52 protein-coding genes and 2 pseudogenes (1 of these 54 only partly in view) are annotated in these 56,472 nt (G+C 65.6%); 24 read left to right on the top strand and 30 right to left on the bottom strand.

Annotated elements, in window-relative coordinates:
- The 11 genes from hutH to P5705_RS05800 form a co-directional block, all read left to right on the top strand.
- A protein-coding gene (hutH, locus tag P5705_RS05850; protein WP_277459953.1) for a histidine ammonia-lyase crosses the window boundary here: on the top strand, positions 1-296 show its end. It extends 1,237 nt beyond the left edge of the window; the window shows 296 of its 1,533 coding nt (coding positions 1,238-1,533); its start codon lies beyond the left edge, outside the window; it ends in the stop codon at positions 294-296.
- A 151-nt stretch (positions 297-447) separates the two neighbouring features.
- On the top strand, positions 448-1,851 hold the full coding sequence (locus P5705_RS05845) for an amino acid permease (RefSeq protein ID WP_277459952.1): 1,404 nt from the start codon (positions 448-450) through the stop codon (positions 1,849-1,851).
- A 19-nt stretch (positions 1,852-1,870) separates the two neighbouring features.
- A complete protein-coding gene (gene hutI, locus P5705_RS05840; RefSeq protein ID WP_277459951.1) occupies positions 1,871-3,076 on the top strand; it encodes an imidazolonepropionase in 1,206 nt (401 codons plus the stop codon).
- 10 nt (positions 3,077-3,086) lie between these two features.
- Entirely contained in the window at positions 3,087-3,902 is an 816-nt protein-coding gene (hutG, locus tag P5705_RS05835; protein ID WP_277459950.1) for an N-formylglutamate deformylase, read from the top strand.
- 510 nt (positions 3,903-4,412) lie between these two features.
- Positions 4,413-5,384, top strand: a complete 972-nt coding sequence (gene pip / locus P5705_RS05830) for a prolyl aminopeptidase (protein WP_011536083.1) — start codon at positions 4,413-4,415, stop codon at positions 5,382-5,384.
- Positions 5,381-5,818 (top strand): D-aminoacyl-tRNA deacylase, encoded by a 438-nt coding sequence (gene dtd / locus P5705_RS05825; RefSeq protein ID WP_277459949.1) that lies wholly within the window; start codon positions 5,381-5,383, stop codon positions 5,816-5,818. The genes pip and dtd overlap by 4 nt, the downstream gene beginning before the upstream one ends.
- A 263-nt stretch (positions 5,819-6,081) precedes the next feature.
- Positions 6,082-7,818: a glucan biosynthesis protein G gene (locus tag P5705_RS05820; protein WP_277459948.1), complete on the top strand. Its 1,737-nt coding sequence runs from the start codon at positions 6,082-6,084 to the stop codon at positions 7,816-7,818.
- Positions 7,811-10,378: a glucans biosynthesis glucosyltransferase MdoH gene (gene mdoH / locus P5705_RS05815; protein ID WP_277459947.1), complete on the top strand. Its 2,568-nt coding sequence runs from the start codon at positions 7,811-7,813 to the stop codon at positions 10,376-10,378. The genes P5705_RS05820 and mdoH overlap by 8 nt, the downstream gene beginning before the upstream one ends.
- 249 nt (positions 10,379-10,627) lie before the next feature.
- Positions 10,628-11,425: a transporter substrate-binding domain-containing protein gene (locus P5705_RS05810; protein WP_044488904.1), complete on the top strand. Its 798-nt coding sequence runs from the start codon at positions 10,628-10,630 to the stop codon at positions 11,423-11,425.
- Between the two features lie 237 nt (positions 11,426-11,662).
- A complete protein-coding gene (locus tag P5705_RS05805; RefSeq protein ID WP_277459946.1) occupies positions 11,663-12,625 on the top strand; it encodes an amino acid ABC transporter permease in 963 nt (320 codons plus the stop codon).
- Positions 12,618-13,352, top strand: a complete 735-nt coding sequence (locus tag P5705_RS05800) for an amino acid ABC transporter ATP-binding protein (protein ID WP_277460003.1) — start codon at positions 12,618-12,620, stop codon at positions 13,350-13,352. Before P5705_RS05805 ends, P5705_RS05800 begins: the two co-directional genes overlap by 8 nt.
- Positions 13,353-13,418: 66 nt before the next feature.
- Here P5705_RS05800 and P5705_RS05795 read toward each other — a convergent pair whose 3' ends face one another.
- The 12 genes and pseudogenes from P5705_RS05795 to ubiE form a co-directional block, all read right to left on the bottom strand.
- Complete coding sequence (locus P5705_RS05795) at positions 13,419-15,362, bottom strand: methyl-accepting chemotaxis protein (protein WP_277459945.1); 1,944 nt, start codon at positions 15,360-15,362, stop codon at positions 13,419-13,421.
- A gap of 222 nt (positions 15,363-15,584) precedes the next feature.
- Positions 15,585-16,298 (bottom strand): methyl-accepting chemotaxis protein, encoded by a 714-nt coding sequence (locus tag P5705_RS26330; protein ID WP_430624231.1) that lies wholly within the window; start codon positions 16,296-16,298, stop codon positions 15,585-15,587.
- Between the two features lie 141 nt (positions 16,299-16,439).
- Positions 16,440-17,390: pseudogene (locus P5705_RS26325) on the bottom strand (methyl-accepting chemotaxis protein); the annotation flags it as partial.
- 210 nt (positions 17,391-17,600) lie between these two features.
- Positions 17,601-18,308: a 16S rRNA (uracil(1498)-N(3))-methyltransferase gene (locus P5705_RS05785; protein ID WP_011536074.1), complete on the bottom strand. Its 708-nt coding sequence runs from the start codon at positions 18,306-18,308 to the stop codon at positions 17,601-17,603.
- Positions 18,305-19,096, bottom strand: coding sequence for a twin-arginine translocase subunit TatC (tatC, locus tag P5705_RS05780; RefSeq protein WP_011536073.1), 792 nt, complete (start codon positions 19,094-19,096; stop codon positions 18,305-18,307). The genes P5705_RS05785 and tatC overlap by 4 nt, the downstream gene beginning before the upstream one ends.
- Positions 19,093-19,461: a Sec-independent protein translocase protein TatB gene (tatB, locus tag P5705_RS05775; RefSeq protein ID WP_277459943.1), complete on the bottom strand. Its 369-nt coding sequence runs from the start codon at positions 19,459-19,461 to the stop codon at positions 19,093-19,095. Before tatB ends, tatC begins: the two co-directional genes overlap by 4 nt.
- 3 nt (positions 19,462-19,464) lie before the next feature.
- Complete coding sequence (locus tag P5705_RS05770) at positions 19,465-19,737, bottom strand: twin-arginine translocase TatA/TatE family subunit (RefSeq protein ID WP_277459942.1); 273 nt, start codon at positions 19,735-19,737, stop codon at positions 19,465-19,467.
- Positions 19,738-19,897: 160 nt separating this feature from the next.
- Positions 19,898-20,233: a phosphoribosyl-ATP diphosphatase gene (locus P5705_RS05765; protein WP_213658635.1), complete on the bottom strand. Its 336-nt coding sequence runs from the start codon at positions 20,231-20,233 to the stop codon at positions 19,898-19,900.
- Between the two features lies 1 nt (position 20,234).
- A complete protein-coding gene (gene hisI / locus P5705_RS05760) occupies positions 20,235-20,627 on the bottom strand; it encodes a phosphoribosyl-AMP cyclohydrolase (RefSeq protein ID WP_050707261.1) in 393 nt (130 codons plus the stop codon).
- A gap of 72 nt (positions 20,628-20,699) precedes the next feature.
- Entirely contained in the window at positions 20,700-22,313 is a 1,614-nt protein-coding gene (gene ubiB / locus P5705_RS05755) for a ubiquinone biosynthesis regulatory protein kinase UbiB (protein ID WP_277459941.1), read from the bottom strand.
- Positions 22,310-22,933, bottom strand: a complete 624-nt coding sequence (locus tag P5705_RS05750) for a ubiquinone biosynthesis accessory factor UbiJ (RefSeq protein WP_213658632.1) — start codon at positions 22,931-22,933, stop codon at positions 22,310-22,312. Before P5705_RS05750 ends, ubiB begins: the two co-directional genes overlap by 4 nt.
- Positions 22,933-23,703: a bifunctional demethylmenaquinone methyltransferase/2-methoxy-6-polyprenyl-1,4-benzoquinol methylase UbiE gene (gene ubiE / locus P5705_RS05745; RefSeq protein WP_011536066.1), complete on the bottom strand. Its 771-nt coding sequence runs from the start codon at positions 23,701-23,703 to the stop codon at positions 22,933-22,935. The genes P5705_RS05750 and ubiE overlap by 1 nt, the downstream gene beginning before the upstream one ends.
- A gap of 125 nt (positions 23,704-23,828) precedes the next feature.
- Here ubiE and P5705_RS05740 point away from each other — a divergent pair, with 125 nt between their 5' ends.
- The 3 genes from P5705_RS05740 to P5705_RS05730 all read left to right on the top strand — a co-directional run bounded on the left by P5705_RS05740 (position 23,829) and on the right by P5705_RS05730 (position 25,470).
- Positions 23,829-24,104, top strand: a complete 276-nt coding sequence (locus P5705_RS05740) for a polyhydroxyalkanoic acid system family protein (RefSeq protein WP_213658631.1) — start codon at positions 23,829-23,831, stop codon at positions 24,102-24,104.
- A gap of 234 nt (positions 24,105-24,338) precedes the next feature.
- Complete coding sequence (locus P5705_RS05735) at positions 24,339-24,758, top strand: phasin family protein (protein WP_277459940.1); 420 nt, start codon at positions 24,339-24,341, stop codon at positions 24,756-24,758.
- Between the two features lie 10 nt (positions 24,759-24,768).
- Positions 24,769-25,470, top strand: coding sequence for a phasin family protein (locus tag P5705_RS05730; protein ID WP_277459939.1), 702 nt, complete (start codon positions 24,769-24,771; stop codon positions 25,468-25,470).
- A gap of 86 nt (positions 25,471-25,556) precedes the next feature.
- On the opposite strand, the gene P5705_RS05725 is transcribed toward P5705_RS05730, so the two are convergent.
- The 14 genes from P5705_RS05725 to gshB all read right to left on the bottom strand — a co-directional run bounded on the left by P5705_RS05725 (position 25,557) and on the right by gshB (position 39,582).
- Complete coding sequence (locus P5705_RS05725) at positions 25,557-26,171, bottom strand: TetR/AcrR family transcriptional regulator (protein WP_011536062.1); 615 nt, start codon at positions 26,169-26,171, stop codon at positions 25,557-25,559.
- Positions 26,172-26,175: 4 nt separating this feature from the next.
- The gene (gene phaC / locus P5705_RS05720) at positions 26,176-27,858 is read right to left on the bottom strand and encodes a class II poly(R)-hydroxyalkanoic acid synthase (protein WP_277459938.1); all 1,683 of its coding nucleotides are present in this window, start codon (positions 27,856-27,858) and stop codon (positions 26,176-26,178) included.
- Positions 27,859-27,939: 81 nt separating this feature from the next.
- The gene (gene phaZ, locus P5705_RS05715; RefSeq protein WP_277459937.1) at positions 27,940-28,791 is read right to left on the bottom strand and encodes a poly(3-hydroxyalkanoate) depolymerase; all 852 of its coding nucleotides are present in this window, start codon (positions 28,789-28,791) and stop codon (positions 27,940-27,942) included.
- 64 nt (positions 28,792-28,855) lie between these two features.
- Positions 28,856-30,535: a class II poly(R)-hydroxyalkanoic acid synthase gene (phaC, locus tag P5705_RS05710; protein ID WP_277459936.1), complete on the bottom strand. Its 1,680-nt coding sequence runs from the start codon at positions 30,533-30,535 to the stop codon at positions 28,856-28,858.
- Positions 30,536-30,871: 336 nt separating this feature from the next.
- Positions 30,872-31,249: a gamma-butyrobetaine hydroxylase-like domain-containing protein gene (locus P5705_RS05705; RefSeq protein ID WP_240066909.1), complete on the bottom strand. Its 378-nt coding sequence runs from the start codon at positions 31,247-31,249 to the stop codon at positions 30,872-30,874.
- A 170-nt stretch (positions 31,250-31,419) separates the two neighbouring features.
- The gene (gene hslU, locus P5705_RS05700; RefSeq protein WP_277459935.1) at positions 31,420-32,763 is read right to left on the bottom strand and encodes an ATP-dependent protease ATPase subunit HslU; all 1,344 of its coding nucleotides are present in this window, start codon (positions 32,761-32,763) and stop codon (positions 31,420-31,422) included.
- A gap of 73 nt (positions 32,764-32,836) precedes the next feature.
- Positions 32,837-33,367, bottom strand: a complete 531-nt coding sequence (gene hslV, locus P5705_RS05695; protein WP_011536056.1) for an ATP-dependent protease subunit HslV — start codon at positions 33,365-33,367, stop codon at positions 32,837-32,839.
- Positions 33,368-33,598: 231 nt separating this feature from the next.
- Positions 33,599-34,870 carry a dihydroorotase gene (locus P5705_RS05690; RefSeq protein WP_277459934.1) on the bottom strand — a complete coding sequence of 424 codons (1,272 nt, stop codon included), beginning with the start codon at positions 34,868-34,870 and terminating at the stop codon, positions 33,599-33,601.
- Complete coding sequence (locus P5705_RS05685) at positions 34,867-35,871, bottom strand: aspartate carbamoyltransferase catalytic subunit (RefSeq protein ID WP_011536054.1); 1,005 nt, start codon at positions 35,869-35,871, stop codon at positions 34,867-34,869. Before P5705_RS05685 ends, P5705_RS05690 begins: the two co-directional genes overlap by 4 nt.
- Positions 35,872-35,883: 12 nt before the next feature.
- Positions 35,884-36,402 (bottom strand): bifunctional pyr operon transcriptional regulator/uracil phosphoribosyltransferase PyrR, encoded by a 519-nt coding sequence (gene pyrR / locus P5705_RS05680; RefSeq protein ID WP_277459931.1) that lies wholly within the window; start codon positions 36,400-36,402, stop codon positions 35,884-35,886.
- A gap of 51 nt (positions 36,403-36,453) precedes the next feature.
- On the bottom strand, positions 36,454-36,879 hold the full coding sequence (ruvX, locus tag P5705_RS05675) for a Holliday junction resolvase RuvX (RefSeq protein WP_023378332.1): 426 nt from the start codon (positions 36,877-36,879) through the stop codon (positions 36,454-36,456).
- Positions 36,879-37,448 (bottom strand): YqgE/AlgH family protein, encoded by a 570-nt coding sequence (locus P5705_RS05670; RefSeq protein WP_277459930.1) that lies wholly within the window; start codon positions 37,446-37,448, stop codon positions 36,879-36,881. Before P5705_RS05670 ends, ruvX begins: the two co-directional genes overlap by 1 nt.
- A 189-nt stretch (positions 37,449-37,637) precedes the next feature.
- On the bottom strand, positions 37,638-38,537 hold the full coding sequence (locus P5705_RS05665) for an energy transducer TonB (RefSeq protein ID WP_277459929.1): 900 nt from the start codon (positions 38,535-38,537) through the stop codon (positions 37,638-37,640).
- Between the two features lie 91 nt (positions 38,538-38,628).
- Positions 38,629-39,582, bottom strand: a complete 954-nt coding sequence (gene gshB / locus P5705_RS05660; protein ID WP_277459928.1) for a glutathione synthase — start codon at positions 39,580-39,582, stop codon at positions 38,629-38,631.
- Positions 39,583-39,828: 246 nt separating this feature from the next.
- Between gshB and pilG the strand changes: the two genes are divergently transcribed.
- The 7 genes from pilG (at position 39,829) to trhA (ending at position 49,793) form a co-directional block, all read left to right on the top strand.
- Positions 39,829-40,230, top strand: a complete 402-nt coding sequence (pilG, locus tag P5705_RS05655) for a twitching motility response regulator PilG (protein WP_044488517.1) — start codon at positions 39,829-39,831, stop codon at positions 40,228-40,230.
- Between the two features lie 46 nt (positions 40,231-40,276).
- Positions 40,277-40,642 (top strand): twitching motility response regulator PilH, encoded by a 366-nt coding sequence (gene pilH, locus P5705_RS05650; RefSeq protein ID WP_240066996.1) that lies wholly within the window; start codon positions 40,277-40,279, stop codon positions 40,640-40,642.
- The gene (locus P5705_RS05645) at positions 40,639-41,196 is read left to right on the top strand and encodes a chemotaxis protein CheW (protein ID WP_011536046.1); all 558 of its coding nucleotides are present in this window, start codon (positions 40,639-40,641) and stop codon (positions 41,194-41,196) included. Before pilH ends, P5705_RS05645 begins: the two co-directional genes overlap by 4 nt.
- A gap of 63 nt (positions 41,197-41,259) precedes the next feature.
- Positions 41,260-43,284: a methyl-accepting chemotaxis protein gene (locus P5705_RS05640; protein ID WP_277460002.1), complete on the top strand. Its 2,025-nt coding sequence runs from the start codon at positions 41,260-41,262 to the stop codon at positions 43,282-43,284.
- Positions 43,281-48,578 carry a hybrid sensor histidine kinase/response regulator gene (locus P5705_RS05635; RefSeq protein ID WP_277459927.1) on the top strand — a complete coding sequence of 1,766 codons (5,298 nt, stop codon included), beginning with the start codon at positions 43,281-43,283 and terminating at the stop codon, positions 48,576-48,578. The genes P5705_RS05640 and P5705_RS05635 overlap by 4 nt, the downstream gene beginning before the upstream one ends.
- A complete protein-coding gene (locus P5705_RS05630; protein WP_277459926.1) occupies positions 48,571-49,044 on the top strand; it encodes a chemotaxis protein CheW in 474 nt (157 codons plus the stop codon). The genes P5705_RS05635 and P5705_RS05630 overlap by 8 nt, the downstream gene beginning before the upstream one ends.
- 131 nt (positions 49,045-49,175) lie before the next feature.
- On the top strand, positions 49,176-49,793 hold the full coding sequence (gene trhA / locus P5705_RS05625) for a PAQR family membrane homeostasis protein TrhA (RefSeq protein WP_277459925.1): 618 nt from the start codon (positions 49,176-49,178) through the stop codon (positions 49,791-49,793).
- Here the strand turns inward: trhA and P5705_RS05620 are convergent.
- From P5705_RS05620 to P5705_RS05610, 3 genes are all read right to left on the bottom strand, one after another.
- The gene (locus P5705_RS05620; RefSeq protein ID WP_277459924.1) at positions 49,790-50,509 is read right to left on the bottom strand and encodes a 16S rRNA (uracil(1498)-N(3))-methyltransferase; all 720 of its coding nucleotides are present in this window, start codon (positions 50,507-50,509) and stop codon (positions 49,790-49,792) included. The genes trhA and P5705_RS05620 overlap by 4 nt on opposite strands.
- A gap of 176 nt (positions 50,510-50,685) precedes the next feature.
- Positions 50,686-52,092: an adenosylmethionine--8-amino-7-oxononanoate transaminase gene (locus tag P5705_RS05615; RefSeq protein ID WP_277459923.1), complete on the bottom strand. Its 1,407-nt coding sequence runs from the start codon at positions 52,090-52,092 to the stop codon at positions 50,686-50,688.
- Positions 52,093-52,170: 78 nt separating this feature from the next.
- Positions 52,171-52,659, bottom strand: a complete 489-nt coding sequence (locus P5705_RS05610) for a hypothetical protein (protein WP_277459922.1) — start codon at positions 52,657-52,659, stop codon at positions 52,171-52,173.
- Positions 52,660-52,864: 205 nt separating this feature from the next.
- On the opposite strand from P5705_RS05610, the gene P5705_RS05605 reads away from it, so the two are divergent.
- The 3 genes from P5705_RS05605 to P5705_RS05595 all read left to right on the top strand — a co-directional run bounded on the left by P5705_RS05605 (position 52,865) and on the right by P5705_RS05595 (position 56,134).
- On the top strand, positions 52,865-54,727 hold the full coding sequence (locus P5705_RS05605; RefSeq protein WP_277459921.1) for a flavin monoamine oxidase family protein: 1,863 nt from the start codon (positions 52,865-52,867) through the stop codon (positions 54,725-54,727).
- A gap of 241 nt (positions 54,728-54,968) precedes the next feature.
- Positions 54,969-55,520, top strand: a complete 552-nt coding sequence (locus P5705_RS05600) for a cytochrome b (protein ID WP_277459920.1) — start codon at positions 54,969-54,971, stop codon at positions 55,518-55,520.
- 35 nt (positions 55,521-55,555) lie between these two features.
- Positions 55,556-56,134 carry a YceI family protein gene (locus P5705_RS05595; RefSeq protein WP_011536036.1) on the top strand — a complete coding sequence of 193 codons (579 nt, stop codon included), beginning with the start codon at positions 55,556-55,558 and terminating at the stop codon, positions 56,132-56,134.
- A 123-nt stretch (positions 56,135-56,257) separates the two neighbouring features.
- Here the strand turns inward: P5705_RS05595 and P5705_RS05590 are convergent.
- Positions 56,258-56,472, bottom strand: a pseudogene (locus tag P5705_RS05590) (DEAD/DEAH box helicase); the annotation flags it as partial.

Below are 56,472 nucleotides of genomic sequence, written 5' to 3'. Positions count from 1 at the left end.
ACCAGGAAGACCACGTGTCGATGGCCCCGGCCGCCGGCAAGCGCCTGTGGGAAATGGCCGAGAATACCCGTGGCGTGCTGGCCATCGAATGGCTGGGCGCCTGCCAGGGCCTGGACCTGCGCAAGGGGCTGAAGACCTCGGTCAAGCTGGAGCAGGCGCGCCAGGCGCTGCGCCGCGAAGTGCCGCACTATGACCGCGACCGCTTCTTCGCGCCGGACATCGAGGCGGCTTCCACGCTGCTGGCCAACGGCACCTTGACTGGCCTGCTTCCGGCTGGGGTCCTGCCTAGCCTGTAATGCCGCTGGGGCCGCTCTGCGGCCCATTCGCCGGCAAGGCCGGCCCCTACAAAGGTATGTGCCTTGCCTGTAGGAGCCGGCCTTGCCGGCGAATGGGCTGCGCAGCAGCCCCAATCCGACCTCACGACCAGAACAACAATAAGGACGTGACATGCAACAAGCTCAAGGTCTCAAGCGCGGGCTATCGGCCCGGCATATCCGTTTCATGGCGCTCGGTTCGGCAATCGGTACCGGGCTTTTCTACGGCTCCGCCTCGGCCATCCAGATGGCCGGCCCGGCCGTGTTGCTGGCCTACCTGATCGGTGGCGCCGCGGTGTTCATGGTGATGCGCGCCCTCGGCGAAATGGCCGTGCACAACCCTGTGGCCGGCTCCTTCGGCCACTACGCCAGCACCTACCTCGGCCCCATGGCCGGCTTCATCCTCGGTTGGACCTACGCCTTCGAGATGGTCATCGTCGCCATCGCCGACGTGACGGCCTTCGGTATCTACATGGGCTTCTGGTTCCCCGAGGTCGCCCGCTGGATCTGGGTGCTCGGCATCGTGTTCCTGATCGGCGGCCTGAACCTGTGCAACGTCCGGGTCTTCGGCGAGATGGAGTTCTGGCTGTCGCTGCTCAAGGTCGGCGCCATCGTCGCGATGATCCTCGCCGGCCTGGGTATCATGGCCTTCGGCTTCAGCCAGGTGGGTACCGGGCACGCGGTCGGGGTGAGCAACCTGTTCGAGCATGGCGGCTTCATGCCCAATGGCGTCAGTGGCCTGATCGCTTCGTTCGCGGTGGTGATGTTCGCCTTTGGCGGCATCGAGATCATCGGCGTCACCGCCGGTGAGGCGAAGGACCCTCAGCGGGTGATCCCCAAGGCGATCAACGCCGTGCCGCTGCGCATCCTGCTGTTCTACGTGCTCACCCTGTTCGTGCTGATGTGCCTGTACCCGTGGCCGCAGATCGGCAGCCAGGGCAGCCCGTTCGTGCAGATCTTCAGCAACCTGGGCATCGGCTCCGCCGCGGCCGTGCTCAATATCGTGGTGATCTCGGCGGCGATTTCGGCCATCAACAGTGACATCTTTGGTGCTGGCCGCATGATGTACGGCCTGGCCCAGCATGGCCAGGCGCCGCGTGGTTTCGGCAAGCTGTCGAAGCACGGTGTGCCGTGGATGACCGTGGTGGTGATGGGCGCGGCGCTGCTGATCGGCGTGCTGCTCAACTACCTGATCCCGGAGAACGTGTTCCTGCTGATCGCTTCGATCGCCACCTTCGCCACCGTGTGGGTGTGGCTGATGATCCTGGTCACCCAGGTCGCCATGCGCCGCAGCATGAGCCGCGAAGAGGTCGCCCAACTCAAGTTCCCGGTACCGTTCTGGCCTTATGGGCCGGCCCTTGCCATCGCGTTCATGGTGTTCATCTTCGGTGTGCTCGGCTACTTCCCCGACACCCAGGCGGCATTGATCGTCGGGGTGATCTGGGTGGTGTTCCTGGTGGCCTCCTACCTTCTGTGGTGCAAGCCACGCGCGGGCCGTGGCGAGCCGGCCCGGGAGCCGGTCGAGCTGCAACGTTGAAGCTTACAAGGAGAACCTGATGAGAACCCTCTGGCAGCACTGCCACGCCGCGACCATGACTGACGGTCGTTACTCGGCCATCGAGGACGCGGCGATTGTCACCAGCGCGGGCCTGATCGAGTGGATCGGCCCCCGCGATGAGGTGCCGCCGGTCGCGGCCGACCGCGTCGTCGACCTGGGCGGCGCCTGGGTCACCCCCGGGCTGATCGATTGCCACACCCACGCGGTGTTCGGTGGCAACCGCAGCGGCGAGTTCGAGCAGCGCCTGCAGGGCGTCAGCTATGCCGAGATCGCCGCCCAGGGTGGCGGTATCGCCAGCACCGTGCGGGCGACCCGCGCGGCCAGCGAGGACGCGCTGTTCGCCAGTGCCCGCCAGCGGGTCCAGGCGCTGATGCGCGACGGCGTGACCACCCTGGAGATCAAGTCGGGTTATGGCCTGGACCTCGAGAGCGAGCGCAAGATGCTGCGCGTGGCCAGGCGCCTGGGCGAGGAGCTGCCGGTGACCGTGCGCAGCACCTGCCTGGCCGCCCATGCCCTGCCGCCGGAGTACGCTGGTCGGGCCGACGACTACATTGCCCACATCTGCGACGAAATGCTCCCGGCGCTGGCCGCCGAGGGCTTGGTGGATGCGGTGGATGCCTTCTGCGAACACCTGGCGTTTTCTCCGGCCCAGGTCGAGCGGCTGTTCATCAAGGCCCGTGAGCTGGGCCTGCCGGTCAAGCTGCATGCCGAGCAACTGTCGTCACTGCACGGTTCCAGCCTGGCAGCGAGCTACCAGGCGCTGTCGGCCGACCACCTGGAATTCATGACTGAAGAGGACGCCATCGCCATGGCCAAGGCCGGCACGGTCGCCGTGCTGCTGCCGGGCGCGTTCTACTTCCTGCGCGAAACCCAGCTGCCGCCGATGGATGCCTTGCGCCGGCATGGGGTGAAGATCGCCCTGGCCAGCGACCTCAACCCCGGCACCTCGCCAGGGCTGTCGCTGCGCCTGATGCTGAACATGGGCTGCACCTGTTTCCGCATGACCCCGGAAGAAGCCCTGGCCGGCGTCACCGTGCACGCCGCCGCGGCGCTGGGCCTGGGCAGCAGCCATGGATCGCTGGAAGTGGGCAAGGTTGCCGACTTCATCGCCTGGCAGATCGAGCGCCCCGCCGACCTCAGCTACTGGCTCGGCGGCGACCTGCCCAAGCGCGTGGTGCGCCTGGGCCATGAAATATCCAACTGAGCGAGGGCACATGGACAAGGTATTGAGTTTTCACCAGGGCCGCCTGCCGTTGCTGATCAGCATGCCCCACGCCGGGTTGAATTTGACTGCCGCCGTGCGCGATGGCCTGGTCGAGCCGGCGCGCAGCCTGCCGGACACCGACTGGCACATCCCGCGTCTGTACGACTTCGCCCGTGAACTGGGCGCCAGCGTGGTGGCGGCGGAGTACTCGCGGTTCGTCATCGACCTGAACCGGCCGGATGACGACAAGCCGCTGTATGTCGGTGCCACCACCGGCCTGTATCCGGCGACGTTGTTCGATGGTGAGCCGCTGTTCAAGGACGGCCAGGTACCGACCGCCGACGAACGGGCAACGTACCTGGAGGGGATCTGGCGGCCGTATCACGACACGATTCGTCGTGAACTCGCGCGGATGCGTGAAGAGTTTGGTTATGCGTTGTTGTGGGATGCCCACTCGATCCGTTCGCTGATCCCGCACTTGTTCGACGGCAAGCTGCCGGACTTCAACCTGGGCACTTTCAATGGTGCCAGTTGCGATCCGCAGTTGGCCGAGCGGCTGCTGGGTGTTTGCGCCGAGTTCCCGGCTTACAGCCATGTGCTCAACGGGCGTTTCAAGGGTGGGCATATCACCCGCCATTACGGTGATCCGGCCAACCAGATCCATGCGGTGCAACTGGAGCTGGGGCAGTGCACCTATATGAATGAGGTGGAGCCGTTCGGCTATCGCGAAGATTTGGCTCAGCCGACGCAGGTGGTACTCAAGCGCTTGTTGGAGACTGTGCTGGCGTGGGGCGAGGAGCGGTACCGGGGTGGTTCGCGAGGGTAGGGCTGTAGACCGCGTCAGGGCTTGCAGGTGTTCGCCGCAGGGTTTGTGGCGCCTGTGAGATCGAGCGCCGCCCGCGCGGCGCATCGCGGATGAATCCGCTCCTACATCGGTTGCAACGTGCCGTACCTGCAAGGCCCTGGTTGCCAGCCTTGGCGCATGGCTTGAGTCGGGCGAGGCGGCGGTAGCTCCAGCCGAAAACCGCGCGTCGTACAAACAAGACGGTCCCGGTGCTCTTTCAGGCATAACTGGCCCGAAACAAACGTAGGAGCGGATTTATCCGCGATGCGCCGCGCGGGCGGCGCTCGATCTCGAGGGCGCTGAGGGGCCCTCGTCGAACACCTGCCAGCCCTGATGCAATCTCAACCCATGCCCTCCCGGGTATCACGCTCCACCGGTGCCTCCCATCGCCAGCAAGCCCAGAACCCCGACGATTTACACGGACACATGCTCTTCGCGCAATTCAGGTTTATGATGCCCAACGGCAGATAAAAACCTCACACGGAGTGCGCAATGCAGACCCTCTACCCGCAGATCAAACCCTACGCCCGGCACGATCTGGCCGTGGAAGCGCCGCATGTGCTGTATGTCGATGAAAGCGGCTCGCCGGAAGGTCTGCCCGTGGTGTTCATCCACGGCGGCCCGGGCGCCGGCTGTGACGCGCAAAGCCGCTGCTACTTCGACCCCAATCTGTACCGCATCATCACCTTCGACCAGCGCGGTTGTGGCCGCTCCACGCCCCACGCGAGCCTGGAGAACAACACCACCTGGCACCTGGTCGAAGACCTGGAGCGTATTCGCGAGCACCTGGGCATCGAAAAATGGGTGCTGTTCGGCGGCTCGTGGGGTTCGACGCTGGCCCTGGCCTACGCCCAGACCCACCCCGAGCGCGTGCATGGCCTGATCCTGCGCGGCATCTTCCTGTGCCGCCCGCAGGAAATCAGCTGGTTCTACCAAGAGGGCGCCAGCCGCCTGTTCCCCGACTACTGGCAGGACTACATCGCGCCGATCCCGCCGGAGGAGCGCGGCGACCTGGTCAAGGCCTTCCACAAGCGCCTGACCGGCAACGACCAGATCGCCCAGATGCATGCCGCCAAGGCCTGGTCCACCTGGGAGGGCCGCACCGCGACCCTGCGCCCCAACCCGCTGGTGGTCGACCGCTTCTCCGAGCCGCAGCGCGCGCTGTCGATTGCCCGCATCGAATGCCACTATTTCACCAACAACGCCTTCCTCGAGCAGGATCAGCTGATCCGCGACATGCCGAAGATCGCCCACCTGCCGGCGGTGATCGTGCATGGCCGCTACGACGTGATCTGCCCGCTGGACAACGCCTGGGAACTGCACCAGGCCTGGCCGAACAGTGAGCTGAAGGTGATCCGCGACGCCGGTCACGCCGCCTCCGAGCCGGGTATCACCGACGCCCTGGTGCGTGCCGCCGACCAGATGGCCCGCCGCCTGCTCGACCTGCCCCTGGAAGAAGCATGAAGGGGTTGATCCAGCGCGTTCGCGGCGCGCGGGTGGAAGTGGCGGGGGAGATCGTCGGCGCCATCGACAACGGGTTGCTGGCGCTGGTGGCGGTCGAGCCTGACGATACGCCCGAGCATGCCGACAAGCTGTTGCACAAACTGCTGAACTACCGGGTGTTCAGCGACGAGCAAGGCAAAATGAACCGCTCGCTCAAGGACATCGGCGGTGGCCTGCTGCTGGTGTCGCAGTTCACCTTGGCCGCCGACACCCGCAACGGCATGCGCCCGAGCTTCTCGACGGCGGCGCCACCGGCGCTCGGAGCCGAGCTTTTCGACTATCTGCTGCAGCGAGCGCAGGGCCAGCACCCGGATGTGGCCAGCGGTCGCTTCGGTGCAGACATGCAGGTGCATCTGGTCAATGATGGCCCGGTAACATTTATGTTACAAATATGAGGTCAAAAAACCCTTTGTTTGTCGAAAAACAAGGGGTTTTGTACGATAAATAGTTTGTCCAGCCTGATGCGTTGTAACGCGTCCTGCTGGATAATCGCGCGCTGCATGGACCTGCGTTCGCAGGTTCGTTTCACTTTGACTCGAGCATTGTCAGGATCCGTTTGGGGAATCATTACGCCCTCACGGGGTCCGAACAGTGCTCGCCAACCCGGCATTGGTCGCTGGCCGTTGGTTTCATGATCTGTTTTCGGCGAGGATTGCTCGTGATTGTAAGCCCCTGTATTGCACCTAGAATCCCCGGTACCCGGCTGCGCAAGGCCATGCTGGCCGGCGTGGCGCTGGTCGGCCTGTTGAGCGCGGGCCAGTTGTGGGCATTCAATCTTGACGATGTTGCAGCCAAGGCAAAGGATCTGGCCGGCCAGAAGTACGAGGCACCGAAGAGCAACCTGCCTCCGGTGTTCCGCGACATGAAGTACGCCGACTACCAGAAGATCCGCTTCCTGCAGGAAAAGGCCGAGTGGGCCAAGGACAAGACGCCGTTCAAGCTCTCGTTCTACCACCAGGGCATGCACTTCGACACGCCGGTGACGATCAACGAGATCACCGCCAACAAGGTCGAAGAAATCAAGTACGACCCGAGCCGTTTCGAGTTCGGCGACGTGCCGCATGACGCCGACGCCACCAAGAACCTCGGCTACGCCGGTTTCCGCGTGCTCTACCCGATCAACAAGGCCGACAAGCAGGACGAGATCATGACCCTGCTTGGCGCCAGCTACTTCCGCGTGGTCGGCAAGGGCCACCGCTATGGCCTGTCGGCCCGTGGCCTGGCCATCGACACCGCGCTGCCGTCCGGCGAAGAGTTCCCACGCTTCCGCGAGTTCTGGATCGAGAAGCCCAAGCCGAAAGACAAGCACCTGGTGATCTACGCGCTGCTCGACTCGCCGCGTTCCACCGGTGCCTACAAGCTCACCCTGCGTCCGGGCGAGGACACCCTGGTCGACGTCAAGTCGCGCGTGTACCTGCGTGACAACGTCAGCCGCCTGGGTATCGCCCCGCTGACCAGCATGTACCTGTTCGGCCCCAACCAGCCGTCGAAAGTCATGAACTACCGCCCGGCCCTGCACGATTCCGAAGGCCTGTCGATCCATGCCGGCAACGGCGAGTGGCTGTGGCGCCCGCTGAACAACCCGAAACACCTGGCCGTGAGCAACTTCAGCGTGGAGAACCCGCGTGGTTTCGGCCTGCTGCAGCGCCAGCGCGACTTCAGCGACTATGAAGACCTCGACGACGAATACGAGAAGCGCCCAAGCACCTGGATCGAACCGAAAGGCGACTGGGGCAAGGGTACCGTCGATCTGGTCGAGATCCCGACCGCCGACGAGACCAACGACAATATCGTGGCGTTCTGGAGCCCGGAAAAGCTGCCGGAAGTGGGCAAGCCGTTCGAGTACGACTACCGCCTGCGCTGGACCATCAAGGAAGACCAGCTGCACTCGCCTGAGCTGGGCTGGGTCAAGCAGACCCTGCGTTCCACCGGTGACGTCAAGCAGTCCAACCTGATCCGCCAGGCCGACGGTACCGTCGCCTTCCTGGTCGACTTCATCGGCCCGAACCTGGCCACCCTGCCGGCGGACACCGCCGTGCGCAGCCAGGTCAGCGTCGGCGACAACGCCGAAGTGGTCGAGAACAACCTGCGCTACAACCCGGAAACCAAGGGCTGGCGCCTGACCCTGCGCCTGAAGGTGCAGGATCCGAAGAAAGCCACCGAGATGCGTGCCGCGCTGCTGCACGACGTACCGGTCGAGGCGCCGAAACCCGCCAAGGACAGCAAGCAGGACAAGGCCGCGGCCAAGCATGCCCACGCCAAGGCCGAAAAAGCCAAGGCCGAGCAGCCTGCCGAGCAACCCGCCGCCGACGCGGCATCCACCAACGGGACCCCGGCCACCACCGAGAAAGTGCTGACCGAGACCTGGAGCTATCAGTTGCCTGCCGATGAGTAACTCAAGCGCAAGGCCGGAATCGCTGAGCGAGTACCTGGCCCACCTCCCCCTGAGCGACGAGCAGCGCGCGGAACTCGCCCGCTGCACCTCGTTCAGCGAGCTGCACCAACACCTGGCGGCCCAACCGGCCGCCAGCACCACCGAGGCCGCCCAGGCCTCGGTGGGCCCGCGTCTCACCGTCGGCAGCGCCGCCGAGCTGGAGGAGGCCGAGATGCTCGGCGTCGACGCCAGCGGGCGGCTGTGCCTGAAGATCGCCCCGCCGATCAAGCGCACCAAGGTCGTCCCCGAACCGTGGCGCACCAACGTGCTGATTCGCATGTGGCGGCGCATGACCGGCCGCACCAACGCCCCGCAGCCGCCCAAGCGCGAGCTGCCGCCGGCGCGCTGGCGCACGGTCGGTTCGATCCGCCGCTACATCCTGCTCACCCTGATGATCGGCCAGACCCTGGTCGCCGGCTGGTACATGAAGGGCATCCTGCCGTACCAGGGCTGGTCGTTCGTCGACTTCGACGAAATCGTCCACCAGCCGCTCTGGGACACGGTGGTGCAGGTCTGGCCCTATGCCTTGCAGACCTCCATCCTGGTGCTCTTTGGCATCCTCTTCTGCTGGGTGTCGGCGGGCTTCTGGACCGCGCTGATGGGCTTCCTCGAACTGCTCACCGGGCGTGACAAGTACAAAATTTCCGGCAGCAGCGCCGGCAACGAGCCGATCGCCCCCGAAGCGCGCACCGCGCTGGTGATGCCGATCTGTAACGAAGACGTGCCGCGCGTGTTCGCCGGCCTGCGCGCGACGTTCGAGTCGGTGGCCGCCAGCGGCAACCTCGACCGTTTCGATTTCTTCGTGCTCAGCGACACCAACGACACCGACATCGCCGTCGCCGAACAGCAGGCCTGGCTGGACGTGTGCCGCGAGGCGAAAGGCTTCGGCCGCATCTTCTACCGCCGCCGTCGCCGCCGCGTGAAGCGCAAGAGCGGCAACCTCGACGACTTCTGCCGTCGCTGGGGTGGCGAGTACAAGTACATGGTCGTGCTCGACGCCGACAGCGTCATGAGCGGCGAGTGCCTGAGCAGCCTGGTGCGCCTGATGGAGGCCAACCCGGACGCCGGCATCATCCAGACCGGGCCCAAGGCCTCGGGCATGGACACCCTGTATGCGCGCCTGCAACAGTTCGCCACCCGCGTGTACGGCCCGCTGTTCACCGCCGGCCTGCACTTCTGGCAGCTGGGCGAGTCGCATTACTGGGGCCACAACGCGATCATCCGCATGAAGCCGTTCATCGAGCACTGCGCCCTGGCGCCGTTGCCGGGCAAGGGCGCCTTCGCCGGTGCGATCCTCTCCCACGACTTCGTCGAAGCCGCGCTGATGCGCCGTGCCGGCTGGGGCGTGTGGATCGCCTACGACCTGCCGGGCAGCTATGAAGAGTTGCCGCCCAACCTGCTCGACGAACTCAAGCGTGACCGTCGCTGGTGCCACGGCAACCTGATGAACTTCCGCCTGTTCCTGGTCAAGGGCATGCACCCGGTACACCGCGCGGTGTTCCTCACCGGGGTGATGTCGTACCTGTCGGCACCGCTGTGGTTCCTGTTCCTGGTGCTGTCGACGGCGCTGCTGGCGACCAACACGCTGATGGAGCCGCAGTACTTCATCGAGCCGTTCCAGCTCTATCCGCTTTGGCCGCAGTGGCACCCGGAGAAGGCCATCGCGCTGTTCTCCACCACCATCGTGCTGCTGTTCCTGCCCAAGCTGCTCAGCGTCATCCTGATCTGGGCCAAGGGCGCCACCGAGTTTGGCGGGCGCATCAAGGTCACCCTGTCGATGTTGCTGGAGATGCTGTTCTCCATGCTGCTGGCGCCGGTGCGGATGATCTTCCACACCCGCTTCGTGCTGGCCGCGTTCCTCGGCTGGGCGGCGACCTGGAATTCGCCGCAGCGTGACGACGACTCCACGCCATGGAGCGAGGCGGTGCGCCGCCATGGTCCGCAGACTCTGCTGGGCATTGCCTGGGCGAGCCTGGTGGCCTGGCTGAACCCGAGCTTCCTGTGGTGGCTGGCGCCGATCGTCGGTTCGCTGGTGCTGTCGATCCCTGTTTCGGTGATCTCCAGCCGCGTGCGCCTGGGCCTGGCGGCCAGGGACGAGAAGCTGTTCCTCATCCCCGAGGAGTACGCCACCCCGCCCGAGCTGCTGGCCACCGACCAGTACACCCACGAGAACCGCTGGCATGCCCTGCACGATGGTTTCGTGCGTGCCGTGGTCGACCCACGCCAGAACGCCCTGGCCTGCGCCATGGCCACCGCGCGTCACGGCCAGGCCGCACCGATCGAGGCGCTGCGCGCGGAACGCGTTGCCAAGGCGCTGGAAGTCGGCCCGAAAGGCCTGGACGGCAACACCCGTCTGGCCCTGCTGAGCGATCCGGTGGCGCTGTCGCGCCTGCACGAACGGGTCTGGGCCGAGCACAACGCGGCCTGGATCGATGTGTGGCGTGCGTCGATCGACAACGATCCGCACTCGCCGTTGTTGCCGCTGCATCCGGAGAACGTGGCTCAGCCAGCCCTGGCTTGAGTCTGATCCCTCCCATTCGCCGGCAAGCCGGCTCCTACAGGTTCATTCTCGACCTCGTAGGGGCCGGCTTGCCGGCGAACAGGGGCAATACCCCCGCCTTCTTATTGTTTTTTTGGCCAACAAAGTCCCCCCCGGCTCTAGGTCCCAGCCCACGCATGCGTTAGCATCCCACCCGACATAACGCATCGGTCTGTCAGGCCATGCTTACAAGAACAAATCGTGTACTTCTTGCTAGGGGACTTGGTGATGATGAAGAAATACCTGTCGCGACTGCTGGTCGGTGCGACCGCCCTCATCGCGGTAACCGCCGCCCAGGCCGGCGCCATCGACGACGCGGTCAAGCGCGGCACCCTGCGTGTGGGCATGGACCCGACCTACATGCCGTTCGAGATGACCAACAAGCGCGGCGAGATCATCGGCTTCGAAGTCGACATTCTCAAGGCGATGGCCAAGTCCATGGGCGTCAAGCTGGAGACCGTCTCCACCGCCTACGACGGCATCATCCCGGCCCTGCTGACCGACAAGTTCGACTTCATCGGCAGCGGCATGACCCTCACCCAAGAGCGCAACCTGCGCCTGAACTTCAGCGAACCCTTCATCGTCGTCGGCCAGACCCTGCTGATCCGCAAGGAGCTGGTGGGCGAGATCAAGTCGTACAAGGACCTGAACAACGAGAAGTACCGCATCACCTCCAAGCTGGGCACCACCGGCGAGATGGTTTCCAAGAAGCTGATCGGCAAGGCCAAGTACCACGGCTACGACAACGAGCAGGAAGCGGTGATGGATGTGGTCAACGGCAAGGCCGACGCCTTCGTCTATGACGCGCCGTACAACGTGGTGGCGGTGGAGAAGGCCGGTGCCGGCAAGCTGGCGTTCCTGGAAGAACCCTTCACCTACGAGCCGCTGGCCTTCGGCCTGAAGAAAGGCGACTACGACAGCATCAACTTCATCAACAACTTCCTGCACCAGATCAAGCATGACGGGACCTACGATCGTATCCACGACAAGTGGTTCAAGAACAAGGACTGGCTGAAGGAAATGGAATAAGGCCCGGGCCACAAGCCCAGGCTCAGACCCTGACGCGCAGGTGGCGCCGAGGGTGGCAGGTCGAGGACAGCGGATGCTTTCGCTGGCCTCATCACGGGTAAACCCGCTCCCACAGGTGTCGCCAAACCCTGTAGGAGCGGGTTTACCCGCGAAGAGGCCAGCAAGCACAGCGCACACTTCGCAGGCCACCGCCAACGCTCCACCCGGCGCGTTTCTTTTTTTGCGGAAGTACCCCAAGTGATCAAACACAAGAAAGCCCAGTGGCCCTGGCATGGGTTGACCGCGCTGGTCCTGGTGGGCCTGGCGTTCAGCCTGTACCTGGCCACCTCGATGATTTCCTACGAGTGGCGCTGGAACCGCGTTCCGCAATACTTCGCCTACAAGGCCGAGGAAACCCAGCGTGCCGCCAACCCAGGCACGATCGAGGAAATCGTGGTGTCCGGCGACAACGCCCGGGTCACCCTGAAAGACGAAAGCGGTGACACCCAGGTCATCGAAGTGGCCAGCGACAGCCTGCTGCTGGCCCGTGGCGATGATGTCGCCGAAGGCGACGCCATCGGCGTGACTCGCCATTGGGCGGCTGGCCCCTTGGCCTGGGGCCTGTGGACCACGCTGTGGATCTCGGTGATCTCCGGCGCCCTGGGCCTGGTGATCGGCCTGTTCGCCGGCCTGTGCCGGCTGTCGAACAACCCGACCCTGCGCGACCTGTCCACGGTCTACGTCGAACTGGTACGCGGCACGCCGCTGCTGGTGCAGATCTTCATCTTCTACTTCTTCATCGGCACCGTGCTCAACCTGTCCCGCGAGTTCGCCGGGGTCGCGGCGCTGGCGCTGTTCACCGGCGCCTACGTGGCCGAGATCGTCCGTGCCGGCGTGCAGTCGATCGCCAAGGGCCAGAACGAGGCGGCGCGCTCGCTGGGCCTGAACGGCAGCCAGTCGATGCGCCACGTGATCCTGCCCCAGGCCTTCAAGCGCGTGCTGCCACCGCTGGCCGGGCAGTTCATCAGCCTGGTGAAGGACACGTCGCTGGTGTCGGTGATCGCCATCACCGAGTTGACCAAGAGCGGCCGCGAGGCCATCACCACGTCGTTCTCGACCTTCGAGATCTGGTTCTGCGTGGCAGGCCTGTACCTGCTGATCAACCTGCCGCTGTCGCACATCGCCAGCCGGCTCGAGCGGAGGCTTGCGCAAAGTGATTGAAGTCCGTGACCTGCTGAAAGTCTTCGACACCCGCGGCCAGGTGGTGCGCGCGGTGGACAACGTCACCACCGGCGTCGCCAAGGGCGAAGTGGTGGTGGTGCTCGGGCCCTCGGGCTCGGGCAAGTCGACCTTCCTGCGCTGCCTGAACGGCCTGGAGCACTTCGACGATGGGCATGTGTCCATCAATGGCCTGCAACTGGACGACCCGAAGACCGATATCAACGCTTATCGCCGTGAAGTCGGCATGGTCTTCCAGCACTTCAACCTGTTCCCGCACATGACCGTGCTGGAGAACCTGTGCCTGGCGCAGAAGGTGGTGCGCAAGCGCGGCAAGGCCGAGCGCGAGGCCAAGGCCCGGGCGCTGCTGGAGAAAGTCGGCATCGCCCAGAAGGCCAACGAGTACCCGTCGCGGCTTTCGGGCGGCCAGCAACAGCGGGTGGCCATCGCCCGGGCCCTGGCGATGGACCCGAAGGTGATGCTGTTCGACGAGCCGACCTCGGCGCTCGACCCGGAAATGGTCGGCGAGGTGCTGGACGTGATGAAGACCCTGGCCCAGGAAGGCATGACCATGGTCTGCGTCACCCATGAAATGGGCTTTGCCCGGGAAGTGGCGGACCGGGTGCTGTTCTTCGACCATGGCAAGCTGCTGGAAGACTCGGCGCCGCAGGCGTTCTTCGCGGCGCCGAAGGATCCGCGGGCGCAGGCGTTCCTGCGCCAGGTGCTGTAGTACCTGTTCGCCGGCAAGCCGGCTCCTACAGGTATTTGTAGGGGCCGGCTTGCCGGCGAACCGGCCTTAAAGGCTGAACCGCCCCACCATCCCTCGCAACGCCCGTCCCAGCTGTTCCAGCTCACCACTTGAAGCCGCTGTCTGCTCACTGGCTTCATGGGTCTGATCGGACGCATCCCGCACATTCATCACGCTGCGATTGATCTGCTCGGCTACCACGCTTTGCTGTTCGCTGGCGGTGGCAATCTGCTGGTTCATGCCCTGGATGGTCGACACGGTTTCGGTGATCTGCCCCAGGGCATCACCCGCCTGGCGGCTGAGTTCGACGCTCTGCTCGGTGAGCTGCCTGCTGTCGTCCAGTAGCCCCATTACCTGGTCGGTGCCGCTGTGCAGGTTGTCGATCAATTGTTCGATCTCCTCGGTGGACTGCTGGGTGCGCTGGGCCAGGCCGCGTACCTCGTCGGCGACCACGGCGAAGCCGCGTCCGGCCTCGCCGGCCCGCGCTGCCTCGATGGCGGCATTGAGCGCCAGCAGGTTGGTCTGCGCGGACACCGACTTGATCACATCGAGGATCGAACCGATGCGTTGGCTTTCCCCGGCCAGGTGACCCATGGCGGCCTGGCAGTGTTCCATCTGCCCGGCCAGTTGCTCGATACGCCCGACCGCCTGGGCCACCACCTGGTCACCCCGTTGCGCCTGCTCATCGGCCGCAGTCGCCGCCCGCGAGGCCTGCTCAGCGTTCTGCGCCACTTCCTGGACCGTGGCGCTCATCTGGTTCATCGCCGTGGCCACCTGGTCGGTTTCCTCTTTCTGCTGGCCGACCCTGAGCTGGGTCTGCTCGCTGACGGTCGCCAGCTCATCGACAGCCTTGGACAGCTGGGTCACACCATGGTCGATACCCCCCAGCAGCTCGCGCAGGCTCAAGGTCATCGCGCGCATGCTGCCTTGCAGTTGCCCCAGTTCGTCATTGCGTATTACCTCGTCGACCTGGCTCAGGTCGCCTTGGGCGATACGTTCGGCCTGACGCAGGGCCTGTTTCAGCGGCACGGTGATCTGCTGGCTGATCACCCAGGCGGCCAGGGCGCCGATCAGCAGGGCCAGCAGGGCGACACTGGTCATCAGGCTGCGAGAGGCCAGGGCCTGCTCGTCGCGCTGCTCGATCTGGTGATTGCTCAGGGCCTGGCTGCTGGTGGTGATCTGGTTGCCCAGCTGCTCCATGTCATTCTGCACCTGTTCGACGATGATCGCTGCTTTGGCATACTGGCTGAGCTGTTCACGAAAGCGGGCCAGGTTGCTGGCTACAGGGGCGGACAGGGCGCTGTCGAGATCGACGCGCGGCAACCACTGGCGCAGTTGCTCGAGGGTGGTCTCGGCTCTGGTTGCAGCGTTCTGTCCGACCTGCTCGAAGGCTTGCAGCGGTTTGCTGTAATAGGCCGGAACAGAGGCCTGCTGGCTGGCGATTTCCACCTGCCGCTCAAGGGCTTCGATGAAGTTGAGGGCTTCCCCCTGGGCGGTGGTCTGGTTCAGGCGCTTCATGAGCTGGCCTTGCAGGTCGCTGATAGCGTGTTCCAGTTCACCGGTTTGTCTTTGCAACGCATCGCGCCGCTGTTGTCGGGCCTGCAAGGCGTGCTGGAGCTTGTCGAAGTCGCTCCGGTAGCGGCCGACGATTTCGCCCTTTTCAGTCAACAGGCGCACATCTTCCGGGGCGCTGTAACGCGGGCGCATGTTGGCCAGCAGGCTTTCGACCTGGCTGAGTGTCTGGGCGAGCTGGGCGCGGCTCTCGTCGTCGCCGAGCACTCGGAAGGTGATGCGCTCAGCGCGCAGGTCCTTGCTGTAGTCGTTGAGCTGGGCGATCTGGGTGAGCTTTTCCGAACGGTCGATGGCATCGTCGAGGGCGAGCCAGCCGGTCAGGGTGGTCAATGAGGTGAGCAGCAGGACCACGGCAAAGCCCATGGTCAGCTTGAGGCGCACGCTGAGGTGGCCAAGCAGGCGGTTGAAAGGTCCGAGCATGGTGAGTCTCCGGCGAATGGGTTCAGGGGACTCATCGGCCGGGACTGCGTAGGACTGGACCTGAGATTTGGGTAGGAAAACTCCTAGCGGTAAATAAGAAAAATCGTGAAGAGCGCGCTGGGTTCTGTAGGAGCGGCTTTAGCCGCGATGCAGGCACCACGGTGTGTGGCACCCACTTTGTGGGTGATCGCGGCTCAAGCCGCTCCTACAGGGGGCTGGCCATTACAGCCTGAACCGCCCCACCAGCCCTTGCAGGTGAGTGCCCAGCCGCGCCAGCTCGACGCTGGAACTGGCGGTCTCTTCGCTGGCGGCCGAAGTCTGGTCGGAGATGTCGCGCACGTTCATCACGCTGCGGTTGATCTCTTCAGCGACCGCGCTCTGCTGTTCGGCGGCGGTAGCAATCTGCTGGTTCATCGACTGGATCGACGACACGGTGCGGGTGATGGTGTCCAGCGAACTGCCGGCGCGACGGGTCAGCTCGACACTGCTGTCGGTCAGCTCGCGGCTGCTGTCCATCACGCTGGCCACACGCTGGGTGCCACTCTGCAGGCCGGCGATCAGTTCCTCGATCTCTTCGGTGGACTGCTGGGTACGCTGGGCCAGGCTGCGCACCTCGTCGGCGACCACGGCAAAGCCACGCCCGGCCTCGCCGGCGCGGGCGGCTTCGATGGCCGCGTTGAGCGCCAGCAGGTTGGTCTGCTGGGCCACCGATTTGATCACGTCGAGCACGCTGCCGATCTTGTCGCTCTCGCTCTTGAGCTGGTTCATCGCCTCGCTGGAGTTCTGCACCTCGCTGGCCAGGCGCTCGATCTGGGCGATGGCCTCGCCGACCACCTTGTCACCCTCGCGGGCTTGCTGGTCGGCCATCAGTGCCGCTTCCGAGGCCTGTTCGGCATTGCGCGCCACTTCCTGCACGGTGGCGGCCATCTCGTTCATGGCGGTGGCCACCTGGTCGGTCTCGACCTTCTGGTTGTTGACCCCGCTACTGGTCTGCTCGGTCACCGCCGACAGCTCTTCGGCGGCGCTGGCGATCTGGGTGACGCCGTCGCCGATACCACCGATCAGTTCGCGCAGGCCCTGGGTCATGCGCTGCATGCTGGCCTGCAACTGGCCCAGCTCGTCGCGGCGGGCGACCAGGGTGTCCTGGCGCAGGTCGCCGCTGGCCACGCGCTCGGCGGTGGCCAGGGTCTGGCGCAGCGGTACGATGATCTGCCGGGTGATGGCGAAGGCGGCGACAACGCCCAGCAGCAAGGCCAGGACAGTGGCACCGGCGAGCATGGACTTGGCCTGCTGGGTGCCCTGGTCGCGGACCTGGGTCTGGGAGACGGTCATGTCCTGGCTGGTGCTCAGCAGTACCTGGCCCTGTGCGGACATGCGCTGCATCGCCTGTTCGCTGGCGGCCTGGGCGCTGCCGAACTGGTTTACCGCGTCACGGTAGGCGGCCAGGGCGGTGGCGGCGTCGTCGAGGCTGGCGGCGAATTCGGCGGGAAGCTTGGCCGGCAGCGCCTTGAGCACGGCCAGGGCCTGGTCGATGGCGTTTAGCGCGGTCTGCTGGAATTCGGCCTTGCCGCTGTAGGTGTAGCCACGCACCTGGAAGCGGGCTTGCTGCAGCAGGGCGCTGACCTGCACCACCTGCTCGTACTGGCCGATATCGCCGCCCTGTAGCAAGCGCTGCTGGACCTTGCCGATCAGCTCGGCGGCCTTGTCGGCGCTGTCGCCGAGCATGCCGCGGCTGGCTTCGCGGCGCTGGCCGGCCTGCTTGAGCTCGGCGAAGGCTTGCTGGTACTGGCGGATGGCGTCCTGTTGCTGGTCCAGGCGCTGGCGGTCGCCGGGCAACTCGATCTGCCCGAGCATGAACTGCACCTGGCGCTCGAGGTTGGCCAGGGCCTTCTCCAGCGCGCCGACGGCCGCGTCATCGCGGTTGCGTTCGTAGTCCTGGCGGGCGAGGCGCAGGTCCTGGGTGTACTGCAGGATCACCGAGATGTTGCCGAGCTTGTCGCCACGGCTGGTCACGCTGTCGATGCCCATCCACCCGGTGAAGGTGATGCCCAGGGTGAGCAGCAGCACCAGGCCGAAGCCGACCCCCAACTTGCGATTGACGCTTACATTCCCCAGTGACTGGGCAAACCAACGGTACATAGACGACTCCCCGGCGCGTGGCAGTGCGGATTATTGTTCTCTTGCACAGGCCATCGGCGGGGAGCGGGGAAACTTGATGGTTAAAACTTGACCGTGGCGTCAGAAAATTCGCGAAAGCAGGGCGGTGACCGCCGTTTCCACACGCAGGATGCGATCGCCCAGCTGTACCGGGGCCAGGCCAGCCTTGCCCAGCAACTCCACTTCGTAGGGGATCCATCCACCTTCCGGTCCGATTGCCAGGGTGACCGGGCCTTCCACGGCGCGCGGGCAGGCCGGGTAGGGGCCGGGGTGACCGACCAGGCCCAGGGTGCCTTCGGCGATGGCGGGCAGGCGGTCCTCGACGAAGGGCTTGAAGCGTTTCTCGATGATCACTTCCGGCAGCACCGTGTCACGGGCCTGTTCCAGGCCGAGGATGAGGTTCTCGCGGATGGCCTCGGGTTGCAGGAACGGCGTCTGCCAGAAGCTCTTCTCGACCTTGTAGCTGTTGACCAGGATCAGCCGTGGTACGCCCAGGGTGGCGACCGTCTGGAACAGCCGGCGCAGCATCTTCGGCCGGGGTACGGCCAGTACCAGGGTCAGTGGCAGCTTGGCCGGCGGCGCCTGGTCGAAGGCCACCCGCAGTTCAGCCTCATGGCCTTCGAGGCGGATTACCTCGGCCTTGCCCATCAGACCGCCGATGCGGCCGACGCGCAGGCTGTCGCCCACCGCGACGCGGTGGATCTCCTGCATGTGGGTGAAGCGGCGGTCAGCCAGGATGACGCGGTCGGCCGACACGAAGTCGGCCTCTTCGAGGAGCAACAGGTTCACGGTTGGGTCGCAGGCGGCTGGTCGTTGTGGTCGTTGGGTGCTTCATCGCGTTCATGGCTGCGCTTGCGGATCAGGCCGCCGCACAGCACGCCGACCTCGAACAGCATCCACATGGGTACGGCGAGCAGGGTCTGGGAGAAGATGTCCGGTGGCGTGAGGATCATGCCGACCACGAAGCAGCCGATGATCACATACGGGCGGATCTTCTTCAGGTACTGCACGTCGACCACGCCAATCCACACCAGCAGCACCACCGCCACCGGGATCTCGAAGGCGACGCCGAAGGCGAAGAACAGGGTCATGACGAAGTCGAGGTAGCTGGCGATGTCCGTCATCATCGACACGCCTTCCGGCGTGGCGGCGGCGAAGAAGCTGAACATCAGCGGGAACACCAGGAAGTAGGCGAAGGCCATGCCGGCGTAGAACAGCAGGATGCTCGACACCAGCAGCGGGATGGCGATGCGCTTTTCATGGCGGTACAGCCCGGGCGCGATGAAGCCCCAGATCTGCTGCAGGATGAACGGGATCGCCAGGAACATCGAGACGATCATGGTCAACTTGAAGGGCGTCAGGAACGGCGAGGCCACGTCGGTGGCGATCATCGTCGCGTTGGCCGGCAAGTGGGCGCGCAGTGGCGCCGAGACCAGGGTGTAGATCTGCTGGGCGAAGGAGAACAGCCCGGCGAAGATCAGGAAGATGGCGGCGACGCAGCGCAGCAGGCGGGTGCGCAGTTCGGTCAGGTGCGAGACCAGCGGCATCGGCTGGTCATGTTCCGGATTTTCGCTCATGGGGCTCGTGGCGGTTGTGACGGCTCGGAGGGTGGCACTGCGGCGGGCTGCGCGGGGGCGGCCGTGGTGGCAGGCGTGACGGGCGTTTCAGGGGTGGTCGGCGGCTGCGCGGGCGGCACCAGAGGGTTGAGGATGCGCTTGGCCTCCTGCTCCATCTGCAGGATGTGCTCGTTGTGCAGTTGGCGGCGGATGTCGTCGGCGCCGATCTCGCGCTCCACTTCCATCTTGATGGCGTTGAAGCTGCGCTTCAGGCGGCCGATCCACAACCCCGCGGTGCGCGCCGCGCCCGGCAGGCGCTCGGGGCCGAGCACCAGCAGGGCGACCAGGCCGACGAGCAGCAGCTCGCTGAAACTGATGCCGAACATGGGTCAGTCTTTCCGCTGCGGCTCTTGGACCGGCTGGGCCTGGCCCTCGATGGTGTGGCCCTGGGCCTGCTGCGCGGTGTTCTGCACCGGCGGGACCGGTTGGGCCGGCGGCGGGGTCTGCTCGGCGGGCTTGTTCTCTTCTTCGTTCATGGCCTTGCGGAAGCCCTTGATCGACTCGCCCAGGTCGCTGCCGAAGTTCTTCAGTTTCTTGGTGCCGAACACCAGTACCACGACGACCAGCAGGACGATCCAGTGTTTCCAGTCAAAAATGCCCATTTCGTACTCCTGAAAAATATGTGTCGGTCTATCGGGCCCTGGGGGCTGCTTGGCAGCCCATCGCGGCACAAGGCCGCTCCTACAGGGATTTCAGGCGACGCGGCCCCTGTAGGAGCGGCCTTGCGCCGCGAAAGGGGCGCAACGCGCCCCCCGCAATCATTCAGGCAGAAGGCTGACGCGCGGCCTTCTCGTCATGCCCGGAAAGCCCGAACCGGCGCTCCAGCTCGTCCAGCACCGCCTGCGGATGCTGGCCCAGCGCGCTGAGCATGACCAGGCTATGAAACCACAGGTCTGCGGTCTCATAGATGACATCGCTGTAATCCTTGCTGACGGCGGCATCCTTGGCGGCAATGATGGTCTCGATGGACTCTTCGCCGAGCTTCTCGAGGATCTTGTTCAGGCCCTTGTGATACAGGCTGGCCACATAGCTGCTGTCCGGCGCCGCCTGCTTGCGTTCTTCCAGCACCTCGGCGAGGCGGTTCAGTGTGTCGCTCATGTCAGTGTCCTGCGCTGTAGATGGCGTCCGGATCCTTCAGGACCGGGTCGACGGTTTTCCACTGGCCGTCCTCGAAGACGCGGTAGAAGCAGCTTTCGCGGCCGGTATGGCAGGCGATATGCCCCAGTTGCTCGACCATCAGGATGATCACGTCGGCGTCGCAGTCCAGGCGCATCTCGTGCAGCTTCTGCACATGGCCCGACTCTTCGCCCTTGCGCCACAGCTTGCCACGCGAGCGTGACCAGTAGATGGCACGATGCTCGGCGGCGGTCAGGGCGAGGGATTCACGGTTCATCCAGGCCATCATCAGCACGCGCCCGGTCTTGTGGTCCTGGGCGATCGCCGGCACCAGGCCATCGCTGTTCCACTTGATCTCGTCCAGCCAGTCTTTCATCGTCGACTCCAAACCGGGCCCGCTCCTGTACCGGGCCTCTTGCGCTAGTGTGCCAGCCAGCCGCGCGGCTGGCTATCGGCGCACGATCAGGTACAGGCCCGCGGCCAGCATCAGCCAGGCCGGCCAGGCGGCCGGGGCGCTGAGGCTGACGGCGCCGGCCGCCAGCGTCGCGCCGCCGCCGAGCAGGCCGGCACCGAGCAGGCGCAGCGCCCAGTTGTCGCCCTGGCGGCGCCGTTCGGGCAATTGCGCATCATTGAGGTGCGGCTGTGACAGGCGTTCGAGCAGGTCGCGGGTCATGTCGGCCAGGTGCGGCAGTTGCTCGGCCTGGTTGTACAGGTTGCCGATCACCGCCTTGGGGCTCATGCGTTCGCGCATCCAGCGCTCGAGGAACGGCTTGGCGGTGCTCCACAGGTCCAGGTCCGGGTACAGCTGGCGGCCCAGGCCCTCGATGTTGAGCAGGGTCTTCTGCAGCAGCACCAGCTGCGGCTGGACTTCCATGTTGAAGCGCCGGGCAGTCTGGAACAGGCGCATCAGCACCTGGCCGAAAGAGATGTCCTTGAGCGGTTTCTCGAAGATCGGCTCGCACACGGTGCGGATCGCCGCTTCGAACTCGTTGACCTTGGTTTGCGCCGGCACCCAGCCCGAATCGATGTGCAACTGCGCCACGCGGCGGTAGTCGCGCTTGAAGAAGGCGATCAGGTTGCGCGCGAGATAGTCCTGGTCCTCGGAAGTGAGGCTGCCGACGATGCCGCAGTCGATGGCAATGTACTGCGGGCTCCAGGGCTTGACGGTGCTGACGAAGATGTTGCCCGGGTGCATGTCGGCGTGGAAGAAGCTGTCGCGGAACACCTGGGTGAAGAACACTTCGACGCCACGCTCGGCGAGCATCTTCATGTCGGTGCGCTGGTCGGCCAGGGTGGCCATGTCGGTGACCGGCACGCCATAGATGCGCTCCATCACCAGCACCTTCGGGCGGCACAGGTCCCAGTAGACCTGGGGCACGTACATCAGCTCGGAGCCCTCGAAGTTGCGCCGCAGCTGGCTGGCGTTGGCCGCCTCGCGCAACAGGTCGAGTTCGTCGTAGATGGTCTTTTCGTAGTCGCCGACGATCTCCACCGGGTGCAGGCGGCGGGCATCGGCCGAGGCCCGTTCGGCGGCCTTGGCGATCAGGAACAGCCAGGCCAGGTCCTGGGCGATGACGGGCTTGAGGCCCGGGCGCACCACCTTGACCACCACCTCCTCGCCACTCTTGAGGCGGGCGGCATGCACCTGGGCCACCGAGGCGGAGGCCAGCGGCTCGACATCGAAGCGGCTGAACACTTCGCCCACCGTTGAGCCGAGCTGCTCTTCGATCAGCGCCACGGCGTGCTGCGGGTCGAATGGTGGAACCCGGTCCTGCAGCAGCATCAGCTCGTCGGCGATGTCGGTGGGCAGCAGGTCGCGGCGGGTAGAGAGCAACTGGCCGAACTTGATGAAGATCGGCCCGAGGTCCTGCAGCGCCAGGCGCAGGCGCGCGCCACGGCTCAGTTGCAGTGGCTTGCGTGGCAGCCAGCGCCAGGGCATCAGCAGGCGCAGGCTGGCCAGCCACCAGGGCAGCAGGGGTTGTTCGAACAGCAGGTCATCGAGGCGGTAGCGGATCACGACGCGCTGGATGCGCAACAGACGGCGGACGGCGAGCAGCTTCATGCGTTATCGCTGGTATCAAGAGTGTGGGCGAGGCGGCGCAGGCGCGCCTCGAGGCGTTCGATGTCGACTTTCAGCGCATCGAGTTCGCTGAAGGCCGCTTCGGCTTCGCGTTTGCCGACCAGGGTACGGGATTCTTCGGCCAGGTACTCGGAGAGGTTCTGGCCGAAGCGGGCCAGGCCCTGCCGGGTCCAGCGCGCACGCAGGCGCAGGTGGCCGGCGATCAACGCCGTCGGTACCGGGCCGAGCCAGCGCTGCAGCTCGTACTCCCAGTCCAGGTCGAGGTCCTGCAGGATGCCGAACAGGTCGAGCATCACCGCGCTGTCGCCATGCAATGCGACCTGCGGGCTGTGCAGCACGGCGGTCTTGTCCTTGGCCAGGGCCAACTGCGCCAGGCGCCCGGCGGGGGCGCGCAAGGTGCAGTCGACTTCGCCCTGCCAGTGGGCGGCGAGCATCAGGCCCTGTTCATCGGGCAGCACGAACAGCTTGAGGGCCGGCTGCACGCAGTCGATCTCGACCACCTTGCCTTCGAGCATGGCCAGCCGCGGCAGCGCGGTGCTGTCCAGGCGCAGGACGCGGTTGAGCCCGTGCTCGACGCTGGCGAGCAGGCCGGCCAGCAGCATCAGGGCTTGATTCCCCGGTGCACGGCGACGATGCCGCTGGTCATGTTGTGGTAGGTGACGCGGTCGAAGCCGGCCTCGACCATCATGGCCTTGAGCGTTTCCTGGTCGGGGTGCATGCGGATCGATTCGGCGAGATAACGGTAGCTTTCCGAGTCGTTGGTGATCAACTTGCCGGCCAGTGGCATGAAGGCGAACGAGTAGGCGTCGTAGGCCTTGGACATCAGCTTGTTGGTGGGTTTGGAGAATTCCAGCACCAGCAGGCGGCCGCCCGGCTTGAGCACGCGCAGCATGGAGCGGATGGCTTCATCCTTGTGCGTGACGTTGCGCAGGCCGAAGGCGATGGTCACACAGTCGAAGTGGTTGTCCGGGAACGGCAGCTTCTCGGCGTCGGCCTGGACGAACTCGATGTTGCCGGCCACGCCACGGTCGAGCAGGCGGTCGCGGCCGACCTTGAGCATCGATTCGTTGATGTCGGCCAGTACCACCTGGCCGGTCGGGCCGACCAGGCGCGAGAACTTGGCGGCCAGGTCACCGGTGCCGCCGGCGATGTCCAGCACCCGGTTGCCGCTGCGCACACCGGACAGTTCGATGGTGAAGCGCTTCCACAGGCGGTGCATGCCGCCGGAAAGCACGTCGTTCATCAGGTCGTACTTGGCGGCCACCGAGTGGAACACTTCGGCGACTTTCTTCGCCTTCTGGCTCTCGGGCACGTCCTGGTAGCCGAAGTGTGTGGTGGGTTCGGCGTGGTCGCCTTTGCGCGGGTCGGTCATTTCGCTTCACCAGAAAAAAATTACGGCCATTCTAGGGGGATCGGGCGCATTTGTCTTGACGGGGTGTGCCGTCGGGCGGGCGGGGGCATAATGGCGCCATTGTCTTCATATCCAGGAACACCCGCATGACCCAGATCAGCGTCGAACGCAAACACTCCCTCGGCCGCGAAGCCGTCCGCGCCAAGGCGCAGGCGCTGGTGGACCGGCTGGCCCGTGAGTACGACCTCAAGGCCAGCTGGAACGGCGACCGCGTCGATGTGTCGCGCAGCGGCGCCAACGGCAGCGTGCAGATCTTCGACGACAGCATCCGCGTCGAGCTGAAGCTGGGCATGATGCTGTCGATGATGAGCGGCACCATCAAGGGCGAGATCGAGCGGGCGCTGGACAAGGCCCTGGCCTGAGAATGCATCGCGGATAAATCCGCTCCTACAGGTTGCGACAAACGTAGGAGCGGATTCATCCGCGATGCGCCGCGCGGGCGGCGCTCGATCTCATAGGCGCTGCAACGCTAACGTCGAACACCTCAAAAGCGCCCCACCTTAGGGTGAGGATTCTAATTTCTCCCCCTACCTTATGCTCAAGCCCGCAATCCATGGGCAGTTTCTCCCTCCCATCATGAGCATGAGGTGAAGAGCATGGCCAAAGAGAGTCTCAAGCACAAAGACGACGACCAGGGCACCCTGGGCGAAGTGCGCGGCTACGCGCGCAAGATCTGGCTGGCGGGCCTGGGCGCCTACGCCCGCGTCGGCCAGGAAAGCACCGACTACTTCAAGGAACTGGTCAAGGCCGGCGAAGGCGTCGAGAAGCGCGGCAAGAAACGTATCGACAAGGAGCTCGACGCCGCCAATGGCCAGCTCGACGAAGCCACCCGTGAAGTGACCCGGGTGCGCGGCAAAGTCGAGGTCCAACTGGACAAAATCGAGAAAGCCTTTGATGCCCGCGTCGGTCGCGCCTTGAATCGCCTCGGCATTCCGTCTAAACATGACGTTGAGGCGTTGTCCATCAAGCTTGAACAGCTGCACGAGCTGCTCGAGCGCGTCGCGCACAAACCATAAGGAGAGCAGGATGGCTGGCAAGAAGAACACCGAGAAAGAAGGTAGCTCCTGGGTCGGCGGAATCGAGAAGTACTCCCGCAAGATCTGGCTGGCTGGCCTGGGTATCTACTCGAAGATCGACCAGGACGGTCCGAAGCTGTTCGACACGCTGGTGAAGGATGGCGAGAAAGCTGAAAAGCAGGCGAAGAAGAGCGTCGATTCGGCCGCTGACAGCGCCAAGTCGGCGACCACTTCGCGGGTGTCCGACGTCAAGGAACGTGCCCTGGGCAAGTGGAGCGAGCTCGAGGAAGCCTTCGACAAGCGTCTGAACAGTGCCATCTCGCGCCTGGGCGTGCCCAGCCGCAATGAGATCAAGGCCCTGCACCAGCAGGTCGACACGCTGACCAAGCAGATCGAGAAACTGACCGGCGCTTCGATCACGCCGATCTCCAAGGCGGGCGCGAGCAAGACTGCGGCCAAACCGCTGGCCAAGCCGGCCGCCAAGACCGCCGCAGCGAAGCCAGCGGCCAAGCCTGCGACTAAAACCGCAGCGGCCAAGCCGGCGGCGAAACCGGCCGCCAAGCCGGCCGCGGCCAAGAAGCCCGCAGTGAAGAAAGCCGCTCCGGCCAAGCCTGCGGCCGCTGCGCCAGCAGCAACCGCCGCCCCGGCACCCAGCGCGGCGCCGGCCAGCGCCACCCCGTCGGCACCGGTGAACGCGGCCGCCCAGGCCTGACACCGCGTCGCCCTCAATTGCGGGGCAGGCCCGCTCCCTCGCAGCTCGCACAGGGCTCGTGGGCGCGGGCTTGCCCCGCGATCATTTCAACCTTCCAGGTACCTCATCGCCAACTGTTCCGCCGCCCTGCGCGCCGGCGCTTGCAGGTGCGGTGCCACCAGCATCATCACCTGGTAGACCACCACCCCCACATCGCCCTCGCGGCCGATCACCCGCTGATAGTCCAGCGAGCAGATCAGGGTCAAGGTGATCTGTTCGACCAGTTGCCCCAATGCCTGGGTTTCGCTGGTTACCTGCCCCTGGGCCTTGAGGCTGGCCAGCAGCGCGGCCAGGGTTCGCTTGAGGGCGTTGATCAGGCTGCGCATGCCCCGCGCCAGCTTGGGCAGGCGGCCGGTGAGGTTGGACAGGTCCTGGAGCAGGAACCGGTACTGGGCCATGCGTTCGACGATCAGGTGCAGGAACAGCCAGTAGTCCTCGGCCTCCAGCTGCACGTCCAGCGGTGGGTCGAGCAAGGTCATCAGCTCTTCCTCGAAGCGCTCGAACAAGCCGATCACCAGCGGCTCCTTGCCGTGGAAGTGGTAGTACAGGTTGCCCGGGCTGATGCCCAGTTCGTTGGCGATCTCCAGGGTCGAGACGTTCGGCTCGCCCTGGCGGTTGAACAACTGCAGGGCGCATTCGAGGATACGGTCGCGGGTCTTCATCCGTTCAGCGGGCCATTACATAGTTGCCTGGCGCAGGGCCCAGCGGTGGATAGGTGGCGTTGCCCAACTCGCTGCGCTGTGGCTTGAGCGTGCCCGAGCGCTGGGTGATCCATTCCTGCCACAGCGGCCACCAGCTGCCATCGCGACGCTGGGCATCGTGGAACCAGGCCCGTGGGTCGCTGGACAGCTTGGGGTTCTCCAGGTAGTACGCCTTGGGGTTGCCGGGCGGGTTGATGATGCTCTGGATATGCCCGCTGTTGGCCAGCAGGAAGCGCCGGTCGCCACCGAGCAGCAGGGCCGAGCGGTATACCGCGTCCCAGGGGGTGATGTGGTCGTTGCTGCCGGCGACGGTGAAGCTGTCGAGGTCGACCTGCTTGAGGTTGATGGGCGTGCCGCATACTTCGAGCCCTTCGGGGAAGGTCAGTGGGTTGAGCTTGAAGAAGTCCAGCAGTTCGCCGTGGTACGCGGCGGGCAGGCGGGTGCTGTCGGCGTTCCAGTAGAGAATGTCGAAAGCCGGTGGCTTCTTGCCCATCAGGTAGTTGTTGACCCAGTAGTTCCAGATCAGGTCGTTGGGGCGCATCCAGGCGAAGATCCGCGCCACCTCGCCGCCGTCGAGCACGCCGCGCTGGTAGGAGCGACGCTTGGACGCCTCGATGGTCTGCTCGTCGGCGAACAGGCTGGCGGGGCTGTCGAACTGGCTGTCGAGCATGCTGACCAGGTAGGTGGCGCTACGCACCTTGCGCAGTTGTTTCTTGGCCTGCAAGTGGCCCTGCAGGGCCGCCATGGTCAGCCCCCCGGCGCAGGCGCCCATGAGGTTGAGGTCGCGGCTGCCGCTGATGCTGCGGCAGGCGTTCAGCGCTTCCTCCAGTGCCTGCACGTAGCTCGACAGGCCCCATTCGCGGTGGCGCGGGTCGGGGTTGCGCCAGCTGACCATGAACACCTGCAGGCCGTTCTTGAGCATGTACTGGACGAAGCTGTTGGTCGGGCTCAGGTCGAAGATATAGAACTTGTTGATTTGCGGCGGTACCACCAGCAACGGGCGGCCGTACTGCTGTTCGCTCATGGGCTTGTACTGGATCAGCTCCAGCAGCTCGTTGCGAAACACCACCGCGCCGGCAGTGGCGGCGAGGTTGCCACCGACCTCGAAGGCACGTTCGTCGACCTGGCGCGGGAGGCCATCGTTGTGGCGCAGATCGTCAAGCAGGTAGCTGGCGCCGCGCAGCAGGCTCTGACCGCCGGTGTTGAACAGCTCCTTGACCGCCAGCGGGTTGAGCAGTGAATTGCTGGGGGCCACGGCGTCGCTGACCAGGGTGAACAGGAACTGCGCGCGGGCACGATCGTCATCACTCAGGGTGCTTTCCTCGATCCAGCGGCGGGTCTGCTTCTGCCAGGCGAGGTAGGCTTGCAGCCCACGGCGGTAGAGTGGGTTCTCGCTCCAGGTCGGGTCGCTGAAACGGTTGTCGCGGGCGTGGGGCTGGAACGGCGTGTCGCCAAGTATTACCCGGCCCAGGGTGCCGCCCAGCTCCAGCAGGTGGCGGGCGGTGTACAACGGGTGGCGCAGGCCGTGGCGGCCGACATGGCGCAGGGTCGACAGCAGGTCGCGGCCGCGCAGGCCGTTGATTGCGTTCTGCAGGTTCATGCTGGTGGCGGGGACCGGTGTCGTCCCTGTTGCCGGTTTGTCTTTCATGCCAACACTCCATCGTCAGGCCAGCAAGCGCTGGAACACAGCAAGGGCGGGCCGGCGCGTAATCCATGCGCCGGCCCGGCGTCAGCCGCCGGAGGCGGGCCGGGGGTGCATGACCGCGCGCTGGCGCTCTTGCTGGAGGAATTTCATGATGATCGGGGCGACGGCCTCGGCCCGGGTGATCAGGAACAGATGGCCATCGTCGATTATGTGTAGCTGCGCATTGGGAATTCGCCAGGCCAGCAGGCGCATGTTGATCAGCGGGATCAACGGGTCGTCGTCGCCGGCCAGCACCAGGGTGGGCTGGTGGATCTTGTGCAGCCAGTGGATGCTGGTCCAGCCAAACCCGGCGAACAGCTGCCAGTAGTAGCCCAGCTTGCCGCCGGAGCGGACCTTCGACGCATGGTGCAGGGCCAGGTCGGGGTCGCGGCGAAAACCACCGCCATAGATGGTCGGGGCGATGCGGATCACGTGGGACGGCTGGATGTAGCGCCGTGGGCTGGCCATCATCCACAGCACCTTGGGCTTGCCCGGCACCATCACCGCGCCGGCGGCGGTGGCGGCGAGCACCAGTTTCTTGCAGCGCTCCGGATAGTCGTGGGCGAATTGCTGGGCCAGGGCGCCGCCCCAGGACACGCCGATCACGTTGACCTGGCCGTAGTCCAGGTAGTCGAGCATGCGCGCCGTCAGCTTGGCCAGCCCGGGGAAGCGGTAGGGGTGGCGGGGCGTCGACGAGCCGCCGACGCCGGGCACGTCGAAGGCGATCACCTCCAGGTCCGGGTCCAGGGCCTCGATGAACGGGAACACCAGCTCGAGGTTGGCACCGATGCCGTTGAAGATCAGCAAGGGTGTCAGGTGCGGCTTGCCCGGACGGACCGCGGTGCGGATGGATTGATCATCCAGCTCGACGGTCCTGAAGATGTAGGGTGGCGGCATACGCGTGACTCTGTGGTGGACGTAGCGCGGTGATGCGCCAGCGGGCGCACCACCGCGGTTTCACTCAGCGTTCGTGGACGTAGGTGCCCGGCGATGCCTCGCCGGCTGCGTAGGCGCGGTTGCCCAGGCGCGTGGGCGCTTTCTTCAGTTCGCCCGCGCGCTCGCCCAGCCAGCTCTGCCAGTGCAGCCACCAGGAGTCGGCGTGCTTGACCGCGTTCTCCTGCCAGGCCACCGGATCGTCCGGGCGGTCCTCGCCGGTCATGAAGCGTGCCTTGGGGTTGCCTGGCGGGTTGAGGATGCTCTGGATGTGCCCGCTGTTCGATAGCACGAACTCGATCTTGCCGCCGAACAGGTGCGCCGAGCGGTAGCACGATTGCCAGGGGGTGATGTGGTCGGCGGTGCCGGCGACGCTGTAGATGTCACAGTCGACCTGCTTCAGGTCGATGGCGGTGCCGCACACTTCCAGGGCGTTGGAGCGGATCAGCGGGTTGTTCTTGAACATCTCGATGAGGTCGCCGTGGAAGGCGGCCGGCAGGCGCGTGGTGTCGTTGTTCCAGAACAGGATGTCGAACACCGGCGGCTCGTTGCCCAACAGGTAGTTGTTGACCCAGTAGTTCCAGATCAGGTCGTTGGGGCGCATCCAGGCGAACACCTTGGCCATGTCGCTGCCTTCGAGCACGCCGGCTTGATAGGAGTGGCGCTTGGCCGCCTCCAGTGTCTGCTCGTCGACGAACAGCGCCACCTGGGTGTCGACCGTGGTGTCGAGCACGCTGACCAGCAGCGTGAGGGCGTTGACCTTCTTTTCGCCGAGTGCCGCGTAATGGCCCACCAGCGCGGTACAGGTGATGCCGCCCGAGCAGGCGCCGAGCATGTTCAGGTCCTTGCTGCCGGTGATCGCCAGCACGGCGTCGACGGCTTCCTTCAGGGCATCGATGTAGGTCGACAGGCCCCACTCGCGTTGTGCCTTGGTCGGGTTGCGCCAGCTGACGATGAAGGTCTGTTGCTGGGAGCGCAGGCAGAAGCGCGCCAGGCTCTTTTCCGGGCTCAGGTCGAAGACGTAGAACTTGTTGATCTGCGGCGGCACCACCAGCAGGGGGCGGGCGTGCACCTGTTCGGTGATCGGGCTGTACTGGATCAGTTCCAGCACGTCGTTGCGGTACACCACCGCGCCTTCGCTGGTGGCCAGGTTCTTGCCCACTTCGAAGGCTTCCATGTTCACCTGGCTGGGCATGCCGCCGTTGTTGACCAGGTCCTTGGCCAGGTGGGAGAGGCCGTCGAGCAGGCTCTTGCCGCCGGTCTCGAAGAAGCGCTTGACCGCGGCGGGGTTGGAGAGGGTGTTGGTGGGCGCCATGGCCTCGGTCATCAGGTTGATGACGAACTGGCCGCGGCTGATGTCCTGGGGCGACAGGTCGCTTTCGCCGATCCAGTCGTGCAGCTCCTTGCGCCAGGCCAGGTAAGTCTGCAGGTAGCGGCGGTACAGCGGGTTGTTGCTCCAGGCCGGGTCGCTGAAGCGACGGTCGTCGCTTTCGGGCTGGAGGCTCGATTTGCCCAGCAGCACGTTCTTCAGCTCAAGGCCGAAATGCGCCACGTGCTTGGCGCTGTGCAGCGGTTGACGCATGGCCTGGCGCAATACCGTGCGCGCCGAGGTCAACAGATCCTTGCGGCGAATGCCGATGACCGGGTTCAGCCCCAGGGTGTTCTCCGAGGCCTGCCGCTGCAACTCATCGTTGTTCTTGTTACTCATCTACGACGCTCCGTTGTCCTGAGACGAGTACCGGTGTGCTGTGACAGCCCGGTACTGCTACTCGGGTGACCAGTGATAAGGAACAGCGGTGCTGCGACCGGGGGCGTGTCGGTGATGAGCGGCGGGATTTTCTGCGTGTGAAGACAGCCTGCTTTCGCTCGCGACCTCTACCTACCGGCCTGGCCCTGCTTGCCCGAAATGCAAAGCAGGGAACTTGCCAGCTCCATTGGTTACCCGACTTTCGTGTAATGCGCAAGACAGCCAGTCTTTGGCTGCCATCCAGGCATTCAAGCAGATGAGATTAGAAAATGCGCTCTAAAGCGTGGGAGCCTTGAGCTAGAGCATCAGTTTCACGACCGATTCGGAGGGGTCGCGGGATTTGCCGGCCTTGTGCAATTCGTCGAGGTAGTCGGCCCACAATTGCGCCTGGCGCAGGCACAGTTGCTCGAGGTACTCCCAGGTGAACAATCCGGAGTCATGGCCGTCGTCAAAGGTCAGTTTCAGTGCATATTGACCGGCCGGTTCCAGGCCGCTGAGGCCGACGTTGATCTTGCCGAACTGCAGGATGGGGTTGCCGTGGCCCTGGACCTCGGCGGAGGGGGAGTGCACGCGCAGGAATTCGGCGGGCAGGTGGTAGACCTCGCCGGGGGCGTAGGTGAGGGTGAGGGTCTTCGAGGCTTTGTGCAGGTTGATCGCGGTGGGCAGGCGGGCCATGGCTATGTCTCTCTCTGGCTTCAAGCGGCAAGCTTCGAGTGATTTTGGCCATTGTGCAAGGGGCTGCTGCGCAGCCCGCTCGCGGCACAAGGCCGCTCCTACAGACGATCGCGATTCCCTGTAGGAGCGGCCTTGTGTCGCGATGGGCCGCGCAGCGGCCCCATGCGGTCTTACAGGATGTAGCGCGACAGGTCTTCGTTCTGTGCCAGCTCGCCGAGGTGGCTGTTCACGTAGGCCGCATCGATGTGGATAGGTTTCTCGTCGTGGGTGCTGGCCAGGTCGCCGGCACTGAACGACACCTCTTCGAGCAGGCGCTCGAGCAGGGTGTGCAGGCGGCGAGCACCGATGTTCTCGGTCTTCTCGTTGACCTGGAAGGCGATCTCGGCCAGGCGCTTGAGGCCCTCGTCGGCGAACTCGATGTGCAGGCCTTCGGTCTTGAGCAGCTCGCGGTACTGTTCGGTCAGCGAGGCGTGCGGCTCTTTCAGGATGCGCTCGAAGTCTTCCGGGGTCAGCGCCTTGAGCTCGACACGGATCGGCAGGCGGCCTTGCAGTTCAGGCACCAGGTCGCTGGGTTTGCTCAGGTGGAACGCGCCGGAGGCGATGAACAGGATGTGGTCGGTCTTGACCATGCCCAGCTTGGTGTTGACGGTGCAGCCTTCGATCAGTGGCAGCAGGTCGCGCTGCACGCCTTCGCGGGACACGTCGGCGCCGCCGACATTGCCACGCTTGGCCACCTTGTCGATCTCGTCGATGAACACGATACCGTGCTGCTCGACCGCTTCCAGGGCCTTGGCCTTGAGCTCTTCCTCGTTGACCAGGCGGCCCGCCTCTTCATCGCGGACCATCTTCAGGGCTTCTTTCACCTTCAGCTTGCGGCTCTTGCGCTTGCCCTTGCCCATGTTGGCGAACAGGCTCTGCAACTGGTTGGTCATCTCTTCCATGCCGGGTGGCGCGGCGATATCGACGCCCATGTTCTCGGCGACTTCGATCTCGATTTCCTTGTCGTCCAGCTGGCCTTCGCGCAGGCGCTTGCGGAACAGCTGGCGGGTGTTGGAGTCGCCGCTGGACTGCTGGGCTTCCTCGCTGAAGCTGCTGACCCGCGCCTGCGGCAGCAGGGCGTCGAGGATGCGGTCTTCGGCGGCGTCTTCGGCGCGGTGGCGCACGCGGACGATTTCCTGCTCGCGCAGCATCTTCAGCGCGGCATCGGCCAGGTCGCGGATGATCGACTCGACGTCACGGCCGACGTAGCCGACCTCGGTGAACTTGGTCGCTTCGACCTTGATGAACGGCGCATTGGCCAGCTTGGCCAGGCGCCGGGCGATTTCGGTCTTGCCGACGCCGGTGGGGCCGATCATCAGGATGTTCTTGGGGGTGACTTCGGCGCGCAGCTCGGCAGGCAGCTGCATGCGCCGCCAGCGGTTGCGCAGGGCAATGGCGACGGCGCGCTTGGCGTCGTCCTGGCCGATGATGTGGCGGTTCAGTTCGTGAACGATTTCGCGGGGGGTCATGGACATGATCAATAGGGTCCTAAGGCGCAGTCATCAGTGTGGAAAAGTCCCGCTGTGGACGGGACGCCAAAACAACTGATCACTCGGCCAGGTCCTGCTCCTCGATGGTCAGGTTGTGGTTGGTGAACACGCAGATGTCGCCGGCGATGTTCAGGGCGGCCTCGGTGATTTCCCGGGCCGACAGGTCGGTCTTGTTCAGCAGGGCGCGGGCCGCGGCCTGGGCGTAGCCACCGCCGGAGCCCATGGCGATGAGGCCATCCTCGGGTTCGACCACATCACCGTTGCCGGTGATGATCAGGGATGCATCCTTGTTGGCCACGGCCAGCATCGCCTCCAGGCGGCTGAGCGAACGGTCGGTGCGCCATTCCTTGGCCAGCTCGACGGCGGCGCGGACCAGGTGGCCGGAGTGTTTCTGCAGTTGCGCTTCGAAGCGCTCGAACAAGGTGAAGGCGTCGGCGGTTGCACCGGCGAAACCGGCGATGACCTGGCCGTTGTACAGGCGACGGACTTTCTTGGCGTTGCCTTTCATCACGGTGTTGCCGAGGGAAACCTGGCCGTCGCCGCCCATGACGACTTTGCCGTTACGGCGGACAGAAACGATGGTAGTCAAGGGAGAGTCTCCACGCAGCGGGGCGAAAATGCCTGATGCGGACTCATATGGGGGGAGGGGGGAAGGATTTCAACCGCAAAGGATGAGCGGTGCCAAGACAGGATGTTTCCGAAAGGGCAGGGCGTGCTTGATCCCCGTAGGAGCCGGCCTTGCCGGCGAACACCGGCAAAGCCGGTGCCATGCACCACGGCGCATGTTTCGCCAGCAAGGCTGGCTCCTACAGGGGCATCATCAGGCTTCGTGGCAGATGTGCCCGTCGACCAGGGTGTAACGCACCGCGCCCGGCAGGCAGTGGCCGATGAACGGGCAGTTCGCGCCGCGGGAGTACCACTGCTCGCCGGCAACGGTGGACGCCTGCGGATCGAACAGCACCAGGTCCGCCGCGCCACCCACCTTCAGTTCGCCGGCCGGCAGACGCATGGCCGCGGCCGGGCCGCTGCTCAGGCGTGCCAGCAACGTCGGCAGGTCGAGCAGACCGTCTTCCACCAGGGTCATGGCCAGCGGCAGCAACAGTTCGACGCTGCTGATACCGGGTTCGGTGGCGCCGAACGGCGCCAGCTTGGCATCACGCTCGTGGGGCTGGTGATGGCTGGAGATCGCCTGGATAACCCCGGACTTCACCGCCTCGCGCAGGCCGTCGCGGTCGGCGGCGGTGCGCAACGGCGGCTGCACGTGGTACAGGCTGGAGAAGTCGCGCAGGGCCTCGTCGGTGAGGATCAACTGGTACAGTGCCACATCGGCGGTGACCGGCAGCCCCAGTTGCTGGGCCTGGGCGATCAGCCGGGCGCCACGGGCGCTGGTGATCTGGGTGAAATGGGCACGCACGCCGGTCTGCTCGACCAACAGCAGATTGCGGGCCAGGGCCACGGTCTCGGCGGTTTCCGGGATACCCGGCAGGCCGAGGAAACTGGCCATCGGGCCTTCGTGGGCCAGGCCGCCCTGCGACAGGTCGCGGTCCTGGGAGTGGAACACCACGGTCAGGTCGAAGGTCGCCGCGTACTCCAGGGCACGGGCCAGGGTGCGGTTGTTGGGGATCTCTTTCAGGCCGTTGCCAAAAGCCACGCAGCCGGTGTCGCGCAGGGCGACCAGCTCGGCCAGTTGTTCGCCTTCCAGGCCCTTGGTCAGGGCGCCGATCGGGTAGACCTTGCTGTTGGCCGCTTCGCGGGAGCGGTCGAGGATCAGCTCGGCGACGGCGGAGGTGTCGAGAATGGGCTTGGTTTGCGGCGGGCAGCACAGGCTGGTGACGCCACCGGCCACTGCGGCGCGGGTCTCGCTGGCGATGGTGCCCTTGCGGCTGTAGCCCGGCTCGCGCAGCGACACGCCAAGGTCGACCAGGCCCGGAGCGGCCACCAGGCCGTCGGCCTGGAGCGTGCGGCTGGCGCTGAAGCCGGCCGGGGCCGCGCCGATGGCGGCAATGCGCCCGCCTTCCAGGTGCAGGTCGGTGACGCGGTCCAGGCCGCTGGCAGGATCGATGACCCGGGCGCCGATAATGCTGATGGTCACTGGGCGTTCTCCTGGTCGAATTGACGTTGCGCGTTCTGCCCGCTCATGGCCATGGACAGCACCGCCATGCGCACGGCGATGCCGTAGGTGACCTGGTTGAGGATCACCGAATGCTTGCCGTCGGCCACCGCCGACTCGATTTCCACGCCGCGGTTGATCGGGCCCGGGTGCATGACGATGGCATCCGGCTTGGCCCCGGCCAGGCGCGCGGTGGTCAAGCCGAACAAGCGGTAGAATTCGCCTTCGCTGGGCAGCAGGCCGCCGGCCATGCGCTCACGCTGCAGGCGCAGCATGATCACCACGTCGACGTCCTTCAGGCCTTCGGCGAGGTCGGTGTAGACCTTCACCCCATACTGTTCGATACCGATCGGGATCAGCGTCTTCGGGCCGATCACGCGGATGTCCGGGCAACCCAGCGCCTTGAGCGCGAGCATGTCCGAGCGGGCCACGCGCGAGTGCAGGATATCGCCAACGATGGCCACCGACAGGTTCTCGAAGCTGCCCTTGTGGCGACGGATGGTCAGCATGTCGAGCATGCCCTGGGTGGGGTGCGCGTGGCGGCCGTCACCGCCGTTGATCACCGCCACGTCCGGGCACACATGCTCGGCGATGAAGTGGGCGGCGCCGGAGTCGGAGTGGCGCACGACGAACATGTCGGCGGCCATGGCCTCGAGGTTGCGCAGGGTGTCGAACAGGGTCTCGCCCTTGCTGGTCGAGGAGGTCGACACGTTCAGGCTGATCACATCGGCCGACAGGCGCTGGGCGGCCAGTTCGAAGGTGGTGCGGGTACGGGTGGAGTTCTCGAAGAACACGTTGCACACGGTCTTGCCGCGCAGCAACGGGACTTTCTTCACGGCCCGGGCGCCGACTTCGAGGAACGAGTCGGCGGTGTCGAGGATCTCGGTGAGCAGTTCGCGGGGCAAACCGTCGAGCGAGAGGAAGTGGCGCAGCTGGCCCTGGTCATTGAGCTGCAGCGGGCGCTTGGCGTCGAATGGCGTCATCGCGGGGGACTCTTAAAGGGCGGAAGCGGGGGCGAGGTCCTGGCGCTCGAGGGCGAGCGGCGTGGGTCCGGTCAATTTTACCCGTTCATGGGCGGCCAGGGACAGGGTGGCGCCCAGCACGTTCGGGCGGATCGGCAGTTCGCCGGCATCCAGGTCGAGCAGGCACACCAGCGTCACGCTGGCCGGGCGGCCGTAGTCGAACAGCTCGTTGAGGGCGGCGCGGATGGTGCGGCCGCTCATCAGCACGTCGTCTACCAGCACCAGGTGCTGGCCTTCGATCTCGAACGGCAGCTCCGAGGGGCGTACCTGCGGGTGCAGGCCGTTCTGGCTGAAGTCGTCGCGGTAGAACGAGACATCGAGGGTGCCCAGCGGGCTGTCGTTGCCCAGCTCTGCCTGCAGGGCCTGGGCCACCCACACACCGCCGGTGCGGATGCCGATGAAGCGCGGCTCGGTGATTGCACGACGGGCCAGGTGGGCGCGAAGGTCGACGGCCATCTGCCGGATCAGGTCGGCGGGATTGGGTAGGCTCATTGCGTGCTCCTCGGAAGGCGGGCGCCGGATCCAGCCGGCGGCAAAACGAATTTAAGTGTTGGCCTCCAGCCAGCCTTGCAGCAGCAGGGCGGCGGCGATGGCGTCGACCGGGTTGTCGCGGTAGCTGCCGTGGCGGCCGCCACGGGCCATCTGCTCGCCCTTGGCTTCGAAGGTGGTCAGGCGTTCGTCGTGGGTGTGCACGGGCAGGTTGAAGCGGCCATTGAGGCGGCGGGCGAACTTTTCGGCGCGCTCGCTCATGTCGCTGGGCGTGCCGTCCATGTTCAGCGGCAGCCCCACGACGATGGCGTCGGGTTTCCATTCCTTGATCAGCTTCTCGACCTGGTTCCAGTCCGGCACGCCGTTCTGGGCCTTGAGCACGCACAGTTCACGGGCCTGGCCGGTGATCACCTGGCCGACGGCCACGCCAATCTGTTTGCTGCCGTAGTCGAAGCCCAGCAGCAGGCGCAGTTCGGCCATCAGGCGTGGCCCGCCTGGCTGGTCAGCAGGCTGAGGTTGATCCCCAGGCTCGCGGCGGCGGCGCCCAGGCGCTGGTCGCTGGCCAGGCCGAAGATGATCTCGGGGTCGAACGGGCAGTTGAGCCAGGCGTTGTCGGCCAGCTCGGCCTCCAGCTGGCCGGCTTCCCAGCCGGCATAGCCGAGGGTGATCAGGCTCTTTTTCGGGCCCACGCCGGCGGCGATGGCCAGCAGCACGTCCTGCGAAGTGGTCAGCGACAGCCCTTCCAGCGCCACGGTGGCCTGGAAGCTGCACTCGTCGCTGTGCAGCACGAAGCCGCGGTCGGTCTGCACCGGGCCACCTTGATAGATGGGCACCTGTAGCGTGCTGGCGGGCGGCTGCTCGTCCGGGCGCAACTGCTCGAGGATGTCGGCCAGGTTCAGCTCCTGTGGGCGGTTGATCACCAGGCCCATGGCACCGTTGGCATTGTGCTCGACGATGTAGGTGAGGGTATGGGCAAAGTTCGGGTCGGCCATGTGCGGCATGGCGATCAGGAACTGGTGCTTGAGGTAGCTGGGGGCGAAGGTTTTCATGAGCGCTAGTGTGGCGCCAGGTGGTGAGGCTGGCAAGGTGGTCGAGCGCCGCTTATGCGGCGCATCGCGGTTGACGCAGGCATAGGTACGTTGCAAAAGATGTGTAGGAGCGGATTCATCCGCGATGCGCCGCGCGTGCGGCGCTCGATATCCGCACCACCACAAGATCCAGTCCCTTTACCGGCCTGGTCAATTGCTCGACAACCGGTCTCCACGGGCAAAGCGCCAGGTGCGAATGATCTCCAGCCGGTCGAACTCGGCCAGGTCGCCGGTGAACGGCGCGAACGGCGCCGCCAGGCGCACGATGCGCTGGGCCGCCTGGTCCAGCACCGGCTGGCCGGAGGACTCCAGCACCAGCACTTCATACAGCGAACCGTCGCGGTTGATCGACACCATCATCCGCAGGCTGCCGTACATCTGCTGGCGCCGTGCCTCTTCGGGGTAGTTGAGGTTGCCGATGCGCTCGACCTTCTTGCGCCACTCTTCCTTGTACCAGGCGCCCTTGTCGCGCATGGTCGAGGCCGCGTTGAGGCGGTGGATGCGCGGGCGCTTGGCGTACAGTTGCTGTTCGTTGGACAGCTCAGCCTCGAGGCTGGCGATCTGGCTGGACAACTGCGAGCTGTCGAAGTCCACCACTTTCGTGGCCTGCGCCGTTTGTGGCTTGTTTTCCTTCGGCTTGGGCTCGGCTTTCTGCGGCTTGGGCGCCTTCGTCGCGACCACGGATTTCTCCGGCGCCGGCGGCGTTTCCTCGCGGGCGGCGGGTGGCGGGGTGACCTTGTTGATCTTGCTGTCCTGGAACGGCGCCACTTCGGTGGTCTTGGGCACCGCCTTTTTTTCCAGGGTGCCGCTGCCCTGCTGGTTCTCCTGGGCCTGGAAATCGGCCTTCTCAGGCGCTTTTTCGCTTTTGAAGGTGGCCAGGGTGATGTCCATGGTGTGGCGGATTTCGGCCGGCTTGACCACGGTGAAGCCCACCCCCAGGATCAGCGCCAGGTGCACCAGGGCAGCCAGGAACAGGGTGAAGCCGAGCCGGTCCACCGGGCGGACGCGGGGTGGCAGCAGATCGGCGGGGATGTCGGCGGGCAGCGTCATCTGGTATCCAGCAACCGCGAAGCGGGGCAGCAGGTCGGGTGAAAAGGACCGGCATCATACCCCACTGCGCGTGTTTGCCGCGTGTCGGCGGTCAGCGCGCCTTCAGCTGGCGATCAATGGCGTCCATCAGCTTGCCGCCGATGTCGGTGTTGTAGGCGGCGTCTATCTCGCGGATGCAGGTCGGGCTGGTGACGTTGATTTCAGTGAGATGGTCGCCGATCACGTCCAAACCAACGAACAGCAGGCCCTTCGCGCGCAGGGTCGGGCCGACCTGGGCGGCGATCCAGCGGTCGCGTTCGCTCAATGGGCGGGCTTCGCCACGGCCGCCGGCGGCCAGGTTGCCGCGGGTCTCGCCGCTGGCCGGGATGCGCGCCAGGCAGTAGTCCACCGGCTCGCCGTCGATCATCAGGATGCGCTTGTCGCCGTCCTTGATCGCCGGCAGGTAGGCCTGGGCCATGATCTGCTGGGCGCCCAGCGCGGTCAGCGTTTCGAGGATTACCGACAGGTTGGGGTCGCCGACCCGGTGGCGGAAGATCGAGGTGCCGCCCATGCCGTCCAGTGGCTTGAGGATCACGTCACCGTGCTGGGCGGCGAATTCGCGAATGATGTCCGGGCGACGGCTGACCAAGGTCGGTGGCGTGCACTGCGGGAACAGCGTGGCGAACAGTTTTTCGTTGCAGTCGCGCAGGCTCTGCGGGCGGTTGACCACCAGCGCGCCGTCAGCCTCGGCCTGCTCCAGCAGGTAGGTGCTGTAGACGAACTCCATGTCGAAGGGCGGGTCCTTGCGCATCAGGATCACGTCAAGGTCGCCCAGCAGGTTGTCCTGCTCCTCGCCCAGCTCGAACCAGCGCGCCGGGTCGGCGAACACCTTCAGCGGGCGCATCCGCGCGCGGGCCTTGCCTTCGCCCTGGTACAGGTCGCGCTGCTCCATGTAGAACAGGCTCCAGCCGCGGGCCTGGGCGGCCAGCAGCATGGCCAGCGAGCTGTCCTTTTTATAGGAGATGGACGCGATGGGGTCCATGACAATCCCGAGGCGAACGCTCATGGGGTAATTCCTCTTGGCGGCGGGTGGCCGCGATGGCACGAAAAGAAAAGTGGCTCAGGGTGGCGCCGGGCGCGCCCGCGGTCAAGGGGCTGGCGGATGGAATGGCCCTCGGGACTGTGTTAAAAAGGCCCGATCCAGCGTCAAGCCGCAGGCCATGAGCTACAACAGTGAGGTGGCATGCACCGAACCGTTGTGTTCCTGCCGCTTGGAACGCGCGGCTTACCGCTCATCAATGTGGCGTTATTTATGGAACAACCCCTGAAGGTGATGGTGATCGACGACTCCCGCACGATCCGCCGCACCGCGCAGATGTTGCTCGGCGAGGCGGGCTGCGAGGTGATCACCGCCAGCGATGGTTTCGACGCCCTGGCGAAGATCATCGATCACAAGCCGCGGATCATCTTCGTCGATGTGCTCATGCCGCGCCTGGATGGCTACCAGACCTGCGCGGTGATCAAGCACAACAGCGAATTCAAGGACACCCCGGTGATCCTGCTCTCATCCCGCGACGGCCTGTTCGACAAGGCCCGCGGCCGGGTGGTCGGTTCCGACCAGTTCCTGACCAAACCGTTCAGCAAGGAAGAACTGCTCGATGCGATCCGCGCCCATGTGCCCGGTTTCGCCGTGCAAGACCAACCCGCACCCTGACGCCGCCAATACCGGCAGGGTTTCACGTTCCTCATGGGGAAACAGCATGGCCCGAGTTCTGATTGTCGACGATTCGCCGACAGAGTTGTACAAGCTGACCGCGATACTGGAAAAAAACGGCCATCAGGTGCTCAAGGCCGAAAATGGCGCCAATGGTGTAGCCCTGGCGCGCCAGGAGAAGCCGGACGTCGTCTTGATGGATATCGTCATGCCTATCCTCAACGGCTTCCAGGCGACCCGCCAGTTGGCCAAGGATCCGGCGACCAAAGCCATCCCAGTGGTGGTCATCACCGCGAAGGACCAGGAAACCGACCGTATCTGGGCCCAGCGCCAGGGTGCCCGTGACTTTCTGACCAAGCCCGTGGAAGAAGACGCCCTTATCGCCAAATTGAAAGAAGTGCTCGGCGCTTGACCACCCGGCCTCAGGGCGCGTCGCTGACCGCCTTCGAGCTGCTGCTGGATATCGACCGTCGTTGCCGCCTGCTGGTGGCCGACCAGCCACCGCAGGACACGCGTCTGCAGCAGTGGAGCGGCATCGGCTTTCGCATTGCCGGGCAGTGGTTCGTCGCCCCCATGGGCGAAGTCGCCGAGGTGCTGCGCGAGCCCCGCAGCAGCCGGGTCCCGGGCGTCCAGCCCTGGGTGCGTGGCGTGGCCAACCTGCGCGGGCGCCTGCTGCCGCTGATGGACCTGTGCGCCTTCTTCGGCCTGGGCCCGGCCGCCGCTGCCGGCAAGCAGCGGCGCGTGCTGGTGCTGGACCACGAGGAGCTGTTCGCCGGCCTGCTGGTGGACGAGGTGGTCGGCCTGCAGCACTTTGCCCTCAGCAGCCTGGAACTGTCGCCGCCGCAGCCGCTGATCCGCGCGGCCGCGCCTTTCGTGCAAGGGTATTTCCCCCGTGAACGCAACTGGGCGATCTTCAGCCCTTTCGCCCTGGCCCAGGCCCCGGGTTTTCTCGATGTGGCGTTGTAGAGGATTTTCGACGTGAACAAGCCCGGCCCCACCGTCGTCGCGCCGGCCGTTTCCCCGGCCGCCGTGGCCCAGCGCCCACGCAGCACCGCGCAGATCACCGTGCTGTTCGTGGTGCTGATCCTGTCGATCGTCCTGCTGTTCGCCAATTTCGCCTACCTCAATACCCAGGCCAACCACGACAAGCAGTACATCGGCCATGCCGGCGAGCTGCGCGTGCTGTCGCAGCGCATCGCCAAGAACGCCACCGAGGCGGCGGCGGGCAAGGCGCTGGCGTTCAAGCTGCTCAGCGATGCGCGCAACGACTTCGAGCGCCGCTGGAGCTACCTGCGCGAGGGCGACAAGACCACTGGCCTGCCGCCTGCGCCGGTCACGGTGCGCGACGAGATGGACGCGGTGCGCCAGGACTGGGAGAACCTGCGCAAGAATACCGACACCATCCTCGCCAGCGAGCAGACCGTGCTGTCGCTGCACCAGGTCGCGGCCACGCTGGCCGAGACCGTGCCGCAGTTGCAGGTCGAGTATGAAAAAGTGGTGGAGATCCTGCTGCAGAGCGGCGCCCCGGCCAACCAGGTGGCGGTGGCCCAGCGCCAGTTGTTGCTCGCCGAACGGATTCTTGGTTCGGTCAATACCGTGCTGGCCGGCGATGACACCTCGGTCCAGGCGGCCGACGCCTTCGGCCGCGACGCCAGCCGTTTCGGCCAGGTGCTCGAAGGCATGCTCGCCGGTAACCCGGCGATCCAGGTGACCCGGGTCGAGGACGCCGACGCCCGCGCGCGCCTGGCCGAGATCGCCGAGCTGTTCCAGTTCGTCGCCGGCTCCGTGGACGAGATCCTCGAGACCTCGCCCGAGTTGTTCCGTGTGCGCGAGGCGGCTGGCAACATCTTCAGCCTGTCGCAGACGCTGCTCGACGAAGCCTCGCACCTGGCCAACGGCTTCGAGAACCTGGCCGGCGGGCGTACCCTCGACACCGTCGGCGGCTATGCACTTGGCCTGCTGGCGCTGGCCTCGATCATCCTGATCGGCCTGGTGATGGTGCGCGCCACCAGTCGCCAGCTGCGCGAAACCGCCGAGAAGAACGAGCGCAACCAGCAGGCGATCATGCGCCTGCTCGATGAGATCGAGGAATTGGCCGACGGCGACCTTACCGTTACCGTGTCGGTCACCGAGGACTTCACCGGCGCCATCGCCGACTCGATCAACTATTCGGTCGACCAACTGCGCGACCTGGTCGCCACCATCAACCACAGTGCCGAGCAGGTGGCCGCGGCGGTACAGGACACGCAGAACACCGCGCGCCAGCTGGCCAAGGCCTCGGAGCACCAGGCCGAGCAGATCAGCGAGGCGTCGGAAGCGGTGGGCGACATGGTCGAGTCGATCGACCGGGTGTCGGCCCATGCCTACGAATCGGCCAAGGTCGCCGAGCGTTCGGTGGCCATCGCCAACAAGGGCAACGAGGTGGTGCACAACACCATCCATGGCATGGACAACATTCGCGAGCAGATCCAGGACACCGCCAAGCGGATCAAGCGCCTGGGTGAGTCTTCCCAGGAGATCGGCGACATCGTCAGCCTGATCGACGACATTGCCGAGCAGACCAACATCCTTGCCCTCAACGCCGCCATCCAGGCCTCGCTGGCCGGCGAGGCCGGGCGTGGCTTCGCCGTGGTCGCCGACGAGGTACAGCGCCTGGCCGAGCGCTCGTCCTCGGCCACCCGCCAGATCGAGGCGCTGGTGCGCACCATCCAGGCCGACACCAACGAAGCGGTGATCTCCATGGAGCAGACCACCGCCGAGGTGGTGCGCGGCGCGCGCCTGGCCCAGGACGCGGGCGTGGCCCTGGCCGAGATCGAGGGGGTGTCGCAGACCCTGGCCGACTTGATCCACAGCATCTCCGATGCGGCCCAGTTGCAGACCTCGTCCGCCGGGCAGATCTCTCACACCATGGCGGTGATCCAGCAGATCACCGCGCAGACCTCGGCCGGCTCCGGCGCCACCGCCGACAGCATCCGCCACCTTGCGCGCATGGCCAGCGAGATGCGCCGTTCGGTGTCCGGCTTCACCCTGCCCAAACCGGTCGAGCGTCAATGAAAGGGGCGAGTGTGATGGCCGGTACGCTCAGCGGCGCGCGGCACGACACCGTCGCCCTGGCCTGGACCAAGGCGCCGATCCTCGATTGCCTGGGCCAGGCACGCCAGGCCCTGGAGCGATTCACCGGCATGCCCGAGGATCTGTCGATCCTCGCGTTCTTCGTCGACAACCTGCACCAGGTGCACGGCTGCCTGCGCCTGCTCGAGCTGCAAGGCGCCACGCGTCTGGCCGAAGAGCTGGAACTGCTCGGGCGGGCCATGGCCGAGGGCCGGGTCAGCCCCCGCGGCGATTGCCTGGGGGCATTGTTCCGCGGCCTGGAGCAGTTGCCCCCGTACCTCGACCGCTTGCGTGGCGCACGGCACGACCTGCCATTGGTGGTGATGCCGCTGCTCAACCAGTTGCGTGTCTGCCGGGGCGCCGAGCCCCTGGCCCAGGGCAGCCTGCTGGGCGAGCTCGGCCAGCGCCTGGCGGGCGCCGAAGACCTGGCCAACCTCGACCTGTCGCTGGGCAACTGGCGGGAGCACATGCAGGCCGGCTCCGGTCGCGACGCACTGCGTTCGGTGGTGATGGCGTTGTGTGACGACCTGATGCGTATCAAGGAGCGCCTCGATCCGTTCGTCAGCGGCGAGCGACAGCCGCGCGAGCCTCTGGAGCACTTGCTGGCGCCTTTACGGCATGTGGCCGATACCCTGTCGGTGCTGGGTTTCCAGCAACCACGGCGGGTGATCATCGACCAGGTGCTGGCGTTGCAGGCCGTGGTCGAGCGGGACGATGGCGTGGACGAAGCGGTGCTGATGGACGTGGCTGGCGCGCTGCTCTACGTGGAAGCGACCCTGAACGGCATGGTCGGGCCGCTGGAGGAGACCGCGCCTGGCAACTTGCCGGGCTCGGACCTTGCGGAAATTCGCCAGCTGGTGCTCGGTGAAGCGCTCAACGTGCTGCAACAGGCCAAGGACCTGATCGGTGACTGCCTGGAGTCGGACTGGTCGCGCCAGCGCCTGCAGGCCCTGCCCGGGCTGTTGCACCAGGTGCGCGGCGCCCTGGCGATGCTGGCGCTGCCTGCGGCCGCCGAGGTGTTCGCAGGCTGTGCCGGGTATGTCCAGGGTTGGCTGGTGCACCTCGAGGAGGAGCCCCTGCCCGACGAGCTGGCGCACCTGGCCGACGCCCTCAGCGCCGGCGAGGCCTACTTGCAATGGCGCGTGGCCGACCCGTTGGCCGACGCCCAGCGGTTCATCGACATGGCCCATGCCAGCCTGGCCGCCCTGGGCGTGCAGTGCCAGCGAGTCGATGCCGGGCAGTCCATCGATGGCATCGACGATGAGTTGCGCGAAGTGTTCCTCGAGGAGGCCGCCGAACTGCTGCCGGAGATCGAGCGCCACTGGCTGCGCTGGCGTGCGGACAATGGCCTGCGCGAGCCGCTGGTCGAAGTGCGGCGGGCCTTGCACACGCTCAAGGGCAGTGGCCGCATGGTCCATGCCGAAGCCGTGGCGGAGCTGGCCTGGGGCGCCGAGCACCTGCTCAACCGCGTGCTGGAAGGGCGCATCGTGCTCAGCCCGGAGGGGCTGGTGGCCTTGCAGCAGGTGTTCGTGCGCCTGCCCGACCTGCTGGCCGATTTCGCGGCCAGCCAGCTGCCGGCTTCGGCCGAGATCGAACAGCTGGCGGGCCACCTGCATGCACTGGCACTCAACGATACGCCGGCCAGCGCCAGCATCGACGGGCTCGATCCGCACCTGCTGGAGATCTTCCGCAACGAGGCCCTGGGCCACCTGGCCGGGCTCGATGCCTTCCTGCAAGGCGCCGATGCGCAGGGCACGGTGGTCAGCGACAGCCTGCAGCGCGCCTTGCACACGCTCAAGGGCAGCGCCGCCATGGCCGGGGTGATGCCAGTAGCGGAGCTGGCCACCGCGCTTGACCGCCTGGTGCGTGAGTACAAAGGGCACCAGCTGTCGCTGCACATGGCCGAGATAGGATTGCTTGAGGCGGCCAATGCCTTGTTCCAGCTGGGCCTGGCCCAACTGGATAGCACGCCGCTGGCCGCCATTCCCGGTGCCGCGCAGTTGATCGAACAGGTCGGCCTGGCCGTCGACACCCGCCTGGCGCAGCAGCAGGACGACCCACATCAGCCACGGCGCAGCCGCCGCGACCCGCAGTTGATCAACAGTTTCCTGGCCCAGGGCATGGACACCCTGCTCGATGCCGAAGCGCTGCTGATGCATTGGCAGGCGCACCCGGGCGAGCGCCAGCCGCTGGAGACCTTGCTGGACGACATGACCACCCTTGGCCACAGCGCTCATCAGGCCGAACTGTGGCAGGTGGACGAAATCTGTGAAGGGCTGCTCGACCTGTACGGCGCGGTGGAGGAGGGCAGTCTGGCGGTCACGCCACGGTTGTTTGCCGTGGCACAGCAGGCCCATGAAGCGCTGCTCGACATGCTCGACGAGATTGCCGCCGGGCAAGACCTGGATGCCCGCCCGGAGTGCCTGGCGGCGTTGCGCGGCCTGTTGGACGATGCACTCGCCCCAGGGGCCATGGGTGTGGTTGGCGCCGAGCGAGTGACGCCGCTCCAGGGTTCAGGCGAACGGCCAGATCCTGCGGTGGTCGAGTTGTTCCTGGAAGAGGCGCGGGACATCCTCGACAGTGCCGACCAGGCTTTACAACAATGGAAGGCCGATCCGGACAGCGTCTCCGCGCTGTCGGCCCTGCAGCATGATGTGCTGACGCTCAAGGGCGGGGCGCAGATGGCCGCCATTGGCGCGGTGGAACTCCTTGCCCAGGAGCTGGCGCTGCTCTACGAAGGCCTGGTGGACCGCCGCCTGGGCGCCAGCGCGGTACTGTTCGACCTGCTCGAGCGCAGCCACGGCGCGCTGGCCGGGATGTTGCACAGCGTTGAGCAGGGCGAGGTACCCGCATCGGCGGTGGCGCTGCTCGGCGAATTGCGCGAGTTTCGCCATACCACGCCACCACCGGGCCAGGCAGAACCGCCCGAGGAACAGCCAGAGGCTGAAGGCGACAAGGAACTGCTGGAGGTCTTCCTCGAAGAGAGCTCCGACATCGTCGAGAGCGCCGCGCAATCGCTGGCCCTCTGGCAGGCCGACCCACGCAACACGGTCGAAGTGGAGAACCTGCTGCGCGACCTGCACACGCTCAAGGGCGGTGCACGAATGGTGGAGATCGCTGCCATCGGCGACCTCGCCCATGAACTGGAGTTTCTCTACGAGCTGCTGGCTGCCGGGCGCTTGCCGTCGACCCCGGCGCTGTTCAGCCTGCTGCAAAACTGTCACGACCGCCTGGCGCACATGCTCGACGCGGTACGCCTGGGGCAGCCGCTGCACGCTGCCACGGCGCTGATCGACTACATCCGTAACTTCTCCAGCGCCGCCTTGACCGACAGCGCCACCGGTCAGGCCCAGGCCGAGGTCGTCCCGGTCGAGGCGCCGACCGCGACCCCCGAGCGGGCTGCGGGGGACATGGTCAAGGTCGACGCTGAACTGCTCGACGACCTGGGCAACCTGGCCGGTGAGCACTCGGTGATCCGCGGGCGTATCGAGCAGCAGGTCAATGACGCCCAGTTCGCCCTGAACGAGATGGAGACCACGCTGGAGCGCATGCGCGACCAGCTGCTGCGCCTGGACATCGAGACACAAGGGCGGATCTCCAGCCGGCAGCAGTTCGAAGGCGATGCCTACGACGATTTCGACCCGCTGGAAATGGATCGTCATTCACAGTTGCAGCAGCTGTCCCGAGCCCTGTTCGAGTCGGCCTCGGACCTGCTCGACCTGAAGGAAACCCTGATGCAGCGCGCCCAGGAGGCGCACAGCCTTCTGCAGCAGCAGGCGCGGGTCAACAGCCAGTTGCAGGAGGGCTTGACCGCCACGCTCATGGTGCCGTTCGAGCGGCTGGTGCCGCGTTTGCAGCGGGTGGTGCGGCAGGTGGCCAGCGAGTTGGGCAAGCAGGTCGAGCTGGTGGTCGGCAACGCCGAGGGCGAGTTGGACCGTAGCGTGCTCGAACGCATGGTGGCGCCGCTGGAGCACATGCTGCGCAACGCCGTCGACCATGGTCTCGAAGCCCGCGAAGTGCGCTTGGCCGCCGGCAAGCCGGAGCAGGGCACCATCCACCTGAACCTGCTGCACGAGGGCGCCGACATCGTCATCGAAATGAGCGATGACGGTGCTGGTGTGCCGCTGCAAGCGGTGCGCGACAAAGCCATCAAGCGTGGGCTGCTCGACCCGCAGGCGCGCCTGAGCGACCACGAGATCCTGCAGTTCATCCTGCGCCCGGGGTTTTCCACGGCGGAGAAGATCACCCAGATCTCCGGGCGTGGCCTGGGGATGGACGTGGTTCATGAAGAGGTCAAGCAGCTGGGTGGCTCCATGAGCATCGAGTCCAGCCCTGGCAAGGGCGCGCGCTTCCTGATCCGCCTGCCGTTCACCGTGTCGATGAACCGGGCGCTGATGGTGCATCTGGGGGAGGAGCAGTACGCCATCCCGCTGAACACCATCGAAGGTATCGTCCGGGTGCCACCGGCCGAACTGGAGGCCTGCTATCGGCTCGATCCGCCGCGCTACTGCTATGCCGGGCACGACTACGCGCTGCGCTACCTGGGCGAGCTGGTACAGGGCGCTGGGCAACCCAGCCTGCTGGGCCAGAGCGTGCCATTGCCGGTGCTGCTCACCCACTCCCACGAGCAGTCGTTCGCCATCCAGGTCGACAACCTGTCGCCCAGTCGCGAGATCGTGGTCAAGAGCCTGGGGCCACAGTTCGCTGCCGTGCCTGGGTTGTCGGGCGCAACGTTGCTTGGCGACGGCCGGGTGGTGCTGATCCTCGACCTGCTCGGCCAGTTGCGCGGCCAGCAGCGTCGCCTGGCGCGCCTGCCGGGGGCGGCGGGCAACCCGCCTGGGCTGGTCGGGCCAACGCAACGACGGCCGCTGCTGGTGATGGTGGTGGACGACTCGGTGACCGTGCGCAAGGTCACCAGCCGCCTGCTCGAGCGCCACGGCATCAGCGTGCTGACCGCCAAGGATGGTGTCGATGCCATGGCCCTGCTCGAGGAGCACCGTCCGGATGTGCTGCTGCTGGACATCGAGATGCCGCGCATGGACGGTTTCGAGGTGGCTACCCGCATCCGCCGCGACGAACGTCTCAGGCAGTTGCCGATCATCATGATCACCTCGCGCACCGGGCAGAAGCACCGCGAGCGCGCGATGGCCATCGGCGTCAACGAGTACCTGGGCAAGCCTTACCAGGAATCGGTGCTGTTGCAGAGCATCGCCCATTGGAGTCAGAACCATGCTTGACCACATCGCCGGCCAGCGCAGCAGCCTGACCGGCCTGTTGCTGCCCCTGGGCGACCGCACGCTGGTGTTGCCCAACGTCGCGGTGGCCGAACTGATCGGCCACCCTGCGATCGCCTGCGAGCCCGGTGAGCCGACCTGGCACCTGGGCTGGGTCGACTGGCGCCAGCAGCGCCTGCCGCTGATCGGCTTCGAGACCGCCTGTGGCGGTCATACCCCGTCTGGCGAGCGGGCGCGGATCGTCGTGCTCAATGCGCTGGGCGATACTGGGCTACGTTACCTGGCGATGCTGCTGCAGGGGATTCCGCGTTCGTGCAAGCTCGACAGCCAGCTCAACTACGTGGATGTGCCGCTGGCCGGGCTGGAGCTGGCGGCGGTGCAGGTGGGCGAGCAGGTGGCGCGGGTGCCGGACCTGGCGGGGCTGGAGCGGTTGGTGCGTGACGCCGAACTGCAATCAGCGGCCAATTAGAATGGACCGGTTCGTCGGCAAGCCGGCTCCTGCGGCAAACCCGTCGCCCCTGCAGGAGCCGGCTTGCCGGCGAACCGGTCGCAAGGCAGTCTCTTTCAGAACCCGCACCGCCTCAGGAGGTCTGTGCCTGCATGTACCATGGTGAACGTTTCAACGCCTGGACCCACCTGGTCGGTGCGGTACTGGCCTGCATTGGCGCGGTCTGGCTGATCGTCGTGGCCGGGCTCCAGGGCGACCCCTGGAAGATCGTCAGCTTTTCCATCTACGGCTTCACGCTGCTGCTGCTCTACAGCATCTCCACCCTCTACCACAGCACCCGTGGGCGAGCGAAGCAGGTCATGCGCAAGCTCGACCACCTGTCGATCTACCTGCTGATCGCCGGCAGCTACACCCCGTTCTGCCTGGTCAGCCTGCGCGGGCCCTGGGGCTGGAGCCTGTTCGGGGTGGTCTGGGGGCTGGCGGTGATCGGCATGCTGCAGGAGATCAAGCCGCGCTCTGAAGCGCGGATCCTGTCGATCGTCATCTATGCGGTGATGGGCTGGATCGTGCTGGTGGCGGTCAAGCCATTGCTGTCCAGCCTGGGGGCCGCAGGTTTTGCCTGGCTGGCGGCCGGCGGTGTGTTCTACACCGTCGGCATCGTCTTCTTCGCCTTCGACAGCCGCTTCCGCCACTGGCATGGCATCTGGCACCTGTTCGTGATCGCCGGGAGCCTGATGCACTTCGTCGCGGTGTACCTCTACGTGCGCTAGAAGTCGCCCCACAGTTGCTGCGCCACCGACAGCGCCACCACCGGAGCGGTCTCGGTGCGCAGCACCCGCGGGCCAAGGCGGGCGGCATGGAAGCCGGCGGCCTTGGCCTGCTCGACCTCAGCTTCGTTGAGGCCGCCTTCGGGGCCGATCAGGAAGGCCAGGCGGGCGGGCTTTGCGTGGCTGGTCAGCGGCGCCGCCACCGGGTGCAGGACCAGCTTGAGGTCGGCGTCGCTGCCCTTGATCCATTCGGCCAGGGTGACCGGTGGGTGGATGACCGGCACACTCGAGCGCCCGCACTGCTCGCAGGCGCTGATCGCCACCTGGCGCCAATGGGCCAGGCGCTTGTCGGCGCGCTCGTCTTTCAGGCGTACTTCGCAGCGCTCGCTGACGATCGGGGTGATTTCGTTGACGCCCAGTTCGGTGGCTTTCTGGATTGCCCAGTCCATGCGCTCGCCGCGGGACAGGCCCTGGCCGAGGTGGATGTGCAGGGGCGATTCGGCCTGGCCGGGGAGGGCCTGTTCGAGGCTGACGCGCACGGTTTTCTTGCCCACCTCGAGCAATTGGCCGAGGTATTCCTGGCCGCTGCCGTCGAACAACTGCACGGCGTCGCCGGGGGCCATGCGCAGCACGCGGCCGATGTAGTGGGCCTGGGCTTCGGGGAGCTCGTGCTCGCCGAGGCCAAGCGGGGCGTCGATGAAGAAGCGGGAGAGTCTCATGGTTCTACTCGGAATCTGATGGAGGCATCGTCACTTTGTAGGAGCGGCCTTGAGCCGCGAAAGGGCTGCGAAGCAGCCCCAGGTTTTCAGCTTCGCAGCGGAAACTGCCGGGGCCGCTTCGCAGCCCTTTCGCGGCACAAGGCCGCTCCTACAGGGACCGGGTGAAGGCATGGGGCCTAGCCCGGATCGCGAAAATCGGGGTGGAAATTCGCCGGTACCGCCACGCTGACACTGTCACGGGTGGCGATGTCGATCCCTTCGCTGGCCACCTCGGCCAGGAAGTCGATCTGTTCCGGGGTGATCACGTAGGGCGGCAGGAAATACACCACGCTGCCCAGCGGGCGCAATAGCGCGCCACGGCCCAGGGCGTGCTCGAACACCTTCAGGCCACGACGCTCCTGCCAGGGGAAGGCGACCTTGCCGGCCTTGTCCTTGACCATCTCGATGGCCAGGGCCATGCCCGTCTGGCGGACTTCGGCGACGTGAGCGTGGTCGGCCAGGTGGGCGGTGGCGCTGGCCATGCGCGCCGACAAGGCCTTGTTGGCTTCGATCACGTTGTCCTGGGCGAAGATGTCCAGGGTCGCCAACGCCGCGGCGCAAGCCAGCGGGTTGCCGGTGTAGCTGTGCGAATGGAGGAAGGCGCGCAGGGTCGGGTAGTCGTCGTAGAAGGCCTGGTACACCTTGTCGGTGGTCAGGCAGGCGGCCAGCGGCAGGTAACCACCGGTCAAGGCCTTGGACAGGCACAGGAAATCCGGGCGGATGCCGGCCTGCTCGCAGGCGAACATCGTCCCGGTGCGGCCGAAGCCCACGGCGATTTCGTCGTGGATCAGGTGCACGTCGTAGCGGTCGCAGGCCTCGCGCAGCAGCTTGAGGTACACCGGGTGGTACATGCGCATGCCGCCAGCACCCTGGATCAGCGGCTCGACGATCACCGCGGCGATTCTGGCGTGTTGCTCGGCCAGCGTCTGCTCCATGACCGCGAACATGTTCCTCGAGTGTTCTTCCCAGCCCATGCCTTCGGGGCGCAGGTAGCAGTCCGGGCTGGGCACCTTGATCGTGTCCAGCAGCAGGGCCTTGTAAGTCTCGGTGAACAGCGGCACATCGCCCACCGACATGGCGGCGATGGTCTCGCCATGGTAGCTGTTGGTCAGGGTGACGAAGCGCTTCTTCTGGGGTTTGCCGGTGTTCTGCCAGTAGTGGAAGCTCATCTTCAGCGCCACTTCGATGCACGACGAGCCGTTGTCGGCGTAGAACACCCGATCGAGGCCGGCCGGGGTCATGGCCACCAGGCGCTCGGACAGTTCGATCACCGGCTGGTGGCTGAAACCGGCGAGAATCACGTGCTCCAGCTGGTCGACCTGGTCCTTGATGCGCTGGTTGATGCGCGGGTTGGCGTGGCCGAACACATTGACCCACCAGGAACTGACCGCGTCCAGGTAGCGCTTGCCCTCGAAGTCCTCGAGCCATACGCCTTCGCCGCGACGGATCGGGATCAGTGGCAGCTGCTCGTGGTCTTTCATCTGGGTGCAGGGGTGCCACAGGACCTTCAGGTCGCGTTGCATCCACTGATCGTTGAGGCCCATGGGCACTTCTCCTGGCATTGCGGCTTGGTTGGACCGCGTAAGCCTAAGCAATGCGACAGGGCAGGACAACCTCGGGGCTCAATGACGGCGGACGGGCGTCCACTTCAGGTTGCGGATATGCAGCTGTGCGTGCTGCGAGGTCGACAGGGTCAGGCGGCGCAGCGGCCCTGGCAGCATCTGCCACCTGGGCTCGGTGGCGTAGGCCCCGGGAACGCTGTCGATGGAAAAGTCTTCGGCGAGGGTCAGCCAGAAGAAATGGCCAGGCTCGTCGGGCCGGCCAGCCTGGTTAGGGCGCTCGATCTCGAGCAGGGTCTGGGGGCACTGGTCGGCGTCGTCACAGACCGCGTAGAACTCGATGGCCAGGCTGTCGACCTCGCGGGCAAAGCTGATTTCGACATCGCATTGGCTACCAATGATCAGCTCGGTATCCATTTGCCCGGCAGATGACCAGAAGCCTGTGCACAACGATCCGTTGGACCTGATCTGCAGGCCTGACGCGGTGCGCCAGGGCCGTCTTTGCTCGAGCAACTGGGGGGACACGCTGGCGAATCGCTTCTGATAGATCATCGCGCCTCCTGGCCGGCGAATGGGGCCAGGGCGAGCATCGACCACACGATGCCCGATGGGCAACTGACAAAATTACCAGTTGCCAAAAGCACTTGATGGCACTGCGGTGGCAGGGTGGGCAGAGGTGACGTATTCTTAACGCATCTGCCCCGGGGGGCGTTCCCCTCCTTTTTCCCTAATAACCCTCTTACCGGAGTTCGCCATCATGGCTGCTGCTTGGGTGCGCCTGTGCGCGTTTGTATTGATTGGGGTGTCCAGCGGTGTGACGCTGGCCAAAGACAAGACTGCGATCGTTGTCGGCGGCGGCCTGGCTGGCCTGACCGCTGCCTACGAGCTGCAAGGCAAGGGCTGGCAGGTCACCCTGCTGGAAGCCAAGCCGGGCATGGGTGGGCGTTCGGGCCTGGCCACCAGCGAGTGGATCGGCAACAGCAAGACCCAGCCGGTGCTCAACCAGTACCTGGAACAGTTCAAGGTCGGTACGTTGCCGGCGCCTGAGTTCGTCCGCACCCCCGGTTACCTGATCGATGGCGAGTACTTCAGCGCCGCCGACCTTACCGCCAGGCAGCCGGCCACCGCAGAGGCGCTCAAGCGCTACGAGAAGACCCTCGACGACCTGGCGCGTTCGATCGATGACCCGCTCAACCCGGCGGGCAACAGCACGTTGTTCGCCCTGGACCAGATGAATGTGTCCACCTGGCTCGACAAGCTGCAACTGCCGGCGACCGCCCGTCAGTTGGTCAACCAGCAGATTCGCACCCGCTACGACGAACCGTCGCGCCTTTCGCTGCTGTACTTCGCCCAGCAGAACCGCGTCTACCGCAACATCAGCGACCGTGACCTGCGCGCCGCGCGCCTGCCGGGGGGCAGCCCGGTGCTGGCCCAGGCCTTCGTCAAGCAACTGAAGACCATCAAGACCAGCTCGCCGGTCACCTCCATCGTCCAGGACAAGGACGGGGTGACGGTCAAGGTCGGCAGCGTCGGCTACCAGGCCGACTATCTGGTGATGGCCGTGCCCCTGCGCGCCCTGGCCAAGATCCAGATGACCCCGGGCCTGGACAACCAGCACCTGGCTGCGCTCAAGGGCACCAACTACGGCTGGCGCGACCAACTGATGCTCAAGTTCAAGAACCCGGTCTGGGAAAGCCGTGCGCGCATGTCCGGCGAGATCTTCAGCAATGCCGGCCTGGGCATGCTGTGGATCGAACCGGCGCTCAAGGGCGGGGCCAATGTGGTGATCAACCTGTCCGGTGACAATGCGCGCCTGCTGCAGGCGTTCGGCGACAAGCAGATGGTCGACCAGGTGCTGATTCGCCTGCATGCGTTCTACCCGCAAGCCCGTGGCGCGTTCACTGGCTACGAAGTACGCCGCTACAGCACCGATGCCGGTACCGGTGGCGCCTACCTGGCCTACGGCCCAGGCCAGATCAGCAAGTACTGGCGCCTGTGGGAGCGCCCGGTGCAGCGCATCACCTTTGCCGGTGAGCACACCGACGCGCTCTATCCCGGCACCCTGGAAGGCGCCCTGCGCAGTGGCCAGCGTGCCGCCAGCCAGGTGCAGGATCTGGCGGCAGGCAAGTCGTTCGACCCGGTCAAGGCAGCGCCAGTGGCCGCTGCTGCTGCAGTGGGCGCCGTTGCGGCCAAGGACAAGGGTGGTTTCTTCGCCAACCTGTTCGGCGGTTCCTCCGACAAGTCGCAGCCGGCACCAGCCAAGGCCGAGCCGGTCAAGACCGAAGCCGCCGCGCAGGACAAGCCAGGCTTCTTCTCTCGTCTGTTCGGTGGTGACGAAAAGCCGCAAGCCAAGGTTGCACCGGTTGCCAAGGCTGAAGAGGCGGCACCGGCGCCAGCCTCTGTCCAGGCTCCTGCTCCGGCAGCCCCGGTGATCGAGGCCAAGCAAGAGCCTGTCAAACCGGCCGCCACCAAGCCGGCCCCGGCTAAAGCGGCCGCCAAGCCTGCGGCCAAGCAGGCAGCGCACAAGCCTGCGACCAAACCTGAGCCGGTGAAGAAGGCCACGGCCAAGTCCGAGCCTGCGAAAAAGCCAGTGGTGAATAGCCAGGCCAACGCGAACTGATACCTGGTGCTTCGCCGGCAAGCCGGCTCCTACGCAGGAGCCGGCTTGCCGGCGAACTTTTGACGCCTCGACCCTCCAGCATTGGCAGCCTCCCTCGCAACGTCTATCGTTAATGTTTCCTTAATGGGAAGGTTGCAGACTAAATATCGGATTTTTCGATTATCCGAAGCAATTTTTTCCGCTTTTCTTCGATACGTTACGCGCTAGTCTGTGCACAGCTTTCACGGGGAAATACGCCAATATGCAACTGCGCAACTCATCTTCTCGCTATGGCCTGGTCAGCATCGTCCTGCACTGGGGCGTGGCGTTGGCGGTCTTCGGCCTGTTCGGCCTGGGGCTGTGGATGGTCGGCCTGGATTACTACAGCCCCTGGCGCAAATCCGGCCCCGACCTGCACAAGAGCATTGGCCTGGTGCTGCTGGCTGCCATGCTGCTGCGCGTGATCTGGCGTTTCGTCAGCCCGCCGCCACCGGCACCGGCCAGCCATGGCAAGGTGACCCGCCTGGCCGCCAAGCTAGGCCACCTGGCGCTGTACCTGGGGTTGTTCGCGGTGATGATCGCGGGCTACCTGATCTCCACCGCCGATGGTGTCGGCATTCCGGTGTTCGACCTGTTCGAGGTGCCGGCGCTGGTCAGCGACCTGCCCGACCAGGCTGATACCGCCGGGGTGATCCACCTGTGGCTGGCATGGGGGCTGGTGATCTTCGCCGTCCTGCATGCACTGGCGGCACTCAAGCACCATTTCATCGACCGTGACGCGACCCTGACCCGTATGTTGGGCCGCAAAGCTTGACCCTCACCCTCAATTGCAATGGAAGGAACGTAAGGATGTTGAAAAAGACTTTTGCCGCCCTGGCGCTCGGTACCGCCCTGATTTCCGCCGGCCAGGCCATGGCTGCCGAGTACAAGATCGACAAGGAAGGCCAGCACGCGTTCGTCGACTGGAAGATCAGCCACCTGGGCTACAGCTTCATCCACGGTACCTTCAAGGATTTCGACGGTAACTTCACCTGGGACAGCGCCAAGCCCGAGGCCAGCAAGATCAGCGTCGACCTGAAGACTGCCAGCCTGTGGTCGAACCACGCCGAGCGTGACAAGCACATTGCCAGCAAAGACTTCCTGGATGTGAAGAAGTACCCGGAAGCCAAGTTCGTCTCCACCAGCGTCAAGTCCACTGGCGACAAGACCGCTGATGTGACTGGCGACCTGACCATGCACGGCGTGACCAAGCCGGTCACCTTCAAGGCTGTGTTCAATGGCGAAGGCAAGGACCCGTGGGGCGGCGAACGTGCCGGCTTCAACGCCACCACCACCCTGAACCTGAACGACTTCGGCATCAAGGGGCCGGGCGCTACTTCGCAGACCCTGGACCTGGACATCAGCGTCGAAGGCGTGAAGCAGAAGTAATCAGTTGCACCCACAAAAACGCCGCCCAATGGGCGGCGTTTTTGTTTATGTACAGTACCGGTTCGCCGGCAAGCCGGCTCCTACGATGATCCGTGCAGGAGCCGGCTTGCCGGCGAACAGGCCTCAACCCTTGCGGGTCAGCAGAGCCGGGCGCTCACCCCGTGGGCGGCTTGGCAGGTCGTCCAGCTGCTCGGGCGTCGGATAACGGTCAAGCTTGGATTCCTTGCGAATGATCACCGGCGCATTCTGCGGCTCGCGCGGGTTACGCACGGCCGGTTCCTGGCGCGTCGTGTCGTCGCGGCGGTTGCGGCCGCCGTTGTTGTCGCGACGAGCACCGC

This window comes from Pseudomonas entomophila (assembly GCF_029478665.1).
GTDB lineage: Bacteria > Pseudomonadota > Gammaproteobacteria > Pseudomonadales > Pseudomonadaceae > Aquipseudomonas > Aquipseudomonas entomophila_F.
This window is presented reverse-complemented; position numbering and strand designations above follow the sequence as displayed.

What these genes read in the sequence shown, in the direction of transcription:
- P5705_RS05845 (WP_277459952.1), top strand. Translation starts at nt 448, where the DNA reads ATGCAACAAGCTCAAGGTCTCAAGCGCGGGCTATCGGCCCGGCATATC.
- hutI (WP_277459951.1), top strand. Translation starts at nt 1,871, where the DNA reads ATGAGAACCCTCTGGCAGCACTGCCACGCCGCGACCATGACTGACGGT.
- hutG (WP_277459950.1), top strand. Translation starts at nt 3,087, where the DNA reads ATGGACAAGGTATTGAGTTTTCACCAGGGCCGCCTGCCGTTGCTGATC.
- pip (WP_011536083.1), top strand. Translation starts at nt 4,413, where the DNA reads ATGCAGACCCTCTACCCGCAGATCAAACCCTACGCCCGGCACGATCTG.
- dtd (WP_277459949.1), top strand. Translation starts at nt 5,381, where the DNA reads ATGAAGGGGTTGATCCAGCGCGTTCGCGGCGCGCGGGTGGAAGTGGCG.
- mdoH (WP_277459947.1), top strand. Translation starts at nt 7,811, where the DNA reads ATGAGTAACTCAAGCGCAAGGCCGGAATCGCTGAGCGAGTACCTGGCC.
- P5705_RS05810 (WP_044488904.1), top strand. Translation starts at nt 10,628, where the DNA reads ATGAAGAAATACCTGTCGCGACTGCTGGTCGGTGCGACCGCCCTCATC.
- P5705_RS05795 (WP_277459945.1), bottom strand. Translation starts at nt 15,362, where the DNA reads ATGCTCGGACCTTTCAACCGCCTGCTTGGCCACCTCAGCGTGCGCCTC.
- P5705_RS26330 (WP_430624231.1), bottom strand. Translation starts at nt 16,298, where the DNA reads ATGAACGAGATGGCCGCCACCGTGCAGGAAGTGGCGCGCAATGCCGAA.
- tatC (WP_011536073.1), bottom strand. Translation starts at nt 19,096, where the DNA reads ATGAGCGAAAATCCGGAACATGACCAGCCGATGCCGCTGGTCTCGCAC.
- tatB (WP_277459943.1), bottom strand. Translation starts at nt 19,461, where the DNA reads ATGTTCGGCATCAGTTTCAGCGAGCTGCTGCTCGTCGGCCTGGTCGCC.
- P5705_RS05770 (WP_277459942.1), bottom strand. Translation starts at nt 19,737, where the DNA reads ATGGGCATTTTTGACTGGAAACACTGGATCGTCCTGCTGGTCGTCGTG.
- P5705_RS05765 (WP_213658635.1), bottom strand. Translation starts at nt 20,233, where the DNA reads ATGAGCGACACACTGAACCGCCTCGCCGAGGTGCTGGAAGAACGCAAG.
- hisI (WP_050707261.1), bottom strand. Translation starts at nt 20,627, where the DNA reads ATGAAAGACTGGCTGGACGAGATCAAGTGGAACAGCGATGGCCTGGTG.
- ubiB (WP_277459941.1), bottom strand. Translation starts at nt 22,313, where the DNA reads ATGAAGCTGCTCGCCGTCCGCCGTCTGTTGCGCATCCAGCGCGTCGTG.
- P5705_RS05750 (WP_213658632.1), bottom strand. Translation starts at nt 22,933, where the DNA reads ATGCTGCTGGCCGGCCTGCTCGCCAGCGTCGAGCACGGGCTCAACCGC.
- ubiE (WP_011536066.1), bottom strand. Translation starts at nt 23,703, where the DNA reads ATGACCGACCCGCGCAAAGGCGACCACGCCGAACCCACCACACACTTC.
- P5705_RS05740 (WP_213658631.1), top strand. Translation starts at nt 23,829, where the DNA reads ATGACCCAGATCAGCGTCGAACGCAAACACTCCCTCGGCCGCGAAGCC.
- P5705_RS05735 (WP_277459940.1), top strand. Translation starts at nt 24,339, where the DNA reads ATGGCCAAAGAGAGTCTCAAGCACAAAGACGACGACCAGGGCACCCTG.
- P5705_RS05730 (WP_277459939.1), top strand. Translation starts at nt 24,769, where the DNA reads ATGGCTGGCAAGAAGAACACCGAGAAAGAAGGTAGCTCCTGGGTCGGC.
- P5705_RS05725 (WP_011536062.1), bottom strand. Translation starts at nt 26,171, where the DNA reads ATGAAGACCCGCGACCGTATCCTCGAATGCGCCCTGCAGTTGTTCAAC.
- phaC (WP_277459938.1), bottom strand. Translation starts at nt 27,858, where the DNA reads ATGAAAGACAAACCGGCAACAGGGACGACACCGGTCCCCGCCACCAGC.
- phaZ (WP_277459937.1), bottom strand. Translation starts at nt 28,791, where the DNA reads ATGCCGCCACCCTACATCTTCAGGACCGTCGAGCTGGATGATCAATCC.
- phaC (WP_277459936.1), bottom strand. Translation starts at nt 30,535, where the DNA reads ATGAGTAACAAGAACAACGATGAGTTGCAGCGGCAGGCCTCGGAGAAC.
- P5705_RS05705 (WP_240066909.1), bottom strand. Translation starts at nt 31,249, where the DNA reads ATGGCCCGCCTGCCCACCGCGATCAACCTGCACAAAGCCTCGAAGACC.
- hslU (WP_277459935.1), bottom strand. Translation starts at nt 32,763, where the DNA reads ATGTCCATGACCCCCCGCGAAATCGTTCACGAACTGAACCGCCACATC.
- P5705_RS05685 (WP_011536054.1), bottom strand. Translation starts at nt 35,871, where the DNA reads ATGACGCCATTCGACGCCAAGCGCCCGCTGCAGCTCAATGACCAGGGC.
- pyrR (WP_277459931.1), bottom strand. Translation starts at nt 36,402, where the DNA reads ATGAGCCTACCCAATCCCGCCGACCTGATCCGGCAGATGGCCGTCGAC.
- ruvX (WP_023378332.1), bottom strand. Translation starts at nt 36,879, where the DNA reads ATGGCCGAACTGCGCCTGCTGCTGGGCTTCGACTACGGCAGCAAACAG.
- P5705_RS05670 (WP_277459930.1), bottom strand. Translation starts at nt 37,448, where the DNA reads ATGAAAACCTTCGCCCCCAGCTACCTCAAGCACCAGTTCCTGATCGCC.
- P5705_RS05665 (WP_277459929.1), bottom strand. Translation starts at nt 38,537, where the DNA reads ATGACGCTGCCCGCCGACATCCCCGCCGATCTGCTGCCACCCCGCGTC.
- gshB (WP_277459928.1), bottom strand. Translation starts at nt 39,582, where the DNA reads ATGAGCGTTCGCCTCGGGATTGTCATGGACCCCATCGCGTCCATCTCC.
- pilG (WP_044488517.1), top strand. Translation starts at nt 39,829, where the DNA reads ATGGAACAACCCCTGAAGGTGATGGTGATCGACGACTCCCGCACGATC.
- pilH (WP_240066996.1), top strand. Translation starts at nt 40,277, where the DNA reads ATGGCCCGAGTTCTGATTGTCGACGATTCGCCGACAGAGTTGTACAAG.
- P5705_RS05635 (WP_277459927.1), top strand. Translation starts at nt 43,281, where the DNA reads ATGAAAGGGGCGAGTGTGATGGCCGGTACGCTCAGCGGCGCGCGGCAC.
- P5705_RS05630 (WP_277459926.1), top strand. Translation starts at nt 48,571, where the DNA reads ATGCTTGACCACATCGCCGGCCAGCGCAGCAGCCTGACCGGCCTGTTG.
- trhA (WP_277459925.1), top strand. Translation starts at nt 49,176, where the DNA reads ATGTACCATGGTGAACGTTTCAACGCCTGGACCCACCTGGTCGGTGCG.
- P5705_RS05620 (WP_277459924.1), bottom strand. Translation starts at nt 50,509, where the DNA reads ATGAGACTCTCCCGCTTCTTCATCGACGCCCCGCTTGGCCTCGGCGAG.
- P5705_RS05615 (WP_277459923.1), bottom strand. Translation starts at nt 52,092, where the DNA reads ATGGGCCTCAACGATCAGTGGATGCAACGCGACCTGAAGGTCCTGTGG.
- P5705_RS05610 (WP_277459922.1), bottom strand. Translation starts at nt 52,659, where the DNA reads ATGATCTATCAGAAGCGATTCGCCAGCGTGTCCCCCCAGTTGCTCGAG.
- P5705_RS05605 (WP_277459921.1), top strand. Translation starts at nt 52,865, where the DNA reads ATGGCTGCTGCTTGGGTGCGCCTGTGCGCGTTTGTATTGATTGGGGTG.
- P5705_RS05600 (WP_277459920.1), top strand. Translation starts at nt 54,969, where the DNA reads ATGCAACTGCGCAACTCATCTTCTCGCTATGGCCTGGTCAGCATCGTC.
- P5705_RS05595 (WP_011536036.1), top strand. Translation starts at nt 55,556, where the DNA reads ATGTTGAAAAAGACTTTTGCCGCCCTGGCGCTCGGTACCGCCCTGATT.